Origin of the sequence: Novosphingobium sp. PhB55 (assembly GCF_004368805.1) — a bacterium.
In the GTDB taxonomy this organism is placed as follows: domain Bacteria; phylum Pseudomonadota; class Alphaproteobacteria; order Sphingomonadales; family Sphingomonadaceae; genus Novosphingobium.
On sequence record NZ_SODQ01000002.1, the window covers coordinates 460,477 to 518,147 of the forward strand.

40 protein-coding genes (2 of these 40 only partly in view) are annotated in these 57,671 nt (G+C 67.9%); 15 read left to right on the forward strand and 25 right to left on the reverse strand.

All coding sequences use genetic code 11. The features are described 5' to 3' along the window. Both galA and EDF57_RS06390 read right to left on the reverse strand, forming a co-directional pair. A protein-coding gene (gene galA / locus EDF57_RS06385; RefSeq protein WP_134093518.1) for a beta-galactosidase GalA crosses the window boundary here: on the reverse strand, nt 1-1,753 show its 5' portion. 1,178 nt of this gene lie to the left of the window's left edge; the window shows 1,753 of its 2,931 coding nt (coding positions 1-1,753); it begins with the start codon at nt 1,751-1,753; the stop codon falls past the left edge of the window. Further along, nucleotides 1,750-2,490: a GntR family transcriptional regulator gene (locus EDF57_RS06390; RefSeq protein ID WP_132267313.1), complete on the reverse strand. Its 741-nt coding sequence runs from the start codon at nt 2,488-2,490 to the stop codon at nt 1,750-1,752. Before EDF57_RS06390 ends, galA begins: the two co-directional genes overlap by 4 nt. 185 nt (nt 2,491-2,675) lie before the next feature. Between EDF57_RS06390 and EDF57_RS06395 the strand changes: the two genes are divergently transcribed. Genes EDF57_RS06395 through EDF57_RS06415 form a run of 5 tightly spaced genes read left to right on the forward strand, consistent with a single transcriptional unit; the run spans nt 2,676 to nt 13,710 of the window. Beyond that, the gene (locus EDF57_RS06395) at nt 2,676-5,111 is read left to right on the forward strand and encodes a family 20 glycosylhydrolase (RefSeq protein ID WP_134093519.1); all 2,436 of its coding nucleotides are present in this window, start codon (nt 2,676-2,678) and stop codon (nt 5,109-5,111) included. Between the two features lie 2 nt (nt 5,112-5,113). Beyond that, nucleotides 5,114-7,720: a glycoside hydrolase family 2 protein gene (locus EDF57_RS06400; protein WP_134093520.1), complete on the forward strand. Its 2,607-nt coding sequence runs from the start codon at nt 5,114-5,116 to the stop codon at nt 7,718-7,720. Beyond that, nucleotides 7,720-10,308 (forward strand): glycoside hydrolase family 3 C-terminal domain-containing protein, encoded by a 2,589-nt coding sequence (locus EDF57_RS06405; protein ID WP_243840915.1) that lies wholly within the window; start codon nt 7,720-7,722, stop codon nt 10,306-10,308. The genes EDF57_RS06400 and EDF57_RS06405 overlap by 1 nt, the downstream gene beginning before the upstream one ends. A 5-nt stretch (nt 10,309-10,313) precedes the next feature. Then, nucleotides 10,314-11,759, forward strand: a complete 1,446-nt coding sequence (locus tag EDF57_RS06410; protein WP_243840943.1) for a glycoside hydrolase family 125 protein — start codon at nt 10,314-10,316, stop codon at nt 11,757-11,759. Between the two features lie 31 nt (nt 11,760-11,790). After that, nucleotides 11,791-13,710: an alpha-L-fucosidase gene (locus tag EDF57_RS06415; protein WP_134093521.1), complete on the forward strand. Its 1,920-nt coding sequence runs from the start codon at nt 11,791-11,793 to the stop codon at nt 13,708-13,710. Nucleotides 13,711-13,716: 6 nt separating this feature from the next. On the opposite strand, the gene EDF57_RS06420 is transcribed toward EDF57_RS06415, so the two are convergent. Beyond that, nucleotides 13,717-14,325 carry a M17 family peptidase N-terminal domain-containing protein gene (locus tag EDF57_RS06420; RefSeq protein WP_134093522.1) on the reverse strand — a complete coding sequence of 203 codons (609 nt, stop codon included), beginning with the start codon at nt 14,323-14,325 and terminating at the stop codon, nt 13,717-13,719. Between the two features lie 58 nt (nt 14,326-14,383). Further along, nucleotides 14,384-15,040, reverse strand: coding sequence for a response regulator (locus EDF57_RS06425; protein WP_243840916.1), 657 nt, complete (start codon nt 15,038-15,040; stop codon nt 14,384-14,386). 109 nt (nt 15,041-15,149) lie between these two features. Between EDF57_RS06425 and EDF57_RS06430 the strand changes: the two genes are divergently transcribed. Continuing rightward, a complete protein-coding gene (locus tag EDF57_RS06430) occupies nt 15,150-15,782 on the forward strand; it encodes a response regulator transcription factor (RefSeq protein ID WP_132267303.1) in 633 nt (210 codons plus the stop codon). Between the two features lie 20 nt (nt 15,783-15,802). On the opposite strand, the gene EDF57_RS06435 is transcribed toward EDF57_RS06430, so the two are convergent. From EDF57_RS06435 to EDF57_RS06530, 20 genes are all read right to left on the reverse strand, one after another. After that, nucleotides 15,803-18,778: a sensor histidine kinase gene (locus EDF57_RS06435; protein ID WP_134093523.1), complete on the reverse strand. Its 2,976-nt coding sequence runs from the start codon at nt 18,776-18,778 to the stop codon at nt 15,803-15,805. An 80-nt stretch (nt 18,779-18,858) separates the two neighbouring features. After that, nucleotides 18,859-20,220 carry an alginate export family protein gene (locus tag EDF57_RS06440; protein WP_134093741.1) on the reverse strand — a complete coding sequence of 454 codons (1,362 nt, stop codon included), beginning with the start codon at nt 20,218-20,220 and terminating at the stop codon, nt 18,859-18,861. A 106-nt stretch (nt 20,221-20,326) separates the two neighbouring features. After that, nucleotides 20,327-20,800 (reverse strand): DoxX family protein, encoded by a 474-nt coding sequence (locus tag EDF57_RS06445; RefSeq protein ID WP_134093524.1) that lies wholly within the window; start codon nt 20,798-20,800, stop codon nt 20,327-20,329. Between the two features lie 3 nt (nt 20,801-20,803). Beyond that, entirely contained in the window at nt 20,804-21,691 is an 888-nt protein-coding gene (locus EDF57_RS06450; RefSeq protein WP_134093525.1) for a glyoxalase, read from the reverse strand. Between the two features lie 197 nt (nt 21,692-21,888). Then, entirely contained in the window at nt 21,889-23,736 is a 1,848-nt protein-coding gene (locus tag EDF57_RS06455) for an amidohydrolase (protein WP_134093526.1), read from the reverse strand. Between the two features lie 89 nt (nt 23,737-23,825). After that, nucleotides 23,826-24,098: a DUF1427 family protein gene (locus EDF57_RS06460; protein ID WP_132267293.1), complete on the reverse strand. Its 273-nt coding sequence runs from the start codon at nt 24,096-24,098 to the stop codon at nt 23,826-23,828. Nucleotides 24,099-24,242: 144 nt separating this feature from the next. After that, nucleotides 24,243-25,079: an alpha/beta hydrolase gene (locus EDF57_RS06465; RefSeq protein WP_134093527.1), complete on the reverse strand. Its 837-nt coding sequence runs from the start codon at nt 25,077-25,079 to the stop codon at nt 24,243-24,245. 118 nt (nt 25,080-25,197) lie between these two features. Then, nucleotides 25,198-25,869: a hydrolase gene (locus tag EDF57_RS06470; protein WP_132267289.1), complete on the reverse strand. Its 672-nt coding sequence runs from the start codon at nt 25,867-25,869 to the stop codon at nt 25,198-25,200. Between the two features lie 454 nt (nt 25,870-26,323). Beyond that, nucleotides 26,324-27,658 carry an aminotransferase class V-fold PLP-dependent enzyme gene (locus EDF57_RS06475; protein ID WP_243840917.1) on the reverse strand — a complete coding sequence of 445 codons (1,335 nt, stop codon included), beginning with the start codon at nt 27,656-27,658 and terminating at the stop codon, nt 26,324-26,326. Nucleotides 27,659-27,675: 17 nt separating this feature from the next. Next, nucleotides 27,676-30,357, reverse strand: a complete 2,682-nt coding sequence (locus EDF57_RS06480) for a TonB-dependent receptor (RefSeq protein WP_208324803.1) — start codon at nt 30,355-30,357, stop codon at nt 27,676-27,678. A gap of 94 nt (nt 30,358-30,451) precedes the next feature. After that, nucleotides 30,452-31,435, reverse strand: a complete 984-nt coding sequence (locus EDF57_RS06485) for a FecR domain-containing protein (protein WP_134093528.1) — start codon at nt 31,433-31,435, stop codon at nt 30,452-30,454. Nucleotides 31,436-31,529: 94 nt separating this feature from the next. Then, nucleotides 31,530-32,099, reverse strand: coding sequence for an RNA polymerase sigma factor (locus tag EDF57_RS06490; protein WP_166675190.1), 570 nt, complete (start codon nt 32,097-32,099; stop codon nt 31,530-31,532). Nucleotides 32,100-32,199: 100 nt separating this feature from the next. Beyond that, nucleotides 32,200-33,339 carry a CapA family protein gene (locus tag EDF57_RS06495; protein ID WP_134093530.1) on the reverse strand — a complete coding sequence of 380 codons (1,140 nt, stop codon included), beginning with the start codon at nt 33,337-33,339 and terminating at the stop codon, nt 32,200-32,202. Further along, a complete protein-coding gene (locus EDF57_RS06500) occupies nt 33,336-34,520 on the reverse strand; it encodes a CoA transferase (protein ID WP_134093531.1) in 1,185 nt (394 codons plus the stop codon). The genes EDF57_RS06495 and EDF57_RS06500 overlap by 4 nt, the downstream gene beginning before the upstream one ends. Continuing rightward, on the reverse strand, nt 34,517-35,698 hold the full coding sequence (locus EDF57_RS06505) for a CaiB/BaiF CoA-transferase family protein (protein ID WP_134093532.1): 1,182 nt from the start codon (nt 35,696-35,698) through the stop codon (nt 34,517-34,519). Before EDF57_RS06505 ends, EDF57_RS06500 begins: the two co-directional genes overlap by 4 nt. After that, on the reverse strand, nt 35,695-38,130 hold the full coding sequence (locus tag EDF57_RS25755; RefSeq protein ID WP_208324804.1) for a 2-hydroxyacyl-CoA dehydratase family protein: 2,436 nt from the start codon (nt 38,128-38,130) through the stop codon (nt 35,695-35,697). Before EDF57_RS25755 ends, EDF57_RS06505 begins: the two co-directional genes overlap by 4 nt. A gap of 1 nt (nt 38,131) precedes the next feature. Continuing rightward, on the reverse strand, nt 38,132-39,370 hold the full coding sequence (locus EDF57_RS06515) for a CaiB/BaiF CoA-transferase family protein (RefSeq protein ID WP_134093533.1): 1,239 nt from the start codon (nt 39,368-39,370) through the stop codon (nt 38,132-38,134). Then, a complete protein-coding gene (gene dctP / locus EDF57_RS06520) occupies nt 39,367-40,440 on the reverse strand; it encodes a TRAP transporter substrate-binding protein DctP (protein ID WP_134093534.1) in 1,074 nt (357 codons plus the stop codon). Before dctP ends, EDF57_RS06515 begins: the two co-directional genes overlap by 4 nt. Before the next feature lie 4 nt (nt 40,441-40,444). Continuing rightward, nucleotides 40,445-41,749 carry a TRAP transporter large permease gene (locus EDF57_RS06525; protein ID WP_243840918.1) on the reverse strand — a complete coding sequence of 435 codons (1,305 nt, stop codon included), beginning with the start codon at nt 41,747-41,749 and terminating at the stop codon, nt 40,445-40,447. Then, on the reverse strand, nt 41,746-42,258 hold the full coding sequence (locus tag EDF57_RS06530) for a TRAP transporter small permease (protein WP_134093535.1): 513 nt from the start codon (nt 42,256-42,258) through the stop codon (nt 41,746-41,748). The genes EDF57_RS06525 and EDF57_RS06530 overlap by 4 nt, the downstream gene beginning before the upstream one ends. Before the next feature lie 130 nt (nt 42,259-42,388). On the opposite strand from EDF57_RS06530, the gene EDF57_RS06535 reads away from it, so the two are divergent. The 9 genes from EDF57_RS06535 (at nt 42,389) to EDF57_RS06575 (ending at nt 57,184) form a co-directional block, all read left to right on the forward strand. Beyond that, the gene (locus EDF57_RS06535; protein WP_132267272.1) at nt 42,389-42,886 is read left to right on the forward strand and encodes a MarR family transcriptional regulator; all 498 of its coding nucleotides are present in this window, start codon (nt 42,389-42,391) and stop codon (nt 42,884-42,886) included. A gap of 228 nt (nt 42,887-43,114) precedes the next feature. Next, a complete protein-coding gene (locus EDF57_RS06540) occupies nt 43,115-45,823 on the forward strand; it encodes a TonB-dependent receptor (RefSeq protein ID WP_134093536.1) in 2,709 nt (902 codons plus the stop codon). Continuing rightward, nucleotides 45,823-47,379: an alpha/beta hydrolase domain-containing protein gene (locus EDF57_RS06545; RefSeq protein WP_243840919.1), complete on the forward strand. Its 1,557-nt coding sequence runs from the start codon at nt 45,823-45,825 to the stop codon at nt 47,377-47,379. Before EDF57_RS06540 ends, EDF57_RS06545 begins: the two co-directional genes overlap by 1 nt. Nucleotides 47,380-47,478: 99 nt before the next feature. After that, complete coding sequence (locus EDF57_RS06550; RefSeq protein ID WP_134093537.1) at nt 47,479-49,182, forward strand: CocE/NonD family hydrolase; 1,704 nt, start codon at nt 47,479-47,481, stop codon at nt 49,180-49,182. Nucleotide 49,183: 1 nt separating this feature from the next. Continuing rightward, the gene (locus EDF57_RS06555) at nt 49,184-50,701 is read left to right on the forward strand and encodes a tannase/feruloyl esterase family alpha/beta hydrolase (RefSeq protein ID WP_134093538.1); all 1,518 of its coding nucleotides are present in this window, start codon (nt 49,184-49,186) and stop codon (nt 50,699-50,701) included. Nucleotides 50,702-51,014: 313 nt separating this feature from the next. Further along, a complete protein-coding gene (locus EDF57_RS06560) occupies nt 51,015-51,539 on the forward strand; it encodes an RNA polymerase sigma factor (protein ID WP_134093539.1) in 525 nt (174 codons plus the stop codon). After that, entirely contained in the window at nt 51,533-52,585 is a 1,053-nt protein-coding gene (locus EDF57_RS06565) for a FecR domain-containing protein (protein WP_134093540.1), read from the forward strand. The genes EDF57_RS06560 and EDF57_RS06565 overlap by 7 nt, the downstream gene beginning before the upstream one ends. Before the next feature lie 178 nt (nt 52,586-52,763). Next, nucleotides 52,764-55,646, forward strand: a complete 2,883-nt coding sequence (locus tag EDF57_RS06570) for a TonB-dependent receptor (RefSeq protein ID WP_243840920.1) — start codon at nt 52,764-52,766, stop codon at nt 55,644-55,646. A gap of 68 nt (nt 55,647-55,714) precedes the next feature. Next, the gene (locus tag EDF57_RS06575; RefSeq protein ID WP_134093542.1) at nt 55,715-57,184 is read left to right on the forward strand and encodes a phosphoesterase; all 1,470 of its coding nucleotides are present in this window, start codon (nt 55,715-55,717) and stop codon (nt 57,182-57,184) included. Nucleotides 57,185-57,212: 28 nt separating this feature from the next. Here the strand turns inward: EDF57_RS06575 and EDF57_RS06580 are convergent, their stop codons facing one another. Then, a protein-coding gene (locus EDF57_RS06580; RefSeq protein ID WP_134093747.1) for a PRC-barrel domain containing protein crosses the window boundary here: on the reverse strand, nt 57,213-57,671 show its 3' portion. The gene runs 75 nt beyond the window's last position; only the last 459 of its 534 coding nucleotides appear in the window; its start codon lies off the right edge, out of view; its stop codon occupies nt 57,213-57,215.

Sequence of the window (57,671 nt, forward strand, 5' to 3'; positions counted from 1 at the left end):
CCACGTAAGGCCGCTCGGCGATCATCTTCCAGGTGTCGCGGTGAGTGGCGCCCCAGGAGGCGGCTTCCTTGTCGAACGAGGTGATGACCTGCTGCGCCGGGATGCTCTCGAACGCGCCGCGCGTTTCATAGGCGCTGGTGTCTTCGGAACTGGTGATCGGCTTGTCGGGGTGCAGGGCGTGGAACTTGTCGTAGTCGCCCTGGTAGTAATTGAAGCCCATGACATCGACGACCGAGGAGACGTTCTCCGGGTTGTAGAACGAGCCGTTCATCGCCGCCGTCACCGGCCGCTGCCTGTCCAGCTTGCGCACGGCGGCGCGCATGCGGCGCACCATCTCGACACCGGCATGGGTGCCCTGCATCGGTTCCTCGTTGAACACCGACCAGAGCACGATCGAGGGATGGTTCCGGTCGCGCCGCACCATCCATTCGAGCTGCGCCAGATAGTCCGGCGCGGGGTTGAACAGGCGGTTCTCGCCCATGACCAGAAAGCCCAGCCGGTCGCACCAGTCCAGCACTTCCTTGGCGGGGGCATTGTGCGACATGCGGATGGCGTTGCAGCCCATCGCCTTCAGCCGCTGCAAGCGCCAGAGCGCCAGCGCATCCGGGATCGCCGTGCCCACGCCGGTATGGTCCTGGTGGATGCACACGCCCTTGAGCTTGGTCTCCACGCCGTTGAGCACCATCCCGCGCGCGGGATCGAAGCGCACGGTGCGGAAACCGATGAACTGGCGGCGCGTGTCGACCACCTCGCCATCGTGCAGCAGGTCTACTTCGATACAGTAGAGCACCGGGCTGTCGGGCGACCAGAGCTTGACCGTGCCGGGATCGAACCTGTTGGCGACCTGGGCCTGTTCGAGCGGGGGAACCGAGACCCGGCCTCCCGTGCGATGGATTTCCCGGCCGTCGGGATCGAGCAGGCGCGTCGATATTTCCGCCTCGGCCATGGTCTCGCCGACGTTACTCAGGCTGACCTGGACGGGCACGAGCCAGGTGCCGTCATCCTGATGGACCGGGTCGCAATAGACGCCGTCCGTCTCGATCGACACGGCCGGGCGGCTGACCAGCCAGACATGGCGGTAGAGTCCCGCGCCTTCGTACCACCAGCCCTCGCGCGCGGTGGCGTCGACGCGCACGGCGATCCAGTTCAACTCGTCCCCGAAGCGGGCGAAAGGCGTGAGATCGACGATCACGCTGCTGTAGCCGGACCAGGAATGGGCCACTTCGCTGCCGTTCACCCAGATCGTGGCATGCGTGGCGATGCCGTCGAAATGGAGTTCGAGGCGGCGGCCCTTTTGGCTCTCGTCCAGCCGCAGCAGGCGGCGATACCAGCCGATGCCGCGCGGACGGTAGCCTTGCGAGACATTGGCGCTTTCGCTCACGTCCTGCGCGATGGCCCAGTCATGCGGGAGATCGACCGCCTGCCAGTCGGAATCGTCGAAAGCGAGGGCCGCGGCGCCGCGCGCGTTGCCGGCTTTCACCGAGAGGTAAGTGGCATTGTGATCGGCCGGTTCGGCAACCGCCACCTCGCCCTCGTGGAAGCGCCAGCCGCGTTCGAGCAGGGTGCGCGAGGGGTCGGTTTCCGGCAGGCGCGGCGATGGTCCGGCAAGAGGCGGGGGCATCGGCAGCCCGTCCGGCATGCCCGGTCCGAATTGCGGTGTGGGCGCGGCAAGGCTTGAGGTCGAAAGGGCAGGCAACAGGGTCGCGACGGCGCCGGTGGAGGCGCCGCGCAGCAGCAATTCGCGTCTTTTCATGAACCCTCGATCAACTCGGCAACGAAGTCATAGGAATCGCCGCGGTAATAGGAGCGGGTGAATTCCACGGTGCGTCCGTCGCGCAGGAAGCCGTGCCGTTCGATCAGCAGGCCGGCATGGCCGGATTCCACGCCCAGCATCTTGGCGTGTTCGGCGCCGAAGGGCACCGCGCGCAACCGCTGGAGCGCCCGGACCGGCCGGTTGCCGCTCTTTTCCAGCGCGGCATAGAGCGAATCCCCCACGACATCGAGGCTGGCCAGGCAATATCCCGCAATCGTCGAGATCTCGAGCGCGAGCGGCTCGTCGTCGGCATAGCGGATGCGGGTGAAGCGCAGGACGGTGCTTCCGGGGGCAAGCCCCAGCGCCATCGATTCCTCGGGATTGACCGGGCCGGTCATGCGCGAAACCCAGGCGCTGGACGCGCGCTTGCCGCGCGCGGCCATGTCCTCGCTGAACGAGGTCAGCTTGGAAAAGCTCTTTTCCACGCGAGAGGCCACGAACGTTCCCGCACCGCGCCGCCGCGTCAGCAGGCCTTCCTCGACCAGACCGGCGATCGCCTTGCGCACGGTGATGCGCGAGACATCGTATTCGATGGCAAGGTTGCGTTCCGGCGGGATCGCCTCGGTCTGACTGAGCACGCCTTCGGATATGGCATCGCGGATCAGCTGCTGGAGCTGGATATACAGCGGTGCGGCGTTGTCTTCGCGCAGACGACCAATCCGGTCGGAAAATGACATTCGATCCCCCTTCGGCCCATTCTCTGGGAATGGCTTTACATTGGTCATGTTGGGGTGACAATCGCAGTAAATTGTCGCAGTTCAAGGTCAATTCGCAGGAATGGGATAAGACCTATTGCGATAAAGGATATATTTTGGTTACCTTGCCTGCTCTGGTCACAAGAAAATGAGGGGCAGGTATGGGCATGACGGCAAGGGGTTATCGGCGCGTGCGCGGCAGCAGCGCGGCAGGCGCCTCGATCCTGGCGGCGGCATTCTCCCTGGCGGCGTTCTCTCTGGCGACTCCGGCCCTCGCGGCATCTGGCACTGCCACATCGCCTTCCGTCCCCGCGCTCACGCCCTGGCCCGCTTCGGTCGAGCAGGGGCAGGGGACCTTGCTGGTCGCATCGGGATCGGCGATCGCCATCCCTGCCGGTGATGCCGACGCGGCTGCGGCCGCAAAGCTCCTTGCAGATCATGTGAAGCGCGCCAGCGGCCTCGTGCTCGCCGCGGCGGAGTCCGCTTCGCCTGCCGCACCCGTCCGCTTCGAGCGCGATGCCGGGATCGCCGGCGCCGAGGCCTATCGGCTGCGGATCACGCCGAAGGGCGCGGTCATTTCGGCATCGGCAAAGTCCGGCTTCGTCTACGGCGCGATGACGCTGCTGCAACTCTTGACGCCCCATGCGGGCGCGGACGGCAAGGCCGTATCGGTTCCCGTGCTGACCATCCAGGATTCGCCCCGCTTTTCCTGGCGCGGGGTGATGGTGGACCCCTCGCGCCACTTCCAGCCCATCGAATCCGTCTATGCCATCGTCGACCGCATGGTCGAGGTGAAGCTCAACACGTTGCACTTCCACCTCGCTGACGACCAGGGCTGGCGCTTCGAAGTGAAGCGCTATCCCGAACTCACCCGCATCGGCGCATGGCGCCTGCCGCCAGACACCGGCGGCGGGCCCGGCCCGAAGCACGGCGGCTTCTATACGCAGGAGCAGCTCAAGGCGCTGGTCGCCTATGCCGCCGAGCGCGGCATCACCGTGGTCCCGGAAATCGACCTGCCGGGCCATGCCCAGGCGCTGGTCGCCTCCTATCCCGAATTCGGCGTGCTGGGTGACCGTCCGGCCGTGTCGCACGACTGGGGCGTCAATCCCTGGCTGTTCAATCCGAACGATGCGGGCATGACGTTCGTGCGCAACGTGCTGGACGAGCTGATGGCCGTCTTCCCCTCGCAGTTCATCCACGTCGGCGGCGATGAAGCGGTGAAGGACCAGTGGGAGCGTTCGCCCGAAGTCCAGTCGCAGATGCGCAAATTGGGCATCAAGACCGAGAACGAGATGCAGAGCTGGATGATCGACCGGTTCGGCGAATATCTCGCGCAGCATGGCCGCCGCCTGATCGGCTGGGACGAGATCCTGGAAGGCGGCCTGCCTGCCTCCGCCTCGGTGATGAGCTGGCGCGGCGAGCAGGGCGCGGTGGATGCGGCCAATGCCGGGCACGACGTGGTGCTCTCGCCCGCGCCCAACCTCTATCTCGACAATCTGGAATCGACCCTGCCGGACGAGGCGCCGGGGCGCATCTCGATCCAGACGATGGAAGCGGTCTATCGCTACGATCCGATGCCCAAGGGCATCGATGCGGCCAAGGCGAAGCATGTCCTGGGCGTGCAGGGCAATGCCTGGAGCGAATATATCGTCACGCCCTGGCAGTTGCAGCACAAGCTGTTCCCGCGCGTGGGCGCGATTGCCGAGACCGCATGGTCGCCGCAGGTCGCGGGAGAGAAGGACTATCCGGGCTTCCTCGCGCGCCTGACGCCGCAGATCCGGCGCTGGAAGCAGGGCGGTTTCGAAGTGTCCGACAGCGCCTTCGGCGTCGCCTTCACCCCCACCCAGACGCGCGGCGCCCAGCTTGAGGCGACGCGTATCGGCATGTCGCTGGGCAACCAGGCCGCTTACGGCACGATCCGCTACACGCTGGACGGCAAGGAACCGGGGGCGAAGTCTCCCGCTTATGCCAGGCCGCTTGCCGTGAAGCCGGGCACGGTCGTCACCGCCGCCAGCTTCGCGCCGGACGGCACCCGGCTTTCCGCGCCGCGCCGCTACGATACCGCGCGCGAGACGCTGCTGACTTCCACCGCCTCCATGCTCGCGGCCTGCCCGCGCGGCGCGCAGGGCCTGCGCGTGCCGCTCTCGGCCGATGCCACGAGCAATGGCCCGGCCTATAACGTCAACATCTTCGACACCTGCCAGGCGGACGATCACGCGCCGCTCGCCCATGCGAAGTCGATCACCGTCTCGGTCGCGCGCCTGCCGCGCAACTACGGCCTGGCACACGATGCTTCGGCGCTGATCGGGCACATCGCGGTGACGACGCACGGCGAACTCGTCATCAGCGCTGGCTGCCGTGCGGCGGAGAAGGCTGCCGATCGCAAGCAGAAGGAGCATGCGCCGATGCCCGGAGCGACCGTCCTCGCCGCGTTCCCGCTGCCCGATCCCGAAACGTCGCCGCAGCAGTTCACTTTCACCGCGAACCTGCCGGACCGGCCGGAACTCAAGGACGAGGCCGATGTATGCTTCCAGTTCACCTCGCCGCTTTCCGATCCGTTCTACGCGGTGGAAAAGGTCGTCTATGGCGAGAAGGTGAAGTGAGCATGGCAAGAGCATTCGCAAAGGGTGCGCTGGCCATCTGGCTGGCCGGCGCTTCTGCGGCCGTGTTGGCCGCTCCTCCCAGCCAGACGGCCCTGGACGAGGGCTGGCAGGTCCGCGTCGCGCCGAGCGACAGCGCTGCCGCCAAGGCGCATCCCAAGGCGGCGCGATGGTTTCGGGCGCAAGTGCCCGGCACGGTCCAGCAGGACCTGATCGCCGCGCGGCAGGTGCCCGATCCCTTCCTTGGCACCAACGAGGCGGCGATCCAGTGGGCGGGCTTGACCGACTGGGAACTGCGCCGCACGCTCGACGTCAGCGCGGCGTCGATGAGCCGCGGGCACCTGGACCTCGTGTTCGACGGGCTGGACACGTTCGCGACCGTGTTCATCAACGGCCGGCAGGTGCTCAAGGCCGATAATGGCCACCGGCAGTGGCGCGTCGCGGCCAAGCCCTTCCTGAAGCAGGGCCGCAACGAGATTCTCGTGCGCTTCGCCTCGCCGATCCGCACTTTGCAGCCAATGGTGCTGGCCGAGGCCCATCCGCTGCCGGGCGAATACGATTCCGCCTTCGGGGACGAGCCCAAGGGCAAGCAGACCTCCGCCTATATCCGCAAGGCCAAGTACCATTACGGCTGGGACTGGGGCCCGCGCATCGTAAACCAGGGCATTTCCGGGCCGGTGCGCCTGGAAGCCTGGGACGAGGCGCGGCTTGGCGCTTTCGAAGTGGTGCAGGAAGCGCTCGGCAAGGACGAGGCGCGGCTGGTCGCTAAGTTCCGCGTGGTGGCGGACAAGCCGGGCAGGGCGCAGTTCACCGCCCGCGTGACCGGGCCGGACGGGCAGGCGCTGGCGCCGGTCTCGCGCGAGGCTTCGTTCGATGCGGGCGAAGGCACCGTAACCGTGCCGCTGACCGTTACCGCGCCGAAGCGCTGGTGGCCGGTCGGCTACGGCGCACAGCCGCTCTACAAGGTCTCGGGCGAGATCGCCTCGGGCGCGGGCGCCGGAGCGAAGGCGGCGCGCAATCTGGGCCTGCGCGATGTCGAATTGGTGCGCGGAGACGGCGCTTTCGGCTTCCGCGTCAACGGCGTGACCATATTCGCCAAGGGCGCGAACCTCATTCCCTTCGACATGTTCCCCTCGCGCGTAACCGACGCGAAGATGCGCGGCTTGCTGGAGGATTCCCTCGCGGCGAACATGAACATGATCCGCGTCTGGGGCGGCGGCTATTATCTGCCGGACAGCTTCTACGACATGGCGGACCGCATGGGCCTGATGGTCTGGCAGGACTTCATGTTCGGCGGCGCGCTGCCGCCCGCCGATGCGGCCTATCGCGAAAACGTGCGGATCGAGGCCGATCAGCAGGTCGAGCGGCTGGGCTCGCACCCCTCCATCGTCATCTGGGCCGGCGGCAACGAAGTGCTGTCCGGCTGGGAGACCTGGAGCGACCGCAAGGCCTGGAAAAAGACCGTCGGTCCCGACGAGCACGAGCGCATGGCGACTTCCATGACCGTGCTGTTCGACCGCGTGCTGCGCGGCGCCGTGAGCGATCACGCGCCGACGACGCCTTACTGGCCGGGCTCGCCTTCGACCGATTACGAAGGGCCGGTCGATACCGATGCCGCAGGCGACCGCCATTTCTGGGATGTCTGGTCGGGCTCCAAGCCGGTCGAGAACTATACGCTTTCCTGCCCGCGCTTCATGTCGGAATATGGCTTCCAGGCGATGCCGGTCATGGCGACGATCCGCGGCTTCGCGGGCGATGCGGCGCAGGCGCCGGACAGTCCGGTGATGAAGGCGCACCAGAAGTTCCTTGCGGGCGAGGGTAATGAGCGCCTGAAGTTCTACCTCGACGCAAGGCTGCGCCCGGCGAAGGATCTCGCGGACTTCGTCTACCTGACGCAAGTGAACCAGGCGCAGGCCATCGATCTGGCCGCGCGTCATCACCGCGCCTGCGCACCGGTGACGCTGGGCTCGCTCTACTGGCAGCTCAACGATGTCTGGCCCTCGATCTCCTGGGCGAGCGTGGACTACGACGGGCGCTGGAAGCTGCTGCACTATGCCGCGCGGCGGTTCTTCGCGCCGCAGGTGGTGGTGGCCGAGCACAAGCCGGACGCCACCAAGGTCAGCTTCGCTTCGGACGCGACCAGCCCGGTCGCGGCGGAGTGGCGCCTGACCGGCTATGCCATGGACGGCGCGAAGCTGGGCGAAGCGGGCGGGGCGGTGACGCTGGCTCCCACGACTGCCACTGCCGTTCCCGATGTGTCGGACACGCAAGTCTTCGCGAATGCCCCGGCAGAAGCGAGCTACGCGGTGGCGGAACTGGTGGTGGACGGCAAGACCGTCTCGCGCCAGATCGTCGAGCGCGCCTTGCCCAAGGCCATGGCCTATCCCGCGCCCGGCCTTGCCGCCACCTGGGATGGCAAGGCGGTGACCATCACCGCCAAGGCGCTGGCCCGTGCGGTCATGCTCGATTTCGGCGCGGTGGATGCGAGGGCCTCGGACAATGGTTTCGATCTGCTGCCGGGCGAAAGCCTGCGGATCGAGATTACCTCGAAGGCCGATGCGGCGGTGCTGCGCAAGGCGCTGGTGCTGCGTACTCTGGCGGGAGAAAAGTGATGAAGGCCCTGTTCCCGATCACACTCGCCATGGCGCTGGCCGCGCCGCCGGTCGCGGCGCAAGAAGCCGAGGCCGATCAGGCCGTGCTCGCCGCCATCGCCAAAGCCGATCTCGCCGAAAAGGCGGACCAGCTCCAGAGCACCGCCCCCGCCGCCAAGGCCATGGGCCTGCCCGCCTACGACTGGTGGAACGAGGGCCTCCACGGCCTCGCCCGCAACGGCGTCGCCACGGTGTTCCCGCAGGCGGTCGGCCTGGCCGCGACTTTCGACCCGGCGCTGATGGAGCAAGTGGGCACCGTCGTCTCCACCGAGGCGCGGGCGAAGTTCAACGCCAAGCCTGTGAATGCCGACCGGCGCATCTACGAAGGCCTGACCATCTGGTCGCCCAACATCAACATCTTCCGCGACCCGCGCTGGGGCCGGGGGCAGGAGACTTACGGCGAGGACCCGTTCCTCACCGGCTCGCTGGCGGTGGGCTTCATCAAGGGCTTGCAAGGGCCGGACCTGCTCCACCCCCGCGTGATCGCGACGCCCAAGCACCTCGCCGTCCACTCCGGCCCCGAGGCCGGGCGCGACAGCTTTGATGTGGACGTCAGCCCGCAGGACCGCGAGGCGACTTATCTTCCCGCCTTCCGCAAGGCGGTGACCGAGGCCCAGCCGCTCTCGCTGATGTGTGCCTACAACTCGACGCATGGCGTGCCGGTCTGCGCGGATGACGCGCTGCTCAACGGCACCTTGCGCCGCGACTGGGGCTTCAAGGGCTTCGTCGTGTCGGACTGCGATGCCGTGGCGAACATCTGGATGTTCCACAATTACCGCTATGACGCCGCCGAGGCTTCGGCAGCGGCAATCAAGGCGGGCACCGATTTCGACTGCGGCACGACGTATGCCGCGCTCACCCAGTCCGTGGCGCGCGGCCTGCTCAGCGAGGCCGAAGTGGACCGCGCGCTCGCCCGCTCGCTGGAGGCCCGCTACAAGCTCGGCATCGCATTCGGCGCCAGTAACCCGTGGGGCAGGATCAAGCCTTCCGAGGTCGGTACGCCCGCCCACCGCGCGCTTGCGCTGGAGGCTGCCCGCAAGTCGGTGGTGCTGCTCCAGAACGAGAACGGCCGCCTTCCGCTGAAGGCCGGCACCCGCCTCGCGGTGATCGGCACCAATGCCGACGACCTCGCGGTGATCGAGGCCAATTACCACGGCACCGCCGCCGATGCCGTGACCCCGCTGGAAGGCATCCGCCGCCAGTTCGGCGCGGCCAATGTCGCTTATGCGCAGGGCTCGGTACTGGCAGAGGGCGCGCCGGTGGTCGTGCCGGAAACCGCGCTGGTCGCGGAGGGCAAACCGGGGCTCAAGGCCGAATATTTCGACATGTCCGGCAAGCGCGTACTCGCGCGGCAGGATCGCCGGGTGGACTTCAACCTGACCCGCACTGCGCCCAAGGGCCTCGATGCCAAGGGCTTCAAGGTGCGCTGGACCGGCGCGCTGGTGCCGCCGGGGCCGGGCACGTATCGCCTCGCGCTCGACATTCCGGCCTGCTGGAAGGACTGCACGCGGCATGACGACGTGCGCCTGACCTTGGGCGGCAAGGCCCTCCACGCCGGGGTTCTCGGCAAGCAGCGGGTCGAATTCGACGTCGTTTCGGACGGCACGCCGCAGCCGATTAGCCTCGAACTCGACCACTACGGCGAGGACGAGGGGCTGCGCCTGATGTGGCTGCCGCCTGCCGATATCCAGCGCGCGGAGGCCGTGAAGGCGGCCTCGCAGGCCGACGCCATCGTCGCCGTGCTGGGCCTTTCGCCCGATCTCGAAGGCGAGGCGCTGCAAGTGCAAGTGCCCGGCTTCGTCGGCGGCGACCGCAGCGACATCGCCTTGCCCGAGCCGCAGGTAGACCTGCTGGCCGCGCTCCACGCCACCGGCAAGCCGGTGATCGTGGTGCTGACAAGCGGCAGCGCGGTTTCGATCGATCCCACCATGGCCGATGCGGTGATGGTGGCCTGGTATCCGGGCGAGGCGGGCGGCACTGCCATTGCCGAGACGCTGGCCGGGCGCAACAACCCCTCGGGCCGTCTGCCGGTGACTTTCTACAAGTCCACCAGCGATCTGCCCGCTTTCGTCGACTACTCGATGAAGGAGCGCACCTATCGCTACTTCACCGGCACGCCGCTCTGGGGCTTCGGGCACGGGTTGAGCTATACGACTTACGGCTACGAAGGTGCCAAAGTCTCCGCACCCGCACTGGGTCAGCCGGTCAGGGTCACGGCCACCTTGCGCAACCTCGGCGGCATGGCGGGCGAGGAAGTGGTGCAGGCCTATGTCGTGCCGCCGGTCATCGAACCGCATCCGGTCATGACGCAGGGCGTGCTGCAGCGCCAGCTTGCGGCCTTCACGCGGGTGTCGTTGGCAGCGGGCAAGTCGCGGGAAGTCTCGCTGACCATCGATCCGCGCAGCCTTTCTGTCGTAGACCGCAGGGGCACGCGCCGGGTCGTTCCGGGCGATTACAAAGTGTGGATCGGCGGCGGCCAGCCGGGTGACGGCGCGGGTGCATGGGTGCAGTTCACCCTGAGCGGACAGGCACAGGAGCTGCCGAAGTGACAAGCATGACGAACTTCGACCGCCGCACCACGCTTGCCGGGATGGCAGGCGCCGCCGCGCTGGCCGTTCCGGCCACGGCCCGCGCGGCGACCATCCCCATGCCGCAAGGCGGAGGCCGTCCGGCCCTGGCGGATCGCCGCTACGTCAGCCGCGCGGTGGAGGCCGAGATCGACCGCGTCTCGCGCAAGATCGCCGATCCCAAGCTGCGCGCGATGTTCGTGGGCTGCTATCCGAACACGCTCGACACCACCGTCTACATGGACACGGTGGACGGCCGCCCGGATGCTTTCGTCATCACCGGCGACATCCCCTGCCTCTGGCTGCGCGACAGCACGGCGCAAGTGCTGCCCTACCTCCATCTGGTGAACAAGGACCCGGCGCTCACCGCGCTGTTCCGCGGCCTGATCGCCCGCCAGTCGCGCTCCATCCTGATCGATCCTTACGCCAACGCCTTCATGCGCGATCCCGCGGCGAAGACGAACCTGTCGTGGTCCCTGAAGGACCAGACCGAGATGAAGCCCGGCGTCGCCGAACGCAAATGGGAGATCGATTCGCTCTGCTATGCGATGCGGCTCGGCTTCCGTTACTGGCGCCAGACGCAGGACAAGCTGCCCTTCGACGAGACCTGGGCCGAAGCCTCGCGCGCCTGTGTGCGCACTTTCCGCGAGCAGCAGCGCAAGGGCTCGCCCGGACCCTATCGCTTCCTGCGCACCAGCAACCGGCCGACCGAGACCATGCAGCTCGACGGCTGGGGCGCGCCGAGCCGTGCGGTCGGGCTGATCCACTGCGGCTTCCGCCCTTCGGACGATTCCTGCACTTATCCGTTCCTGATCCCGGCCAACCTTTTCGCGGTGACATCGCTGCGCGAGATGGCCAGCGTTGCCGAACAGGCGCGGGGAGATACGGCGCTGGCCACCGACGCCCGTGCCCTGGCGAACGAAGTGGAAGCGGCGCTGCGGCAATGGGGCACGATGCTGCTGCCGGATGGCCGCCGGGTCTGGGCCTACGAGGTCGACGGCTTCGGCAACGCGATGTTCATGGACGACGCCAATGTCCCCTCGCTGCTGGGCCTCGCTTTCCTGGAATGCGTGCCTGCCAGCGATCCGCTCTGGAAAGTCACGGCGGATGCATGCTGGTCGGAAGCGAACCCCTACTTCTTCCGGGGATCGAAAGCGGAGGGCATTGGCGGGCCGCATGTCGGGCTGGGGCAGGTCTGGCCGATGAGCCTGATCGTGCGCGCGCTGTCGAGCAGCGACGATCAGGTGATCCGCGCCATGCTGCGCATGCTGCGCGACAGCGACGCGGGCACCGGCTTCATCCACGAGGCGGTGGACAGCAACGACCCCTCGAAATTCACGCGCGACTGGTTCGCCTGGGCCAACGGCCTCTTCGGCGAACTCCTGGTCAAGCTGGCCGACACCCGGCCGCAACTGCTCTCCGCGCCGCTTTGATGCGCGGCAGTCGTTATTAAGGGACTGAACGATGGACTTTTCCCGCCGCCGTTTCCTCGCCACTTCCGCCGTCGGGGCCGCCGCGTTCGGCGCCGATGCTGCGCAGGCCGCGCGCGAGCCCGCTGCGCCTCAGCCCTCCGGCGCCGTCCCCTCGCCGCGGCAGTGGAACTGGCACCAACACGAAATGTACGCCTTCGTGCATTTCGCGATGAACACCTTCACTGACAAGGAGTGGGGCTTCGGAGACGAGGACCCGAAGTGGTTCAATCCCACCGATTTCGACCCTGACCAGATCGTCGCGGCGGCCAAAGTGGCGGGCATGCGCGGGGTCATCCTCACCGCCAAGCACCACGACGGGTTCTGCCTCTGGCAGACCCACCTTACCGAGCATTCGATCCGCAACAGCCCCTATAAGCAGGGCAAGGGCGATATCGTCGCGGAAATGTCCGAGGCCTGCCGCAAGGCGGACATGCTGTTCGGCGTCTACCTCTCGCCCTGGGACCGCAATCACGCCGAATACGGCCGCCCGGCCTATATCGACTATTACCGCCAGCAATTGACCGAACTCTGCACCCGCTACGGCAAGCTGTTCGAAGTCTGGTTCGACGGCGCCAACGGCGGTGACGGCTACTACGGCGGCGCGCGCGAGGCGCGCAAGATCGATGCGCCGAAGTATTACAACTGGCCCTCGATCGTGAAGCTGGTCCACGAACTTCAGCCCGATGCCTGCACCTTCGATCCGCTCGGCGCCGATGTGCGCTGGGTCGGCAACGAGGACGGCGTGGCGGGCGATCCCTGCTGGCCGACGATGCCCAACGTGCCTTATGAGCAGGCGACTGGCAATTCCGGCCTGCGCGGCGGCGAGATCTGGTGGCCTGCGGAAACCGACGTGTCGATCCGTCCCGGCTGGTTCTATCACGCTGACGAGGATTCCAAGGTCAAGGACCCGGCACGCCTGATCCGCCTCTACGACGAATCCGTGGGGCGCGGCACCAACCTCAACCTGAACCTGCCGCCCGACCGCCGGGGCCGGATCGCCGACCAGGACGTGAAAATCCTGAAGTCGTTCGGCGATGCGATCCGGGCGACTTTCGCGAAGGACCTTGCGCAAGGCAGCGTCGCCCATGCCAGTGCCACGCGCGGGGGCCGGTTCGCGCCCGCCAACGTCACGGACGGGCAGCGCGAGACGTACTGGTCCACCCCCGACGGCGTGCTCACGCCCACACTGACGCTGGACCTCGCGCCCGGAACGCGCTTCGATGTCGTACGCCTGCGCGAATATCTGCCGCTGGGCATCCGCGTGACCCGCTTCGCCGTGGAGGCGGAGATCGACGGCCAGTGGCAGCGGCTTGCCGAAAAGCAGTGCATCGGTGCCCAGCGCATCCTCCGCCTGCCGCAGCCGATCGCGCCGCGCCGGGTTCGGCTGGTCGTGCTCGAAGGCAGCGCCGCCCCGGCGATCTCGGAATTTGCGCTGTTTGCCAGCGCGGCGCCGGTAGACGTGCCGCCGATCGTCTCCACCGACCCCACCGTGCTCGATTCCACGAAGTGGTCGATCGTCGCGGCCAGCGCGCCGGGCGCGGAGCGCCTGCTGGACAATGACGCGGCGACGATCTGGAAGCAGCCCGCGCCCCAGGCCGGCAAGCCCGCGCGCGTCACCGTCGATCTCGGCGCGCGCAGTCCGCTGGCCGGTTTCACGCTGACGCCTTCGCGGCAGGTCATGGCCGATGCCGCTCCGCCCAAGGGCTTCGTTGCCGAGACCAGCCGCGACGGCAAGACCTGGACGCCGGCCGCAGCCGGAGAGTTCGGCAATATCGCCTATGCCCTGGCCACCCAGCGCATCGCTTTCGCGAAACCGGTGGATGCGCGTTACTTGCGGCTCACTTTCGCGGAAACGGCGCTTCCCGCGGGCAATCTGGCGATCGCCGGGATCGGCGGCTTCGTCGCTCGATAGGCGCGCCTAGCTCCCGGTGCCGGCAGTCTCGGCGAGTTTGCCCTGGAACTGCTGCGCGGCCTGCTCCAGCCGGGCCGCACCGACATCGAAAGTCCAGCGGCGCAAGGCGGGCGGCCCGGCCAGGCCGAGCTGCTGGAGCCGGCGGTGCGACCGCAAGGCCGAGACGAGGCCGTCCACCATGTGCCCCGGCGCGCCGGCGGTGGCCGCCGCGGGGATGCCGCTGTCAAGCATGCCGGGCGCGAAAGCGGCGCTGTCTGCCCCGAGCGCCAGGGCGAATGTCGCCGCTGCCCGCATGGCCTCCTCAAGGCAGGCGGTCGACCATTCCTCCGGCTCGCCGAGGCCGACGAGCAGGAGGCGTTTCGCCGCGAGAGGCTGCGGGGGCGCCGCGATTAGCAGGCATTCGCCGAGCCTGCCGCGGAAATGCCCTTCGCGTCTCAACTGCAGGAGCTTTCCCTGAAGGGCCGTGTCGAGGTGCGCCAGGCCTCCGGTGAGGCTGCCTGCCGGCTCGCGGGCGAACATCCCGGCGCAGGAAAGGTCCACTTCGGCACCGACCGCGTCCCAGGCCGCGACGTCGATGGACGTGCCGAAGGCCGCGCCGATCTTCCGTAGATTCATCGTATCTCTCCGTTGTCGCTGCCGGGCAGGGGAAGCCTGAGACAGCCGGGGCGGCCGGTCAATGCACGGACAGCGAGAAAGAGGCACGCACGAGGTCAGCCACCGAACGCAGTTCCATCTTGCGCATGAGGCTGGAGCGATGGAGTTTTACCGTGATCTCGCTGATTTCGAGTTCCCAGGCGATCTGCTTGTTCATCAGGCCGCGGACCACGCCTTCCATGACCTGGCGCTCGCGCGGTGTCAGCCGGTCGAAGCGCTGCGTCAGCGCGTGCCGGGTGCGGTTCGCGCTGCGGCGCTCGGTGTCGATCTCCAGCGCATAGTCGATGGCGCCCAGCAGGTCGCCCTCGTCGAAGGGGCGCGGCAGGAAGTCCACCGCGCCGGCCTTCATCGCGCGGACGGAGAGCGGGACTTCGGCATGGTCGGTGACGAAGACGACCGGGATCGGTTCGCTGCGGCTCTTCAGCCGGGCGATGAGTTCGAGCCCGTCGATCGAGGGCATGCGCACGTCCGCCACGATGCAGCAGGGCGCCTCGGGCAGCGGCTGATCGAGCAGCGCCCCGGCCCAGGCGAAAGTCTCCACGGCATAGCCTTCCTCGCGCAGCAGCGAGCGGAGGTGCGAGCGGGCTTCGCTATCGGCATCGACGATCAGGACGCGTCCCCGGATGGTGGCTTCGTCCACACAACCGTGCATCGCTTCGCTTGTCACATGAATCATCGCACTACTCCTGCTGGCGGCGCAGAAATGGTTCAAAGTGAACACAACGGGCAATCCCCTCTTTTGGGGGGAATTGCCATCACGCGGCGGGAGAGCGTAGAGGGAAGCCATGGAAAACAGCGATTTTCAGCCCCCCATCCGCATCGCCGTGGTGGACGACCACCCCCTGCTGCGCGACGGGATCATCGCCGTGTTCTCGACCCAACCCGACCTGGAACTCGTGGCGGCAGGCGAGGATGGAGAGGCTGCCGTGCGCCTCTTCCGCGAGCACCGGCCAGACGTCATGCTGCTCGACCTGCAGATGCCCAATGTCGACGGGGTGGAGGCGATGACGCGGATCCTTGCCGAGTTTCCGGAGGCGCGGATCCTCGTGCTGACCACATATTCGGGCGACGGCCGCGCCACGCAGGCGATCAAGGCCGGGGCCTCGGGCTATCTGCTGAAGAACAGCCTGCGCACCGAGCTGCTCGACGCGATCCGGTCGATCCACCGCGGCGGCACGCATTTCGACCGGCAGGTGTTCGGCGCGGCGGACCGCGAGGCCAAGCGCCTCACCGCGCGCGAAAGCGACGTGCTGCAACTGGCCGCCTCGGGCAATTCGAACAAGCAGATCGCGGCGCGGCTGTCGCTCTCCGAAGAGACGGTCAAGGGCTACATGAAGGCGATCTTCGCGCGGCTAGGCGCGATGGACCGCACCCATGCCGTGGCGATCGCCGTGCGCAACGGGTTGATCGAACTCTAGGTCGGATCGGCAGCCGGGGGCTAGCGATAGGCGATCTTCGCGGGCAGGGTCAGCCGGATCGAAGTGCCTTGCCCGGCGGCCCTGGCGATGGCGAAGGATCCGCCCAGCCGCTCCAGCCGCTCGCGCATGCCGGTAAGGCCGAAGTGCCCGTCGCGCCCTCCTGCGGCGCGCACCTCTTCCGGCAGGCCGATGCCATCGTCCACCACGCGCAGGGAAAGGCGGTCGCGGCCGTGGTGGATCTCGATGCGCACCAGGCTCGCCTGCGCGTGCTTGACGGCATTGGCCAGCGCCTCGCCCACGGCGAGTTCGATTTCCTCCGCCACCGGCGCGCCGACGAGCTGCTCGGGGCCATCCACCCGCACTTCCCAGGGCAGGGCATCGCGCACCACCCGCTGGGCGCAGGCGCGCAAGGTTTCGGCGATGCACTTGGGTTCGGCATCCTCGCGCAGGCCGCGCACCCGTTCGCGGCCGTGCAGGAGCACGTCGTCGGCCCGCTCCAGCGCGTCCTCGATGGCGGTATGCGCGGGGGTGCCGGGCGTGGTCAGGTGAAGCACGGTCTGGAACCGCAGCATCAGGCCCTGGAAGCCCTGGAGCAGCGTGTCGTGCAGATCCTGCGCGATGCGCTCGCGTTCGGTCACGCGTTCCTCGATGCGATCGCGCATGGCCTGCATGGCCAGCCGCATGCGCCAGCGGAACAGCGCATAGATGCCCAGTGCCAGACTGAGGAACACGGCCAGCCGGAACCAGCCGGTCTGCCAGAAATAGGGCGCGATGACGAAGCTCGTCACCGCCTCGCGCCGGGCCCAGGGACCGTCGCCGGTGGCGGCGGTGACGTGGAAGCGATACGTGCCCGGGCCAAGGCCCGCATAGTCCACGCGGCGGCGCCCTCCGGCATCGACCCAGCCCTGGTCGACGCCGTCCAGCCGGTAGCGGTACCGGTTGCCTTCCGCGTCGGCCAGGCTCAGTCCCACGTAGGACAGGCTGACGCGGGACGTTCCTGCCGGCAGGCGCGTGCCGGTGAGCGGATAGCCGCGGCCGTCCACTTCCAGCGCGGTGACGCGGACCGGCATCTCGGCCGCTCCGGCGGCGATGCGCGAAGGGTCGACCTGCACCACGCCGGTGCTCGTCACGAACCACAGCCGCCCTTGCGCGTCCACGGCGGCATCGTTGGCGGAATAGGGTTCGGTACGGGCGCGGATCGCGCCGTTCTGGCCGAAGCGGGCGAGCGGGATCGGCCTGCCCGGGCGCGCGAAAGCGGCCTCCAGGTCCGGTTCGGCGATGCGGATGATCCCGCCCGAGGAGATCAGCCAGTAGTGGCCCGCCACCCGGACGATCCCCATGACCCCGGCAAGCCAGGGGTAGGTCCGCGCGCTCAGTTGCTGGACGCGGCGCCCGTCATAGCGCGCCAGCCCCGCCTCGCCGCCGATCCAGGTCCTGCCGTCCATCTGCTTGAGCATCCGCACGAAGCCCACGCCGGTCTTTTCTTTCTCCCCGTCGTGTCCTTCGTCGTCGCTTCCCGGCCAGAGGGGCGTCGTCTTGCCGTCCTGCACGCGGGCGAGCAGCCGCAGCGGCTGGTTGATGACGAAAGTGTTCGGGCCGGTGACGACGAAGGTGGTGGCCGGCGGCAGGCTTTCGTCCTTGATCCAGCGCCGGCCTTCCAGTCGGAACATGCCGGAGGCCGATACTGATTCCCACAGACGCCCCTGGTGATCGGCGGCGCAGGCCTGGCCGAACTGGCGCTCATGTTCGAGCGGGCCGATGATCCGGGTCAGGGTGGACCCGCGCACGAGATACTCGTTCTTGTAGGTCAGGACGTAAGCGCCCACCCCTGCCACCGAGCAGACTTCGGACAGCAGGCTGGAACGCAGGATCAGGTCGGCCTTGCCGTCGATGATCCGGTACAGGCCCTCGTCGCCGCCGATATAGAGCGAGCCGTCCGGCCCCGTCGCGATGCCGGTGCGGACGCCCTTGATCGCGGAATAGTGTATGACCGGGGAGCGTACGAAGCGGTGCAGACCGTCCGGCGCGCCGCCCCAGATGGTGCCTTCGGAATCGCGCAGCAGCGTGGAGACCTGGACGGGATAGGTCTCCGCCCGGCTCATGGACAGATCGCTGCCCGGCACTGTCGCCAGCCCGGCGGCATTGCCCGCGACCCACAGCAGATTGTCGGCATCGAACAGCAGGTTGCGGATGCCGTCGCCGCCGCCCAGCGGCTCGCCGAACGCGATGCCGGTGGGCAGGAAGCCGCGCGGGCCGAGCTTCTGGAGCCCGTCGCTCGAAAAGAACCACATGGTGCCGGCGCGGTCCTGGCCGAAGGCGGGGCCAAGGTTCATCAGGCCCGGCACGACCTCGAAAGTGCGGCTGCCGCGAGGCAGCCGGCGCAGTTCGGGGTTCGATGCGATCCACATCGTGCCGTCGTTCTGGCGGAACATGCGCACCAGTGGACCGTCCACGTCGATCACGTCCCAGCGACCCTTCACCAGGTGGCGAAGCTGCGATCCGAAGCCGCTCCACGCCGAGACCCAGACACTGCCGTCCGGCGCGGCGACGATGTCGGTAACGCGTCCGCGCGGCTTCTTTTCCGGGTTGGCGCCGCGCAGCTTGCCGTCTTTCAGCCGGGCGATGCCGCCGAAGGCGTAGCCCACCCACAGGCTGCCGTCGGGCGCCGCGGCCAGGGCCGTGACCTGCCGGGCGCGGAAGTTGTCGAAGTCCTCGGGATCGACGCGCTGGAATTTCAGCCCGTCGAAGCGATAGAGCCCGTCACCCGAGCCCAGCCAGAGGAAGCCGTCGCGGGTGCGGGCCATGGCGCGGATGTCGGGCGGGGCGCCGTCGGCCAATGACCAGTGACGGCTGCTGTAGCCCGGGATCTCCGTGGCCGGGGATGCCTGCACGGCGGGCGCCGGGACGACCGCCCCGAAAATGACGGGGCCGAGCAGGGCTGCCAGCGACGCCAGCCGGTAGAGAAAGGGTCGGGCAGGGGCTCGATCGGGACGCATGGCGCGCGCATTGCATGGCGGCCGGCGGTGGACAAGCAAACCTTGGTATGGCCCTGCGCACAAAGCGAAATGGAGCGCTTTCAGAACCGGAAATTGCTTTCGAGGCCAAGCATGTGGATGGTCCTGGCCGATCCGGTCTCGCGGATGAAAGCGCCGGGTGCGAAAGCGGAGAGCGAGGCGGAGATTTCCAGTTCGGCGCTCGCCTGCCAGGCCAGCGTCATCTCCACTTCCTTGCCGACGAACTTCGCGCGGCTGTCTCCGGCGTCGCGGATCAGGTTGCCCGGGATGTCGTAGATCCCGTCCTCGCGGGAATAGCGCCAGTAGGCCATGGCCGCGAGGCTGGCCGAGACGGTGGGGGCCAGTTGCAGGCCCAGCGAGGAATAGGCATTGACGATGTTGTAGGGGCCGACCGGCGAGAGTTCGCCGAAATACTTGCCCTTGGGAAACATGGCATTGAAAGTGCCGAGGCGGCTGTCCTGGCGCGTGTCCCCGGACTTGTCGCCGCTCACCACATTGACGCGCAGGGTAAGGTCGGGCGCCAGCGGTGCGTCCGGGAAGGCGCGGCCCAGCTCGGTGCCCAGCGTCCAGGCCGAGATCGGCCCATTCGCGAAGCGGCCGAACTGGTAGACGCCCTCGACGTTCCAGTGCCAGTCCTCCCGGCTGCCGTGCCAGCGGGCACCCAGGCTGTGGCGGGTCTCGGTGCCGTCGCGCGTGCCCCAGTGCGCGGCATCGTTGCGATAGCCGAGGTAGTAGAGGTCGAGAGCGGGCAGCGCGGCATAGGCACCCCAGAGCGCCTCGTCAGGCGAGGTGCGGTCGTTGAGATCCCCCTTGCGCGCCTGCACCGGCCTTACCGCCAGCAGGCTGACCGTCGCCGCGCCCAGGGCCACGTCCGCGCGAAGACCATCGAAGGCGAGCGGCACATTGGGGCCGTAGCGTGTGCCCACCAGCCGCTCCGTGCCGAGCGACAGCATCTGCCGCCCGCCGCGCAGGGTTACGGGGCCGAGGTCGGCCTCGGCAAAACCCTGCAGGAGATCGATGCCCGACCCGTCGACCGGGCCGGGCGCAGGCGCGACGCCCGCCGAGGTCGAGGCGATGGGCTGCACGAAGGCGCGGAGCTTGCCGAGGTGGAGATCGGCATATGGCAGGGCGCGAAACCAGACATAGCCGTCGTCAGGCGCCTCGGCGCTGCCCCAGAGGTTGTCGTCGTAGTTCTCGTTCCGCACGCGCAGTTCGATGCCGGTGGAGAGCCAGGCGTCGTCGCCGAGGGGGATGTACTTGAACGGGCCGGTCCAGTGATGATCGCGCTTCTCGGCGTCTTCGAGGTCCGACCAGTCCTCGTCGTAGCGGGTGATGGACAGGGTGGGGGCCTCCCACGCTTCCTTCGGCGCGGCCTGGGCGGTGGTGGGCAGCAGGGCCGCGAGAGAAAGCGACAGCGCCGCCAGCCGTCGTCCCGGACCCGATCCGGGACCGCTGGCCGTGCTGCGCCATGCTCGCGAAAGGGCGCCTGAGGACAGGCACCGGTCCCGGATCCTGCCCGGGACGACGAGGTCAGGCACTGCCGGCCCCCTTGCGCGCCAGGATCGCCACCAGCACGAACCCGCCGACAAGGCCCATATGCTCGAAGAAGGCGTTCATCGCACCGAAGCGCTCGGGGCCTTCGGGCATGGTCCAGAAGGCATTGGCCACCAGCGCCGCGAGGAAAGTGAACACGCCGAGCATCCCCGCGCCCAGCCAGACCAGCCGGCCCTGCAGGACCAGCCGCCCTCCGAGGACGAGAAACGCGCCGATCAGTTCGACGGCGATGGTCAGCCCGGCCCAGAGCGCGGGCGGGGTCAGGCCGAAGTGGCTCTGCTCCGCCAGCGCTGCGGGCCAGTCGCCCAGCTTGTCGACCCCGCCCACCAGGTAAGCGCTCACCAGCGCGAGGCGGGCGAGGAAGGCGGTCGGCTTGAAGTCCAGCACGGCGCCCACGAATGCGAGCCGCTCTGCCGATGGCGTGCGATCGATCGAAGGGAGGCCGGACATGGCTTATGCTCCCTGGTGGATTTCGGCGACGTAGCCGCCGGGGAAGCGCACGATGGCGGTCTGGCGGCGGTTCGCGGTGACGGGTGCGACCAGGGTCTCGGCGCCTGCCGCCTTGGCCTTGGCGAGAGTGGCAGCGAGATCGCTCACGGCATAGCCGGTCATGTCGCGGCCGTAGGGCCAGGGCAACTGGCCGTCGGAAACGTAGACCACCATCTTGCCGTAGCCGCTGTCGATCGAGACGCGGCGGACGGTCTTGCCGGGTTCGCCGATCTCGGCGCCGCTGGCGGCCTTGTCGTCGGCGGTGACTTTGGCATGGGCGAAGCCGGTCCAGCTCCTGATGAAGGCATCAGCGGCATCGACGGTCAGGTAGATACGGTTTTCCGGCACGGTTGCGAGCTTGGCGTAGTTCGGCCTGGCGGTGTGCCAATAGAGCTGCATGTTCACGCCGCCCGGCCATTGCACCACCGAATCCCGGCCGATCGGATCGGGGAAAGTCTCCAGACGGCGCACCGCGCCGTGGCTCCGGGCCGACTTCACGGCGGCGTCGATGTCGGTGACCAGATAGCCGGTGCGCTCGTCGCCGAAGGGATAGGGGATCGGCGTCTTGAAGCCGAAGACCGAGATCGTGCCCGCGGGCGTCAGCACCAGTTGCGACTTGGTGAGGCTCGTAGTCGGCGTCACCTGGAATTCGCCCTGCTTGCTGGTGGTGCCGCCGAAGGTGGCGACGAAGCTGGCGACGAAAGTGTCGAACTGGTCCTGCGGCACGTAGACGTGCGTGGTGTCGTACTGGGCGCCGACCGAATAGTCCGCCGTCGGCGCCGCGAAGGCGGGGGCGGCGATGGGGCTGGCCGCCATTACGGCAGTGGCGAAAAGGAGGGCAAAGCGCTTCATCGAAGGTCTCCTTGAGAAATTTCCGGGGGGCACGTTTCGTCGTCGTCTCGGTCGGCCCTCGCTGCGTGAGCGGGGCTTGCGAGATCGGTTTAAGGTGCGGACGAACGTCTATCGATCCGAATAATATCGTCCGATATGTTCGAGATTATGGAATAGAATGTGATGAGCCCTGCCGCATGCGGCAGGGCTCATCGAAGCTAGACGGCCCAGCAACCGCAGCCGAGCGCGCCCCAGAACGTCTGGACATCGGCGGCCGGGACATTGGCGCCTAGTGCAGAGGCATGGTCATGGCCGTGCACGCCGCAGGAACTGGCGCATCCGCAGGCCGAGGCGAGCTTCTGCCTGGCTTCGGGCGTCTGGTAATAGCCGCCGAAGGTCGCGACCGGCGACCAGTCGGGCATCGGGCGCGGCAGTTCCGGGGCGAGCGGGCGATAGTCGCCTTCGCCGTGGACGACCTTGCCGCCCAGCAGGGTCAGCACTGCGCGGATGTGGACGATCTCGTGCTCGGGCACGGAGAAGAAATCGTCGGAGAGCAGGGCGAGGTCGGCAAGCTGGCCGGCCTTGATCTGGCCCTTCTTGCCGATCTCGTTCGAGAACCAGGTGTTCTCGTGCGTCCACATCGCCAGCGCCTTTTCGCGGCTGACGCGGTTGGCATTGGGGTAGAGGCGCAGGCCGCCGACGGTGCGGCCGGAAACCAGCCAGGACAGCGAGACCCAGGGATTGTAGCTGGCGACGCGGGTGGCGTCGGTGCCGGCGCCCACGGGGATTCCGGCGGAGATCATCTTGGCGATCGGCGGCGTGCGCTCGGCCGCCTTGGCGCCGTAGCGTTCGACGAAATCCTCGCCCTGATAGGCCATGCGGTGCTGGACCGCGATGCCACCGCCCAGTGCCGCGATGCGGTCGATATTGCGGTCGCTGATCGTCTCGGCATGGTCGAAGAACCAGTTGATGCCTTCGAGCGGGATGTCGCGGTTGACCTTCTCATAGACGTCGAGCGCGCGGCCGATGGTCTCGTCATAAGTCGCGTGGAGGCGCCAGGGCCAGCGGTGCTCGGCGAGCAGGCGGATGACGGGTTCCAGATCGCCTTCCATGCTGGGCGCCATGTCGGGGCGGGGCTGGCGGAAATCCTCGAAGTCGGCGGCGGAATAGACCAGCATCTCGCCCGCGCCGTTGTGGCGGTAGGTGTCGTCGCCCTGTCCCGGCGTGACCTGCTTCACCCAGCCCGCAAAGTCCGCCAGTTCCTCTTTCGGCTTCTGCGTGAAGAGGTTGTAGCTGATGCGCACGGTCAGCTGGTCTTCGGCGTGGAGCTTCTCGATGATCTCGTAATCGTCGGGATAGTTCTGGAAGCCGCCGCCCGCGTCGATCACGCCGGTGACACCGAGCGCGTTGACTTCGCGCATGAAGTGGCGGGTGGAGTTGACCTGGTATTCCTGCGGCAGCTTGGGGCCCTTGGCGAGCGTGGAATAGAGGATCGTGGCGTTGGGCTGGGCGAGCAGCAGGCCGGTGGGGTTGCCCGAAGCATCGCGCACGATCTCGCCGCCCGGCGGGTTCGGGGTGTCCTTGGTATAGCCGACGACGCGAAGGGCTGCGGCATTGAGCAGGGCGCGGTCGTAGAGGTGGAGGATGAACACCGGCGTATCGGGCGCCACGCCATTAAGTTCGGCAATGGTCGGCAGGCGCTTTTCGGCAAACTGGTGCTCGGTGAAGCCGCCGACCACGCGGACCCACTGCGGGGCGGGGGTGTTGTCGACCTGCTTCTTCAGCATGGCCATGGCGTCGGCCAGGGTCGGCACGCCGTCCCAGCGCAGTTCCATGTTGAAGTTCAGGCCGCCGCGGATGATGTGCATGTGGCTGTCGATCAGGCCGGGGATCAGGCGGCGCCCCTTGGCGTCGATCACGGCGGCGCCGGGCGCGGCGGCCTCGCGCGCTTCCTGTTCGCTGCCCACGGTCAGGAACTTGCCGTCGCGGATGACCACGGCTTCGGCCTGCGGATTTTCGCGGTCGAGGGTGGTGACCTTGGCGTTGACGATGATCGTGTCGGTCATGACGGCTTCCTTGGAACGTGCGGATTGGGAGAATAGCGAGGGCAGGAGCGAGCTGGCAGCCGCTCCGGCTATGGTCTGTCGGCGGGTGATCATGCTTCGGCCTTGTGGTCGGCCGTGCGGCAGGGGAACTTGTCCCCCGGCAGGCGTCCCAGGACGTGCTTGCGGCAATCTGTCTGCACGTAGTGGGCGACTTCCTCGTGCGCCCAGATCTTCTTCGCGAGCGGGACGATCTGTTCGCCGAGGAGAATGCCGAGCAGCCCCAGCAGGGCGATCATCGGCGGGGCGGGCGAACGCACGCCGAGGAGACTGTAGACCACACCCACCAGCAGCCCGGCAGCGATCGAGAGAAGGTAGGCTTTCATGGCTTTGGGTTCCTCGAACGTTCAATCCGTTCCCCGTGTCGTCATTGCGAGGGCCTATGGCCCGCGGCAATCCAGAGCGGCGGAAACCGCCCTGGATTGCTTCGCTACGCTCGCAATGACGAACGATGGAGAGCGACGTTCCTATCAGGCCTGGACGAAGGCGAGCAGGTCGGGGTTGAGGACGTCGGCATGGGTGGTCAGCATGCCATGCGGGTAGCCCTCGTAGATCTTGAGCGTCGCGTTCGGCAGGATTTCCGCCTGGAGCACGCCGGCGTTCTTGTAGGGGACGACCTGGTCGTCATCGCCGTGGAGGACCAGCGTGGGGACGGTGATCGCCTTCAAGTCGTCGGTCTGGTCGGTTTCCGAGAAGGCCTTGATCCCTTCGTAATGGGCCTTGGCGCTGCCCATCATGCCTTGGCGCCACCAGTTGTCGATCACGGCGGGCTTCACGTCCGCGCCTTCGCGGTTGAAGCCGTAGAACGGCCCTGCGGCGACATCGCGGAAGAACTCGGCGCGGTTGGCGGCAAGGCCGGCGCGCAGGCCGTCGAACACGTCCATGGGCAGGCCGCCGGGGTAGGCTTCCGTCTTGAGCATGATCGGCGGCACGGCGCTGACCAGCACGGCCTTGGCGACGCGGCCCTGCGGAATGCCGTAGCGGGCGACATAGGCCGCAACTTCGCCGCCGCCGGTGGAGTGGCCGATGTGCACGGCGTTCCTGAGGTCGAGGTGTTCGGCGACGGCGGAAGCGTCGGCGGCGTAGTGCGCCATGTCGTGGCCCTCGCTCACCTGCTCGGAGCGGCCGTGGCCGCGGCGGTCATGGGCGACGACGCGGAAGCCCTTGGAGAGGAAGAACAGCATCTGCGTGTCCCAGTCGTCAGACGAGAGCGGCCAGCCGTGGTGGAAGACGATGGGCTGGGCGTCCTTCGGGCCCCAGTCCTTGAAGAAGATTTCGACGCCGTCCTTGGTGGTTACGTAACCCATGATGCTGATCCTTCGATGTTGAGAGTGAAGTCTTCGCGGGAAAAAGGAGGTAGGGACCGGAAGCCTTGTCCGTGAGGGCCGGATGGGGGGTATCTGGCCGCCGGTCCCGAGCTTCAAATCAGTGACCGCCTTCGGATGCGCCGAACATGGTCTTGGCGTAGTTGATACCGATACCGTAGGCACCGCCCCACTTCTTGGCGATTCCGGTGGTGCTGTCGTAGGTTTCGGTGCGGGCCCAGTCGCGCTGCAGTTCGAGCAGGTACTGAAGCGAGGTCATCGGCACGGCGCCGAGCTGGATCATGCGCTCCACCGCGCGTTCATGCGCTTCGGTGGAAATGTCGCCGCAGGCATCGGTGATGACATAAGCCTCGAAGCCCTGGTCGATGGCGGAAGCGACGGGCCCGACGATGCAGACCGAGGTCCAGAGGCCGGCAAAGACGATGCGGGGCTTGGCGATGCGGTTGATCTCGCAGATCACGGCTTCGTCTTCCCAGGTGTTCATCGAAGTGCGGTCGAGCATTTCCTGGCCATCGAAGGCTTCGGTGATCTCTTCGAACATCGGGCCGGAGAAGCTCTTTTCGGCAACCGTGGTGAGGATGGTCGGGACATTGAAGGACTTGGCGCCGCGCGAGATCAGGGCGGCGTTGTTGCGCAGCAGTTCGGCCGAGATCGACTTGGTGGCGAAAGCCATCTGCGACTGGAAATCGATCAGGACAAGCGCGTGATTGTCAGGCGAGATCAGCGACTTGCCGGGGGTGGCGGTGGCGGTCGGCGTAGCGGTGATGGTCATTGCGGGTCTTCCTGTCTGCTGGCCGTCGCGGCCCGGTGAGAGTGTTCTGGAGCGAATTGGCCGTTCCAGAAAGACGTATAAAATCGATCCGATAGTTCGATTAAATTGAAATGTACGAAAAGTCGGGTGTTGCTGTTGCGACTTGCGAGCAGCATTTGACCCCAAACGCGGCGCGAGCGAAATTAACCGTTGGTATAGCCCTCGAACGGGGGGAGGCCCGGTCCGGTTGGGGCATGGCTTTTCGGGGACAGCGGGGCAGGAAGCGCCGCGCGCGAAAGACCGGGGCCGGGAGGATGGCGTGCGGCAGTTATGCCCGGCGCGCGGGTCTATCGGCGGCGCCTGGTCGAAGGCGCGCGGGTCATCGCGGCACGGGTCGCTGCCCGGTCGTGGGCGCCAGCACTGTCGGCGTCATCCCGCAGGACGGCGGGGTAGCAATGGGAGCGCGGCCGGGCCGTCAGCCCGCCAGTGTCTTCAGCGCGGCGACGAGGCGGTCGATATCGGCCTCCGCCGTGAAGATCGCGGGGGTCACGCGCACGCAGGCGCCGCTGGCAAGGCCTTCGCGGTGGACGGTGAAGATGCCGAAGCGATCGAGCAGCGTGGCCGCCAGCGCCTTGTTCTGTGCCACGCTGGTCTGTCCGCGCAGGCGGAACGAGGTGAGGGCGCTGGTCAGGCGCGGATCGGCGGGCGTCAGGATCTCCAGGCCGGGATGGCCGCGCAGGGTCTCGGCCCAGCGATCGCGCAGGAAACGCAGGCGTGCCTCCTTGGCGCGGATGCCGATGGCCTCGTGGAAGTCGAGCGCGTCGGCAAGCGCGAGATAGCCCGCGAAACTGGCCGTGCCGGTATGGACGCGGCTCTGCGTTCCATGGTCGGGATTGCCCACCTCGCTCATGTTGGGATCTATCGCGTCCAGCCGGTCCTTGCGGATGTAGACCAGCCCCACGCCCATCGGCGCACCGATCCACTTCTGGCAGGTAAGCCCCACGAAATCGGCCCCCAGTTCGGGGAGCGTGAAATCGAGCTGGCCCCAGGCATGGGCGGAATCGAGAATCACGTCGACCCCGCGCGCGCGGGCAAGAGCAACGATTTCCTTCACCGGCATGACCAGGCCGCTGCGATGGCCGACATGAGTCAGCAGCATCAGGCGCACCTTGGGGTTCGCCTCAAGCGCCTTGGCATAGGCGTCGATCAGGCCCTGGTGAGTGGCGGGTTCCGGGAGCGCGAAAGTCACAAGGTCGGCGCCGCGGCGCTGCTTGAGCCAGCGGAACGCGGCCTGGGTGCTGTCGTAGTCGAGGTCCGAATAGAGCACTTGGTCGCCGGGCCGTAGGCGGTTGTAGCCGGCGATCAGGGTTTGCAGCGCCTCGGTGGCGCCGCGGGTGAAGGCGATTTCTTCCGGCTCCACGCCGAGGATGGCCGCGGCGCGGGCGCGGACGGGCAGGATGTCCTGCCAGAACCCGCGCCGGGCGTAGTAGGAATTCTCGGCATTCACTTTGGCCAGCTTGCGGGCATAGGCTTGCTCGACCGGGCGGGCCATCGAACCCCAGTTGCCGTTTTCGAGCTGCACGATCGCTTTCGTGACATCGAACTGCGCGGCGACTTGTGCCCAGTAGGCACTGTCCTGGGGGTCAATGGCTTGAGGATTTGCGGGAACGGCGCGCCGAAGCTGCGACCCGAGGGGCGCCGTTCCCGCACTCGCGCCGGCCGAAGCGGCCGGGGCGGCGAACAGGGGAGAGAGAAGGCCGGTAGCCATGGCCCCGGAGATCAGGGTGCGGCGATGAATCTCGGTAGCCATGGCCTTGGACCTCCTGCTCAGAACGACACGTCGACGCGGGCGTAGTAATTGCCGCCGTTGGTGTCGTAGGGGGCGTTGCGCGAGTAGACGAGGCCGCGGCTGGCCTGGAACGTCGCCTTCTCCGGGTACTTGTTGAACAGGTTCTCCGCGCCGACGCGCACGGACAGGCCGGGGCGGAATTCGTAGGTCACCCCTGCATCGACGAAGGCGATGCCGCCGAAGTCCTGGAAGATGTCGCCGCTGGCATTGCCGCTCGAATCCGTCCAGCCACCGTAATAGCGAAGGCGTCCCATCAGCGAGACCTTGCCCAGCGTGTAGTTGAGCGTGGCCACGGCATTATGCTCGGGCAGGCCCTTTTCGTACTTCACGCGGGTGGTGTCGCTCTGGGCGATCTGGCTGGAGACCACCTTGGTCTGGGTGTAGCTGTAGGACGCCGTGGCATCGAGCACGCCCGGGCCGACCGGGTGCTTGTACGAAACCACGAAGTCCACGCCGCGCGTGCGGGTATCGTAGTCGTTGGTGAAGAACGTGATCGTGCGGTAGTCGGCCGCCTGGCTGATGCCCTGGGCGATGAGGCTGGCCTTGATCGCGTCGGTCAGGACATAGCTGGGCGAGACGCTGAAACGGTTGTCGACCTTGATCTGATAGGCGTCCACCGATCCGGACAGGCCGAAGCCCGTGCGCCAGACGAAGCCTGCGGTGGCCGTCTTCGAGGTTTCCGGCTCCAGCGCGGTGGCGCCGAAATACTGCGCGACGGGGTTGAGCGGCGAGAGGCGGCCGGTCGTGTAGAGCAGCAGCGTGGTGGTATCGAGGCCCTGCGAGGTGCTGGTCGAGTTGATCTGCGCCGGGGTCGGGGCCTTGAAGCCGGTGGAATAGGACCCGCGAACCGCCAGGGCGGGCGAGAGTTCGTAGCGAGTCGAGAACTTGTAGTTGAAGCTGTTGCCGAAGCTGGAATAGTCCTCGTCGCGCAGCGCGGCTTCCACGCTCCAGGCCTCGGTGACGGGGACCGTCACGTCGAGATAACCGGCATAGCTGGTCTGGCTCCACGAGCCGGCCTGAAGATCGGAGAAGCCCGGGAAGCCGTTCGACCCGGCGGCCAGGCCGTAGGCCGCGCCTTCGCCCACGGCATAGGAGGCCTCGTCCCCGGCGCGGATCCGGTAGGTTTCCACGCGGCGTTCGGCGCCGAAGGCCACGGTCACCGGCTTGGCGAAGATGGGCAGCGACAGGTTATAGACGCCGTCGGCGTTGAGGTTGAACTCGCGCTGGATGTTGCGGCCGAGGTAGAAGTTCAGCGGGCTGTCCGGGCCGAGCGAGGCATTGATCGAGTTGTGCAGGTAGAACGCGGTGGCGTTCTGGCCGAACGAGCCCGAGAGGTCCCAGCGGAAATCGCCCGACTGGCCGCCGCGAATGCCGCCCACCGTCTGGAAGTCGGTATAGCGCACGCCTTCGCTGGGTGCGAAACCGGCCGGGTAGATGTCGTTGACGTCGAAGCCGGGGAAGGCGGCCGTCTGGTTGTAGACCGAGGTGGTGGTCGCCGGGTTGCGCCAGTTGATGTCGGACCAGCCCTTGCCCTTGCCGAACGTGCCGAAGCCGTAGACTTCCACGTCGTCGCCGATGGGTTCGGCGGCATCGACCGCGAACTTGATGGTCTGGAGCTGCGGGTTGCCCCAGCGCTGGACCGGGTCCTTCACGGCGATGCCGGTGGCGTTCGAGAAGTCGATCGCGTCCTGGCGCTGCTGGCTGCGCGAGGTGGGGTTGGTGTCCGCGAATTCGCCCGTCACCACGAAGTGGCCGCCGCCGGGAAGGGCAAAGCCCGCGCGCCCGCCTAGCTGCACCTGCTCGCCGTCGCCCTTGTAGTATTGCGACCCTTGCGCATAGGCCGAGAGGCCGGGCTTGGTGTCGAACATCACGTTGATGACGCCGGCGATCGCGTCGGAGCCATATTGCGCCGAGGCGCCGTCGCGCAGCACTTCGACATGGCCGATCGCGAACGAGGGGATCTGCGCCAGGTCGGTCGCCTGGGCGCCGCTGTTGAGGAATGACGAGCGGTGGAAGCGCTTGCCGTTGACCATCACCAGGGTCATGTCGGGCGAGAGGTTGTTGAGCGAGGCCGGGCGGATGAATTCCGGGCCGTCCGAAGCGGGCAGCTTCTGGACGATGAAGGCCGGCACAAGCTGCGTCAGCTTCTCGTCCAGGCGCGCGGTGACCGTGGATTTCACCTGCTTTTCGGACAGCGTGTCCACCGGCGAAAGCGCGGTGAACACGGTCTGCGCCTGCGCGCGGGTGCCGGTGACGATGATGTCGCTGCCCGCGTCGTCGGTGGGCGTGGCGGCCCGGCCGCCGCGCGGGGCGGGCTCCGAGCGGTCTTCCTGCAGGCCGAGGACCACGGTCTTGCCGTCATCCTTCTTCACGGCGAGACCGGTTCCGGCGATCAGGCGGCCCAGGGCGACCTGGCGCGTCATGTGGCCGCTCAGCGCCGGAGCGCGCAGCGTGCCGATGGTGGCGCTGGGGAAGAAGATCTGGACTTGCGCCTGGCGGGCGAACTGCGTCAGCGCGCTGGAGAGCGGCTGCGCGGGAATGGCGAAGGCATGGGCCTCGGCGGCCATGGCAGGCGCGGCGAAGACGGCAGACGTGGCGCAGACAGCAGACGTGGCAAGCAACGCCGCGAAAAGCGGCGCGCGGCGAAACCGTGCGGACATGGATGAACGACCCTTTTGAAAGGCGCCGATCTGCGCCTCTGCCCTTCCAGACGATCCGGCCTGTCGGAACCGCCAAGGGCCGGTTAAAAAATTTTCAGCGGGTCAGGATGAAGCCGCCTTCATGCGGTGTCGCGCGGATATCCAGCCCCAGCTCCAGCGCCGAAAGGAAAGCCGCCGGATCGGTGGAGGTGAAGCGGCCGCCCACGGGAATCCCGGTGAGGTCCGGATCGGCGATCACGATCTTGCCGGGCAGGTAGCGGTTGTATTCCTGCACCGCGGTTTGCAGCGGCTCGTTGTCGAACACGATCTCGCCCTGCTGCCAGGCGACCGTCGCGGCCATGTGCTGGGGGCTGGCCGGGCGGACCGAGGGATCCGCTGCGGAGAGCAGCAGCCCTTCGTTCGGCGCGGCGACCTCTGCGGGGCGCGTGCTCCCGATGGCGCTGGAGGAGGAGGAGGAGGCGGAGGAGGCGGAGGTGGAGGCGGCGGCGCGGCCGGTCAGCACCGTCACGTCCATCGCGCCGGTCTGGAGCCGCACGTTGAAGCGGCCGGTGGAGAGCGCGGCGGTCAGGCCCTGGCCATGGACGCGGGCGGGAATGCCGGGAACCAGTTCCAGCGCCACTTCGCCGCGGGCGATCCAGAGGCTGCGCTCGGTGTCGGAAAACCGCCATTGCAGGAGGCTGTCGGTGTTGAGCATGGCGCGGCTGCCGTCAGGCAGGATCAGGCGCCGGCATTCCCCGATACCGGAGCGGGCGCTGTCCCAGGCATAAGCGCGCGTGGCGACGCCGCCCGCCGCGAGCAGGCCGACCAGCCCCATGCCGCCGAATGCGCCCAGGGCGCGGCGACGGGAGAGGCCCGCGGCCGCGAGAGGCTGCACCTGCGGCAGGGCGGAAGAGGGCGTCTCGGCAGCGCGCCATACCGACAGGGCGCGGGCAAAGGCTATGGCGTTTCCGGGATGTGCGGCGCGCCACGCCTCGAAGCGCGCTTCGTCGATCGTGCCGGCTTCGTGGCGCGCGAGCCAGCCCGCCGCTTCGCGGGTTGCCTTGCGGCGCCTATGCCGTTGATCGTTGAAGATGCTCATTTTTCCGGATGCGGTAATTTCGAAGGCCGGAATAGCAGACGAACGGCGAAGTCAAACCCGCCAAGCCGCTCCGATCTTTTTTTCGGGTTTCGCTTCAGCGCTTGCCTTGCGCGTCGCAGGTCTCGGCACCGTCGCCGGCCGTCTCGGTCTCGCCGCCGAGATGGGCGCGGGAGAGCAGTTCGATGGCGCGGGCCAGTCGCTTCTCGTAAGTCGAGAGGCTGATGCCCAGGTCCTGCGCGATGGCTTTCGAGGATTCGCCCTCGATCCTGCGGCGGACGAAGACCGTGCGGCAGCGCTCGGGCAGGCTGGCGATCAGGTCGGAGACGCGGCGCAGGCCTTCCCGTCCGGCCGCGATCCGGTGCTGGTCGGGCGTCTCGTCGGCCAGGGTGAGATGGTCGGCATCGGCAAGCTGGCCGAAATCGACGATGCGCTGGCGCCGCAGGCGTTCGATGGCGATATGGCGCAGCATGCGCACGACATAGGCGCGCGGGTTGTCGATCGCGGCCCAGCCTTCCAGCGTGAACAGACGGGTGAAGGCTTCCTGCACGAGGTCCTCGGCTTCCTCGCGCGAGCCCGAAATGCGCAGGGCAGCGGCGAGGAAACGGTCTTCGTGAGGAAAGACTTCGTCTGCAAACCAGATATCGATCGGGCGGATGACGGGCACGGGAAACCAGCTTGAGGTGATGAGGTGGCCGCCCTCCTATTTCTCGCCGGTGTCAAATCGATGACGGTATACGGTGCTGCCGTGCCAGCCCCGCCGCGATCTACAGCGCTGGTGCCGCGTCAGACGCGAATGAGCCGAGGTGGATCCAGCCGTTCTCTTCCAGGATTTCGAGCGGCGGCAGCCCCGCCGCAAGGCCGATCCGATCGATATAGGCCGCAACGGCGTCCTTTCGGGCACCGGCCGGAACGACCGGGCGGCCCGGCGGCGCGAACCAGATGGGGAGGAAGCCGGTCTCCACCCTGCCGCCGGCATGGATGCGGCAGCGCCCGATCAACCCGTTGACCGCCTCGGGATGGAACGGGGCCAGCGGATAGGCCGGATCGGGCTCGAACCCGAACATCTTCTTGCGCCGCTCCGCCCATTCCGCGCGGGCCGGATGGTCCTGCGCCGGGGTGAGCGCATGCGTGACGACGCAGCCGTTGCCAAGGCCGTGGAAGATCGGCCGGCCGAGATGGAACTCGATGCCGCGCGCGATGTGGGCGTGATGGCCGACCACGATGTCGGCGCCCGCCTCGATGGCGGTATGGGCCAGCGGGCGCTCGTAAGGTGCGAGCGCGGCAGGGCGGTGAGTGATGCCCTTGTGGAGAGCCACCACGAGGACGTCCGCTTCAAGCCTTGCCGCCGCGATGTCCGCCTGCATCTGCGTCACTGACGCGGGATCGGCGGCGACGAGTTCGGCTTGCGGGCGCGAGGGGCCGCCGTCGGCGGCGAGGACGTTGACATAGGCGCTGCCCGCCCGGCTCTCGGTGGCCCAGCTGATTTCCGGGCCCACGCAGTTGTAGCTGAGCAGCGCGATCCGCCTTCCCTCGCGCGCGACCACGGCAGGCCTGCGGGCGAGAGCGAGGTTCGCCTCGGCACCGGCATGGGCGATGCCGAGGCGATCGAGTTCGGCAATGGTGTCGGCAATGCCGATCGCGCCGCAGTCCGCGATATGATTGCCCGCCATCGAGAGCATGCCGATGTTGGCGCGCGCCAGCGCCGCCAGATGCGCGGGTTCGGCGCCAGGGGCGGGAACGTCGCCTTCCAGCTCCTCGCCGCGCAGGGTGTGCGGGACTTCGAGATGGCCGATGACCAGGTCGGCCGCGCGGGTCACTTCGGCGATGCCCGAAAGCCAGTGCTCGGGATCGGGAACGTCGAGGATGATGTCGCCGAGGAACAGGAGATCGATCGGGCGGCTCATGCCAGTGCCCCTTCCTGGCGCAAGGCGGCGATGGCGGCCGTGTCGTACCCCAGTTCGGCCAGCACGGCCTCCCCGTCGGCGCCGAGCACCGGCACGCGCCGCGCGGTGAGCGGATCGGTGGCGAAGCCCGGCCCCATCGTCGCGAGCGGCCGGTCGTGCCCGGGCAGGTCCACCGCCTGCAGCGAGCCGCGCTGCGCGATGTGCGGATGCTGCACGATCTGGCCGACCTCGCGGATCATCGCCGCGGGGACTTTCGCGGCGGTGAGGCGCGCTTCGAGGTCTTCGGCGCCCCAGCGGGAAAGTGCCTGCTCCAGCCAGTTCCGCACGAAATCGTAATTCGCCACGCGCGCGGCGTGGCCGGCCATGCGCGGGTCGGCAAGCATGGCTTCTTCGCCCAGCACCCGCAGCAGCGCCTCGACCTGGGCCTGGTTGTTGGCGCCGAGCGCGATCCAGCCATCGGCGGTGGGATAGAACTCGGACGTGGGCACCATGCGAAAGCCCCGGTTGCCGGTGCCGCCGGGCGTCTGCCCGGTATAGCTGTGCACCGAGACGGTCTGGTTCGCCAGCTTGAGCGCCGCGTCGAGCATGGCCACGTCGACATGTTCGCCCTCGCCAGTGGCGTCGCGGCGGCGCAGGGCGGCCAGGGCGGCGATCACGGCGATATAGCCGGTGAAACTGTCGATGATCGGCAGGCCGATCTTGCGCGGTTCACCGTCCACGGCACCCAGCGCGGCAATGCCGGAAATGGCCTGCGCGATATGGTCGTAAGCGCCCCACTGAGCCAGCGGGCCGCTCTGGCCGAAGCCGGTGATCGAGATCACGATGAGGCGCGGATTGCGGCGGCGCAGTTCTTCGACCGGGAAGCCGAGCCGCGCCAGCACGCCGGGGCGGTAGTTCTCGACCAGGAAGTCGGCCTGCTCCACCAGCTTCCACAAGGCGGCCCGGGCGCCATCGGTCTTGAGGTCCAGCGCGATCGAGCGCTTGCCGGCGTTGATCGAGGCGAAGGGAACGCTGAGCAGCGGCTCGCCCGCATGCTCGGTATAGTGGCGGAAGCCGTCGCCCACATGCGGCGGCTCCACTTTCACGACCTCGGCGCCCATCTGGACCAACGCATTGGTGCAGGTCGGACCGGAAATGGCGTGCGTGAGGTCGACCACCCTGATGCCGTCGAGCGCGTTCATCGGCTGGCTCCCGCGCCGCTGGAAAACAGGCCGGTCGCCTCCAGCGCCGCGGCATCGAAGCCGAGTTCGGCGAGGATCGCGGCATTGTCCGCGCCCGGCGGGGGCGCGGGGCGATGTGCGACCGGTGGATGACCGGAAAGGTGGAAGGGCGTGCCGATCTGCTCGACCGTGCCGGCCGGCGTGGGCAGCGTCATATGCATGCCGCGCGCTTCGGCGTGGGGGTGGCGCAGCGCTTCCCCCGGGGTGAGCACGGGCATGGCCTGGGTGTCGGCCGCTTCCAGCAGGCCGAGCCAGTGCGCGCGGGGATGCGCCGCGAACAGGGCGGCAAGGTCTTCCTGCATGGCCGGATGGGCGGCGGTGTCGAACTGGCGCGCCGCATAGTGCGGGCGGCCCACGGCCTCGCAGAAGCGCGCCCAGTAGCGCGGCTCCATGTCGGTGGTGCAGAGCCACTCACCGTCGCTGCAGAGCCAGACGCCGCCCTTGGGGTGCCAGGCGCCGGTGGGAAAGCCGATGGCGGCGGGGTCCTCGGCGCGGCCGAGCGCGACCATCAGCAGCGGCATGGCGGCTTCGGTCATGGCCACGTCGACAAGCTGGCCCTTGCCGCTGGCATGGCGGGCCTGGAGCGCGGTGAGCACGGCAATGGCGGCATGGGCGCCCGCCAGCACATCGGCGACTTGTGCGCCCGGCAAAGTGGGCACGGGCGTGCCGTTGAGGCGGGACAGCGCACCGGCGAGTGCCAGGGCGGCGGGATCGTGCCCGGCCCGGCCGGCCAACGGTCCCGTCTGCCCGGCGAAGGACACCGAGCAGTAGACCAGCCGCGGATTGATCGCCGCCAGCGCCTCGTAGCCGAGGCCCATCGCCGCCATCACGCCGGGGCGATAGTCCTCCAGCAGCACATCCGCCCGCTCGACCAGGGCATGGATGACCGGCGCGGCCTCGGGATGGCCGGGGTTGAGCAGCAGCGAGCGCTTGTTGCGGGTATAAGTCGGCCGGGCGCGGCGCAGGGTCTCCGCGTCCTCGTCCGCACCGGCGCCGAACATCGTCTTCGCCTTGGCCAGTTCGCGGGGGTGCTCGATGCGGATGACGTCCGCCCCCATGTCGCCCGCCAGCCAGCCGAAATAGGCGCCGGGCAGGAAGCGCGAGAAGTCCAGGACCGTCAGCCCGCCAAGCGCCGTCATGCCACTGCCTTTCGGCGGGCTTCGGCCATCTGCATGCAGGGGCCTGCGATGAAAGCGGCGATGCGGGCTTCGAGGTCCGCGCCGTCCGCGCGGTCCAGCGCATAGTTGTCCACGCCCAGTTCCAGCACCGGGATCCCGGCGGCGGCAAGGGCGCGCAGCACGAAGGGATCGGCGTCGCTCAGGGCCACGGCCCCGTGGACGCCGTGGGTCTCGGCCTCGTGGACATGCCAGGGCGCGGCCCAGCTCGGCATGCGCAGTTCGTCTCCCATCGTGAGGAAACGGGCGGCCAACGCGCGCAGGGGATCGCGCCCACCCGTTCCGTCCACATCGAAGCTGCGGATATAGCCGTCTGCCGCCAGCGAAAGGTACATGGACCAGACGAAGACCGCCCCGTGGCTGTCCTCCCACTTCTGATAGAACGCGGTATTGCTCCAGAGACCCCGGCCGACCCACATGAGGCGAACCTTCTCGTTGGTTACCGCGCCAAGGCCCTCGGCGGCGCGCGCGGCGACTTCCTCGTAGAGCGCCCTGGCGGCATCGCGCGCCCATTCGGTGCCGCGATGCCACTGCGGCACCATCGTCGCCGGCATGGAATCGACGAGGCCGATGGGGGCGGGCACGGTGCGGGCGATCAGGTCGCGCGTCTTGCGGTAATATTCTTCCTGCTCGTTGACGAGGTTCATCACCTCGACGAAGCGGGCCTCGTCGAAAGGACGGCCGGTGCGCTTCTCCACGGCAGCGATCACGTCGCGCAGTTCGCTCACCAGAAGGTCGAGCCGCGCAGGCTCCAGTACTTCGTCCCAGCGGTGCGGCAGGGCGTCCCACCAGCGGGTTTCGATCTCCCACCGCGGGTCCACCGTGCGCTCGTAGAGGTAGGGGGCGGCGCCGCTTTCCCCGGCCCATGCCTCGAAGATGCCGGGCGTGGCGTCGCTCGAAGCGATGGCCTGCACGAAGTCCGGCCGCGGCAGCCCGCCCCAGGGCGCCTGTTCGGCGTCATGGTCCAGCGCGGCGGCCAGGCCCTGGGCGCTGTAGGCTTCAGCGTCGGTAGGGTAGTTGCGGCCGCGCAGGAGGCGGCGATAGCGCCCGCTCTGCTGCTTGGCGGCGACGATCGAGGCCCACCATTGGTTGACCACGAACGGCACGCCCAGCGCGCGGAGGATTTCCTGCGGGGCATTGGCGTTGACCACCGCGAAGGGCGAGCCTTGCGCGACCTGCTCGCGCACGGAGGCGAACCACGCGCGCTGATAGTCGCCCGAGGAAGCCGATGCCTGCAGGACCTTGCGGCTGCGCAGGCGGGGTGCCGATGGCGTCGTTTGCGGCTTGGGAACGGCAGGGCGCGGCGGCTCTTCCCCGCGCAGGGACAGGGCCAGCTCGCCGGTGTCGCCCAGAGCGCTCTGGAGCGCGAGGATCTCATGGGAAGGCAGCGCGCTGCGGAGCGCGGCCAGGGTCCAGGGGGCGGCTTCGTCGCCGTCCACGGTCAGCTGCAGGATGCGTTCGATACCGCGGCGGCCGGCCATTTCGAGCGCCTGCTGCGCCAGAGCGGCGCTCCGGGCGGCGGCGGCCGGCACGGCGTAGGCGGGGTCGGCCCACTCGGCCATCGTGCGCGGGGCGGGGCAGGCGGCGCGCGTCATGCCCCAGTCCTGCACCTCTCCGACGATGCGCAGGCCCTCGGCTTCGATCGCCGCGTAATGCAGGTCCGTCTCCTGGGGCGAGCCGGCGAGGAGCACGGGCCTGCCGGTCGCTTCCGGGAGGGAGGCGCTGTCGTCGCGCAGGGCGCGCAGCAGGGGCAGCAGTTCCTCCGGCGGGAGAATGGCGGCGGCGCCCAGGCATTGCAGCATCTGCGTGCCGGAGAAGCGCGGCCGCAGCGCGTCGAGATCGCGCAGGAGTGCGTTCACGGCGTCGGCCGTGTCGGCCTCGCGCGCAAGGTCCTCATCGGTGAAGGCGCGGCCGCCTTCGGCCGTCAGCCATTCGCGCAATTGTGCGAGGCGCGTCTCGTTGTAGCGGCGGCTGGAGGGGCGATCGATGTGCAGCAGATCCAGCAGCGTCGCCTTGCGCGGCCCCGGCACGCCCAGTCCCAGCCCTTGCAGGCGCGCGTTCTCGCGGATGGCGGAGAAGACTTGCGCCTGCTCGGCATCGGCGCGGGTGAACAGCACCGGGTCGACCATGGCAGGGTCCAGCAGCAGTTCCACCAGGTGATGCGCGCGGCGCCGGCCGGTCGATGGGCCGAGCAGGGCATCGGCGCGCGGCGTTGCCATCTCCGGACGCGGCGCCATGCGAACCGGCGCGAAACCTGCCGCGCGCAGGAGCGGCAGGGGCGCATCGCTGCCGATCACGCGAAGCACGGCGCGCCCTTCCGCGCGCAGGCGGGCTGCCACACCTTCCGCGTCGCGATAGGCGGCGGCGATCGTGTCGAGAGCGCTGCTGGCCGACACCTCAGATGACTCCGGCGGCGCGCAGATCGGCGATCTTTTCCGCCGAGTAGCCGAGATGGCCGGTCAGGATCGTCTCCGCATGTTCGCCGACGCGCACGGGAAGCACATCGTCGAAGCCGGTGCGCGCGCCCGAAAAGACGATGGGAATACCCGCGGTGCGCAAGTCGATATGCGTGTCGTAGCTGGGGTGATGGACTTCCATCGTCTCGGCGCGGGCGACCACGCGCGGATCGACCAGGGCGTCTTCCGGGTGGCGCACCGGCGCCACGGGCACGCCTTCGGCTTCGAGCAGGGCGACGACTTCGGCCGTCGGCAGGCTGCGCGACCAGGCGTTGATGCGGGCTTCCAGCACCGCGGCATTGGCAACGCGCGAATCCCGGTTGGCAAAGCGCGGGTCGGCCGAGAGCGCTGGCTCGCCCATGGCGCGGAACAGGCCTTGCGCCAGCTTTTCATGCACGGCGACCACGGCGACATAGCCGTCCGCGCATTCGAACACGCCGAAGGGCGAGAGCCGCTGCACGGTGAGTCCGGTGCGGGCCTGCATGCCCGCCGCGGCCATGGCCGACCAGTTCTCGATCGCGACGAAGCTGGTGAGGGCGCCCAGCATCGATACGTCGATGTGCTGGCCGGTGCCCGTGCGGTGGCGCTGCTCCAGCGCGGAAAGAATGCCGATCACCGCGAAGACGGGGGCGAGCATGTCGGCAATGGGAATGCCGATGCGCACGGGCGGCTCGTCATGCCCGCCGCTGGCGAACATCGCGCCGGACAGGGCCTGGATGATGATGTCCATCGCCTTGCCGTCCGCCGCCGTGGCGCCGAAGCCGCTGAGCGAGCAGTAGATCACGCCGGGGTTCTCGGCGCGCGCCACTTCATAGCCGATGCCCAGGCGGTCGGCCGTGCCGGCGGTGAAGTTCTCGACGACGATGTCGGCCGAGCGCACGAGGTCGCGGAAGACCTCCTGCGAGCCGGGCTTCTTGAAATCCAGCGCGACGCCGTATTTGCCGCGGGCGCGGGTGAGGTGAGACACGGAGACGTCGTCCTCGTGCCGGCGTTCCACGACGATGCCGTCGCGGCCTACGTAAGGGCTGTTCTCGCGGGCCAGGTCGCCGCCGCGCGGGTCCTCGATCTTGATGACTTCGGCGCCGAGGCCGGCCAGCAGGAGCGTGGCATAGGGGCCGGCCAGGGCGCGGGTAAGGTCGATGACGCGCAGGCCCTCAAGCGGACGTTCGGTAGTGGTCATGGGCGGTCCTCCGTCGGCGCGCAGTGATGGGCGGTGCCGGTGGTGATGAGTTGCTGGGCGGCCCGGAACACGGGCACGCCGTCGATGCCGACTTGCGACAGGCGTTGGGCCTGGCCGAAGGCGTCGGCGTTGTAGAGCCGGTCGAAGCGCGCTTGCTCGCCGGCGGGGAGGGGAGAGAAATCGACGCCGTCAGTCTTGCCGAAGGCGATGCCGGCCGCTTCGGCCGCGATCAGTTCGCGGTTGAGCGCGGCTTCCCAGTCCTTGCGCGAAGCGATCAGCAAACGCTGCAAGTCGGGCGGCAGGCGGCGCCAGGCCTGGTCGGACACGGCGCGGGCCGGATAGGCGCCGCGGCTGAAGCGGATCGAGGTGAAGTGCTTGGCCACTTCCGAGAAGTGCAGGCTCTTGATCGTGTCGGCCGGGGCGACGACACCGTCGATCACCCCCTTGGCCAGCGCCGAATAGACCTCGCTCATGGGCATGTTGACGGGATCGGCGCCCAGTTGCTTGAGCACGTCCACCGCGTCGCTCTGGGCGCGCAGGCGCAGGCCCCGGAAGTCTTCGAGGTGGCGGATCGGCCGCGTCCGGGTGAGCACGCCGGGGAAGTTGCCGCCTTGCACCGCCAGGACGTGGAGGCCGTGCAATTCCCTGCCGAAACCGGGGAAGCGCGCGGCCAGGCAATCGTAGACGGCGATCTGTTCGCCGATGTCGCGCACGCCGCCGTAGAAGCCCGACTGGACCCGCAGCAGATGCGCGCCGCCCTTGGCGTAGATCGGCGTTATCAGGCCGATGTCGGCAACGCCGTGGCGGATCTCCTCCATGCTCATGTCGCTGGAGAGCAGCGCGCCGGACCAGTAGGGCCGGAAGGCGAGCCGGCCCTGGCTGGCTTTCTCGACCTGGGCCATCCATTCCTGGTCGGCCCGGCTGAAAGGATGGCTGGGCGGATAGGGGCTGGCATATGTCAGCGTATATTCGGCCTGCGCCTGGCCTTGCGGAGCCGGCGCCGCTCCGCAGCCGGTAAGGGAGCCGGAAAGCGCCAGGGCCGCGGCGGCGAAAAGGAACTTTGGACGCATCGGATCAGCCTCCCGTCACGCTGGGCAGCCACAGGGTCAGCGCGGGCACCGCGATGATGAGGGCGAGATGGAGGAAGTCCGCGAGCAGGAACGGCAGGATGCCTCTGAAGATCGCGGAAAGCGGGATGTCCTTGGCGATGCCCTGGATGACGTAGACGTTGAGGCCCAGCGGAGGATGGACGAAGCCGATCTCCATCGTGCGCGTCAGGAAAATGCCGAACCAGATCGCGCTGTAGCCCAGTTCCTGCGCGATCGGCAGGAAGATCGGGGTGGTCAGCAGCATCAGTGCCAGACCGTCCAGGAACGAGCCGAGCAGCAGCAGCAGCAGGGCCATGGCGATGATCGCGAGAACCGGGCTGGCGTGCATGTCGCGCACCCAGGCGGACATGACGTCGGCGATGCCGGTGGTGCTGATGAAGGTCGCGAACAGAATGGCGCCAATGATGACGACGTAGATCATGCCCGAGGTGCGCAGGGTGGATGCCACGGCGCTGCCGATGGCCTGGCGGTTGAAGGCGCCGCGCAGGGCGCAGAGGCCAAGCGCCGCGACCACGCCCACGGAAGCCGCCTCGGTGGGGGTGAACCAGCCGATCATCAGCCCGCCGATCACGAACACCACCAGCGCGATGACGTCGACGATGCGGCCGATGCCGATCAGGCGGTCGCGCCAGCCCACACGCTCGGACTTGGGGCCGAGCAAGGGGTTGAGGTGGCACAGGACGCTGATCGTTATCATGTAGAACAGCGCCTGGGTCAGGCCGGGAATGATCGAGGCGGCGAAGAGCTTGCCGATCGACTGTTCGGCGATGATGCCGAAGACGATCAACGCGCCCGAAGGGGGAACCAGCGATCCCAGCGTGCCGCCCGCGGCCAGTGCACCGGCGGCGAAGCCGGGCTGGTACTTGGCGCGGCGCATTTCCGGCAGGGCGGCCGCGCCCACGGTGGCGACGGTGGCGAGGCTGGAGCCGCTGATCGCGCCGAAGCCTGCGCATCCGGCAATGGAGGCGAGCGCCAATCCGCCCTTGCGGTGCCCGACGAAGCGCGCGGCGACGTCGAAGAAGTCCCGGCTGGCGCCCGCCGCGAAGCACAAGTGCGCCATGAGCAGGAACAGCGGCAGGACGCCCAGTTCATACTTCATCACGGTTTCGAAAGCGACGACGCCGCCCTTGATCACGGCCGCCTCGGGCGAGATCAGCACGGCCAGGCCGAGCAGGCCCACGCCTGCAAGGCCCGCGCCGATGGGCACGCCGGCCGCCAGCAGCGCCAGCAGTGCGGCAATGCCGAGAAGTCCGATCATTTCCGGGCTCATCGTGCGCTCCTGCGAAGCGCGTTGCGCAGGAACAGCAGGGCGACGAAGGCCAGCGCGGCGATCTGAAGGAGGCGCAGCGGGGTGATCGGGATGTGCAGCAACTCGGTCCTCTCATGACCGTTCCAGAGGTCGGCGACGAGCCAGAGGCAGCCTGCCGCCAGGACCAGGAACAGGGCCGCGGACAGCGCCGAGGCGACGCGGGCCAGACGCTGGACGGTGGGGGCGCTCAGGCGCTCGGTAAGGATGTGGACGGCGGCATGGGAGCCTTTGAGCGTCGCGAAGATCATGGCCGATGAGGCGATGAGGACGATGCAGGTCTGGACCACTTCGATCGAGCCCAGCAGGGTAAATCCGGTGTGGCGGCCCAGTACGGCAATGGCGTCGGTGGCCATGGCCACGAACAGGCCGGTGCCGCCGACGAGATAGGCCGCGCGTGTCGCGGCACTTTCCGCTTCGGGCTTTTCGAGCGCCGGAGGCGATTCCTCGCCTGTGTCCAGGTCGTTCTGCATCTTCCTCTCCTGAAGGCCGCCTTATTGACAGCCCTGCGGTTCAACCGTCTAATAACGCGATCGGCATGATGGTAGAGAAATTCAACTATCTGTCAACTACACTAAACCAGATTAAGGCAGGGACGGAACAGTGACGCGCGGCGGCAGCAAGCGGGCAGAGGCGCAAGCAGCGGATTCGGGCATCAAGCTCGGCCGGCTCGACGAATTCATCGGCTTTCGCCTGCGGCGAATCCAGAACCAGCTCTCGCGGGATTTCGCCGCGGCGACGGCGGATCGCAACATGCGCTCGGGCCTGTTCTCCTCGCTTTCGATCGTGGCGGCGAATCCGGGGATTTCACAGAACGAACTCTCCAAGGCGGTGGGCCTGGACAAGTCGATCACGGTGCAGATCGTGGACGAGCTGGAGAAGCGCGAACTGGCCGTGCGCGAACGTTCGCCCACCGACCGCCGCCGCCATGCGCTGTTCGTGACCGAAGCCGGCAAGACTTATCTGGACGAACTGTTCGGGATCCTGGCGGAAACGGAAGATGCCGTTCTGCATCAGCTGACAAAGGCCGAACTGGCGCTTCTGCGCGAGCTGCTGGACCGTATGTATCTGGCTTATGACGAGCCGGGGATATCGCTATAAATAAAAACAATACCGTCCTCTCAAAAGATAGGTGACAATCTCCACGATCTGGCCCCATCACTGTGTTGTCGATGGCGCCAAGGAGCGCCTGCGGACGGCGATAACGCCGCTGCGACGGGTGGAGAGGTCGTGTCGTGCCCGGTCGGGCACCCTGCTGTTGCTCCCTTCGCGCCGGTGAGATCGCCGAAACGATAAATGCCCGGTGCTGCCGGGTTGGGAGGTCAATACATGTCACGCATTACCTTGCGTCACCCCGTTTCCCGCCTGGTTTCGCGTCGGGCCATGGCCGTTTTCGCGCTCGTGGCGACGCCGGCCTGGGCCCAGGATGCGGCTCCGCAGCCGCAGGCAGAGGAAGCCGAAGCGCCGACGATCCAGGAAATCATCGTCACCGGTACCAGCATTCGCGGGGCCGCCCCGGTCGGTTCCCCGCTTGTTGCCGTGGGCCGCGCGGAGATCGAGCAGTCGGCGGCGACCACCACGATCAAGGTGCTTCAGGAAACCCCGCAGATCACCAATTACGGCGTTTCCGATACCAGCCGCAGCGGTGCGGGCGGCGCGGGCAACGTGGTCTATGGCAACTCCATCAATCTGCGCGGCATCGGCCCTTATGCCACGCTGACGCTCATCAACGGCCGCCGCGCGGTGCCGCAAGGCACGACCGGGGCCACGATCGACCCCTCCACCATCCCAACCCTGGCGCTCGAGCGGGTGGAAGTGATCGCGGACGGTGCCTCGGCGGTCTACGGTTCTGACGCGGTGGCGGGCGTTGCCAACCTGATCCTGCGCCGGAACTACGAAGGCGCGCAGATCGAGGTCCAGCACGGCGTCGCGGATCACTACCTGGAAAGCCAGATCGGCATGATCGCCGGCCACAAGTGGTCGACCGGCCAGGTCACCGCAACCTTCCAGCACACGTATCGCAGCAACCTGAGCGGCCAGGACCGCGACTTCTACGGCGCCGACCTGACCGCGCGCGGCGGTGCGGACTACCGCGTGACCCAGTGCGCGCCGGGCAATATCGTGACCGGCGGCCGCAGCTATGCGATCCCCGCGGGCGGCGCGACGCCGGGCGGCCTCGTCGCGGGCACCAGCAACAAGTGCGACAACCTGAAGGCCATCGATCTGGTGCCGCAGCAGGAGATCAACGCGGGCACCATCAACTTCGACCAGGACATCACGGACGGGATCCGCTTCTACGCCGATGTCTATGCCTCTCGGCGCGACGCCCTGCGGCGGGGACAAGTGGCGGCGCAGAACCTGAACGTGCCGCGCAGCAACGCCTTCTTCGTGGCCCCCGCCGGAACCAGCCCCGCCAGCGAGATCGTGCAGTATTCCTTCGTCAACGACTACGGCCCTTATTCGACCTCGGACATCACCTCCAAGACGATCCAGGGCACGGCGGGGATCACCGCGGACCTGTTCGGAGACTGGCAGCTGGACGCCTACGGCAGCTACGGCTGGAACAAGGACAGGGTGTTCACCCAGGGCAGCCAGACGGATTCCGCCGCTCTGGCCGCCGCTCTGGCCAGCAGCAACCCGGCCACCGCCTTCAACCCCTTCGGCACTTCGGTCAACGATCCCGACGTGATCGCCGCGATCATGAACAACGTCAGCACCACGCAGGGCATCAGCCGCATGAAGGCGGCGGAGGCGAAGCTGGACGGCACCCTGTTCACGCTGCCCGGCGGTGACGTGAAGCTGGCCATCGGCGCGGAATACTACCAGCTCAAATTGCGCACGGGGCAGTTGCGCGGGCGGCTGGAAGCGCAGACCGGCACTGACCTCCGCCTCTCGCGCAACGTGAAGTCGGCCTATGCCGAAGTGCTGGTGCCGATCTTCGGACCGGGCAATGCCATCCCGGGCTTCCACAGCCTGCAGCTCGACGTGGCCGGTCGCATCGACAAGTACAGCGACGTGGGCACCACCAAGAACCCCAAGATCGGCATCAACTGGGAACCGGTGGCGGACCTGAAGCTGCACGGCAGCTACGGCGAATCCTTCCGCGCGCCCTTGCTCACGCAGCTGGTGAGTGCCGGCGGCACCCAGCTCTATATCCAGAACTACTACGACCCCACTGCCGGCACCACGGTGCAGGGCGTGGCGCTTTCGGGCGGCAATACCGATCTGAAGCCCGAGACAGCGCGGACCTGGTCGTTCGGCGGCGAATATTCGCCGGCCTTCCTGCCGCGCGCCGTGTTCAGCCTGAACTATTTCGACATCGTCTACGAAGGGCAGATCAACGGATATCTGTCGAACCTGAACGTGCTGCGTCAGGAAAACCTGTTCGGCTCGATCATCACGCGGGGCGCGGCGGCACAGTCCCGCATCGCGGATCTGGTGGCCTCGGGGCTAAACGTCAACGGCGGCACGGCGGCCAATGCGCAGGCGGCCGGGGTCTTCATCGACGGGCGCCCCAGCAACCTGGGCACGACGATCACGCGCGGTCTCGACTTCGGGCTTTCGGTCCCGATCCCGACCGAGAGCGCGGGCGACCTCCGCTTCTCGCTGCGGGGCACGCACTTCTTCACCTACAAGGTCGGCATCACGCCCGACAGCCCGGTGATCGATCAGGCCAACAATATCGACTATCCGCTCAAGTGGCGGGCACGCGGCATCGCCGGCTGGTCCAAGGGCGGGTTCGACGGCAGCGTGGTGGTGGCCTGGCAGAACGGCTACAACAACACGTATGTTACCCCGGTCGAGCGCATCAAGCCCTACACCACCGTGGATCTGCGCTTGTCCTACGATCTGGAGGGCACCGGCATTCCCGGCACCGAGGGCGTGAAGATCGGGCTGGACGTGCAGAACCTGTTCGACCGTGACCCGCCGTTCGTGGACCTTGCGCCGACCTCCAACGGCGGCGGCGGCGGCTTCGATCCGCAGACCACCAGTGCCATCGGCCGCATGGTCTCCCTCTCGCTGAGCAAGACGTTCTGATGGCGGGTCCGATGCGCCGGGCGGTGTGCGGCCCGATGATGATCCTGGCCTGGGCGCTCACGGCCTCGGTCCCGGCCTGGGCGGGGATCGACAAGGTCGACGGCCCGATCCCCGTCACGGCGGACAGCCAGGTCTACAACACGGCCTGGGTGCCGGGCGCGGTACCGGCCGTGGACCTGGCCGCGGCGGGCTATGTCGAGGAGGAATACTTCCTCCACGGCACGGCCGATGCCTACCGGCGCGATCCCTCGGGCGCGCTGGCGGTGCTGGCCAAGGACATTCCCTATGGCACCCGCATCATCGTGCGGCGCCCGAAGGATCCCGCGAAGTTCAGCGGCGTCGTGCATTTCGAGCCGATCCACCCCTCTCAGGGCGGCACGTCGCACTGGGTGGCGATGTGCGGCTACATGATGGCGCATGGCGACATCTACGTGGCGGCGGGGCTGGGCGACGATGCGCCCTCGCGCGTGATTTCGGCCAAGGGACCGGTGCCGACCGCGCAGAGCCAGGTGCTCCAGTGGTTCGAGCCCCGGCGCTACGGCGCGATCCAGTGGCCGAAGGAGGACGGCATCCGCTATCAGGTCATGGCGGATATCGGCGCCCTGCTACGGAGCGACCGCGCGGAGAACCCTTTGCGCGGGTTGAAGGTTCGGCGCATGCTGGTGGGCGGCTGGTCCTTCACCGGCAGCGTCCAGCGGACCTTCATCAACGAGGGCTTCCATGACCGCGCGCGCCTGCCGAACGGCAGGCCGGTGTTCGACGGCTACCTGATCGGCATATCCTCGCGCTGGAATGGCGGCGGCTATATCCCGCTCAACAGCGAGGAAGCGCAGACCCGCAACGACGATCCGCGCCGCAGCCTGAAGCCGATCGACGTGCCGGTGATCGAATTCATGTCCGAGTTCGAGGTGGGCACCGGCCCCGGCCCGCAGACGCCCGACAGCGACGCCAGAGTGGGGGCGCACCGGATCTACCAGCTCGGCGCGGTGGTCCACAGCGCCAGCATGATCGACGGCAATCCACCGCGCGAAAAGCGCCCGAATTTCCTGCAGCTGGCGGCCAAGGGCTATCCGCTGGCGGGCGTGAAGGGGGAGGACGCGCTCAACACCTGCCGCCTGCCGATCAGCGACGTCCCTCATGGCGCACTGGCGCGCGCGGCGGTCGAGAACTTGCGGCAATGGGCGGACAAGGGCGTTGCGCCGCCGCACGCGCCGCTGCTGGCGTGGGACGGCGACAAGATCCGCCGCGATGCCACGGGCAATCCGGTGGGCGGGCTTCCGGTGGCGGAGTTCAAGGTGCCGCTGGCCTCCTACGGCCCCTACAAGGGCACTGATCTGCCTGCCTGCACGCCTGCCAAGGGTCGCCCGATCTTCGTGCGGACGAACCTCGACGCCGCGACGCTCAAGGCCCGATACGGCTCGGCGCAGGCTTTCCTCCGCCGCTACGATACGCAAGTCGACGCCATGGTGAAGCAGCGCTGGCTGCTGCCCGAGGATGCCGCCGCGCTCAAGGCCAAGGCCCGCCGCGATGCCGAGGCCCAGTTTCCGGTGCAGTGATCCGCCTGCTCCCCGTGCCTGATCCTGTGTGTTTCCATTCGAGAGTACTCTGAAATGATGAAGCCGCTGTCCGCATCTCTTCTCGCCCCCTCTCTCGTTATGGCAGTCCTCTCCGCCGGGACGGCGCATGCCCAGGCCCCGCAGAGCAGCTTCGGCCATTACCAGCCCGCTGCCACTTATGACGGCATGGCGTCCTCCTCGCGCTATGTGGAGATGCGCGACGGGGTGAAGCTGGCGATCCGGGTGGACCGCCCGACCAGGAACGGCCAGCCGGTCGACGGCCGCTTCCCGGTGATCTGGCACCACACGCTGTCGATCTCGCAGCAGACCGCCGACGGGGCGGGCGAGCGGGTGAGCGACTATCGCCGCATCCAGGAACTCACCCGCTACGGCTATGTCGTGGTGCAGGTGGCACGGCGGGGGAACGGCCAGTCCACCGGCGTGCGACGCGGCTATCACGATCGCAACGAGGCACAGGACGCCTTCGACATGACGCAGTGGCTGGCGTCGCAGCCCTGGTCGGACGGCAAGGTGGGGGTCTACGGCTGCTCGAACACCGGCGATGCGGCGATGCATGTCATGACCATGCGTCCGCCCGCGCTCAAGGCGGTCTTCGCGGGCTGCTTCTCCTGGAACAAGTACGATGCCTTCCGCCGCGGCGGCATCTTCGCGCAGTGGGGCACCGGCCCGACCCGCACGATCGAGGACGACATGAAGGTCTCGCCCGTCGATGGGGACGAGAACAAGGTGATCCTGCGCCAGGCCGCCGAGGAACACCAGCTTTCCACGCCGCTCTACGACATGTGGAAGCAGCTTCCCTATCGCGACAGCTGGTCGTCTCTGGTCGCCAGCCGGTTCTGGGCGGAAGGCAGCGCGTCCAGCTATGCCGACCAGATCCGTCTCGGCGGGGTGCCGCTCTACATCCAGGGCGGGTGGAATGACGAACTGCGCGACCAGGCCTTCATCGCCCATGCCAATATTCCCGGATCGCGCGTCGTCATCGGCCCGTGGAAGCACTGCAACAGCGACGATTTCGCGCTGCTCGAAGAGATGCACCGCTTCTACGACCGCTATCTGAAGGGCATCGAGACCGGCGTGGAGAAGGACGCGCCGATCCACTACTTCACCGTCAACGCCGCCCCCGGCACCGAGTGGCGGGCGACGACGGACTGGCCGCTCAGGCAGACGCAGATGCGCGCCTTCTTCCTCGACGGCGCGAAACTCTCGGCCGCAGCGGGGCGCGGCAAGCCGGTGACTTTCACCGCCAACTACGACGTGAAGTGCCCCGATGCCGGTTCCGGATCGCAAGTGCAGCCCTGCCATGTCGCGGGCAACGGGGTGAGCATGGCGGGCGCCGTGCTTCCGGCGGATACCGAGGTGACCGGCAATGCCATCGCCGACCTCTGGATCTCGGCCGACCAGCCCGACGCCAATGTCTTCGCCTACCTGGAAGACGTGGGACCGGACGGTGCGGTGCATGTCGTTACCGAAGGGCGGCTGAAGGCCTCGCTGCGCAAGGAGGCGCCGTCGCCCTGGAAGATGCCGGCCGGCGTGCCCTGGCACCGCGCGTACAAGGAAGACGCCCAGCCGCTGAAGCCGGGCGAGGCGGTTCGCCTGCACTTCGACATGATGCCCACCTCCTGGGTGTTCCGGAAGGGCCACCGCATGCAGATCACCGTCACCGGTTCGGACCACCGCGAGCGCGCGCGCGACATTGCCACCCCGCCGCGCATCACCGTCTATTTCGACCGGGCCCATGCCTCCTCGGTTGCCCTTCCCGTGATCCCCGCAAAGGGAGGCTGAGATGACCTTGCTGGCGCTGCTCGCGGCCTTGTCGCTGGGCGCGGGGCCGGTGGAGGCGGGTGGGGCCTGCGACGGTGCGGCCCGGATCGCGGTGCCGGACTTGCGGGTCACGCGGGCCACCCCGGTCGCGGCGGGGAGCGGCTTTGCCTCTCCCGATGCCCGCGCGCCGAAAGTGCAGGCCGGGTTCTGCCGGATCGAAGGCGTGATCGAGAAGGAGATCGGCTTCGAGCTGTGGCTGCCGGTGAAGCGGGCGTGGAACGGCCATCTCCTGACCGGCGGCGTCGGCGGGCAGGCGGGCAGCTTCAACTACCGGGAACTGGCACGCGGCGTGTCGCGCGGCTATGCCGCCGCCAGCACTGACACCGGCCACAAGGCAAGCGACCCGCACTGGCTGCTGGGCGATCCGCAGCGCGCGGCGAACTATGCGGAGCGCGCCAATCACCTGCTGGCCGTGAAGGCCAAGGCGGCGATCGCCGGCTTCTACGAAAAGCCGGTGCGCCGCGCGATCTTCTCCGGCTGTTCGGGCGGGGGCCGCCAGGCCATGACCGAGGCGCAGCGCTATCCCGGCGACTACGACGGCATCCTGGCCGGCGCACCCGGCGTCAACACCCCGGCCATGAGCGCGCGGCGCATGTGGGAGATGATCGAGCACCGCCGCCATGCCGGGCTGATGTCCGCGGCCGACTGGACGCTCGTGGCCCGCAGGGGCGCCGCCCGGTGCGATGGCGACGACGGTGTCAGGGATGGTCTCGTCTCGAACCCGGCCGCCTGCCGTTTCGACCTGGGCGAACTGCTCTGCCGCCCCGGCTCCGGCCCGTGCCTCAGCGCCGCGCAGATCGCATTCGCCCGGCGGATCTATGGTCCGCTTCACGACGAGAACGGCAAGCGCATCGATTCCGGCATCCTGCCGGGCGTTCCCGTCAGCGCCACGCCGCTGCCCGAGCCGTTCACGCCGGGGCCTCCCTATCTGGCGGTGTCGCTGTTCGGAGACGGGGTTCATCGCGACCGGGCCTGGGATGCCGCCACCTTCCGCATTGCCGACGATCTGCCCGCCATCGACCGGGTGATGAACCTCCATGCCGACAATCCCGATCTCACCGCCTTTCGCGCGCGGGGCGGCAAGCTGCTGATGTACCAGGGCTGGGCCGATCCGCTGGTGCTGGCGCAATCGACCACCGGCTATTTCGACGCGGTGACGGCGCGGATGGGCGCGGTGTCGGATTTCCTGCGGCTCTACATGGTGCCGGGCATGGACCACTGCGTGGGCGGCACCGGTCCCGACCTGTTCGGCGCCACCGGCGGCGAGGGCCTGGACCGGGCGCCCGAGCACGACATGCTCTCCGCGCTGGAACGCTGGCTCGACACGGGCACGGCCCCCGGCGCGATCCTGTCGATCAAGCGCGAAAACGGCAAAGTCGCGGCAGAGCGCCCGCTCTGCCCTTATCCCGAGGCTGCACGCTACCTTGGCAGCGGAGACCCGAAGCGCGCCGCCAGCTTCCGGTGCGCGGGGCCGCAGTAATCGGCCGGGGCCGTTGAGCGGGGCGGCCGCACCCGATCTTTCCTGCCTTTCCGGCCCAATTGCCATGCACACGACATATTCCGCGTCCTGAGAGGCGGACTTTCGAACCGCGACGAACACCCGTCCATAAACGATGGGCCACAAGCGATGGGCCAAAAACACCCGGCAACAAACGGTGTGGCGCTGTCCGGGTTGGGGGGTCCGAATTGTCTATCGTCAGGGCCATCGGCGCCGCCGGTTTCGCAGGAGTTGATTTGAGCATGACCTGTCCGTGCATTCCGACCGTCGGGCGGGTCGGAATCCTGCCGCCGCAATGACGGTCCAGCCTGCCTCGTTCGAGATAGATTCCTCCGAGCGCGCCGCCCTGGTGGCTTTCCTGGCGCGCAAATCCGGCAACCTGATCCTGGCGGACGACATCGCGCAGGATGCGATCGTGCGGCTGGTGGAGTTCCAGCAGCGAGAGAAAGTGCGCAATGCGCGCGGGTTGCTGTTCAAGATCGCCGTCAACCTCCTGATCAACCACCAGCGGCGCGAAAGCCGCATGGTCGCGGGCCTGGGCGACGATTTCGCCGACGATTTCGTGGATGAGCAGCCCTCGCAGGAGCGCGCCGCGCTCGACAGCGACCGTCTGCAGCAATTCCGCCGGGCGCTGGAAACGCTGCCGCCTCTGCGGCGCGAGGTGCTGATCCGCAGGCGGCTGGAAAACCAGTCCTACCAGGAGATCGGCCAGGCGCTCAGCCTCTCTGCCGCCGCGGTCGAGAAACACGTCGTTCGGGCCCTTGCCTCGCTGCGGGCCTATCAGGACAAGCACATGATCGAGGGCGAACGGCCATGGTGATCCGGATCGGAGCCTTTCGCAGCTACGAAGAGCGGCTGGACGAAATCCGGGCGCAGGCGGCGTGGTGGGTGGCACGCGAACACACCGGCCGCATGCGCGAAGCCGAGCGCATGGACTTGCGGGACTGGTTGGCGCGCAGCCCGGCGCACGAACTGGAATATATGCTGGCCGACAGCCTCTATGCCGACGACGACCTCGTTGCCGCCATGCGCCTGGTGCCGCGCTACGTCCCCGAACCGCGCGGCGCCCGGTGGAAGGAAGCGCTGGCGCAGGGCGGGCGCTGGCTGCACGAAGCGCTGATCCGCGGTGCGGCCCCGAAACTGGTGGCGGCCTCTGCGGCGATCCTGCTGGTGATCGGTCTTGCCAGCCTGATCGACCCCTTCGGCCGCACGCCCTCCACGGGGGAAGATGCGCGCCTTGCCGATGGAATGACGCTGAAGACGCAGAACGGCGAACGCCTGCTGGTCCAGCTGCCGGATGGCACCCGCGTCGAAATGGCGGGCGGCAGCGAGGCGAAAGTCCGCTTCGCCAGGGACGCCCGGCATTTCGCCCTGACGAAAGGCGAGGCGCTTTTCGAAGTCGCTCACGACACGGCGCGCCCCTTCCTGATCGCCACCGACCGCGCCGGTGTTCGCGTCGTCGGGACCCGGTTCCTGATCCGCGAGATGCCTGCCGATACGCGGGTGGACGTTTTCGACGGCATCGTGGAAATCCGCGCGCCTGCCGCCGATGCCTCCACCATGCGCGTGCGGCGCGGTACCCGCGTCACCGTGGGGCGCGACGTGACGATCGGCCGTTTCGACCCCGGCACGGAGCAGGACTGGCGCGGCGGCTGGGTGGACGAGGCGAGCGTTTCGCTGGGCGCCCTGGCGCAGCTGATCGAGCAGCGCACCGGAACCCGAATCGTCGTCGATCCGGAACTGGCGCAAGTGCAGGTCTCCGGCCGCTTCCGCATCACCCAGCCCGAACAGTTGCTGGCCAAGCTGGGGCCGGTCTACGGCTTCCATGCCAGCCGCACCGCTGAGGGATATCGCATCGCGAAATGACGGGGTCACATTGAAATAAAACTGTCACTGTAATTGATATGTAATAATAACTACTTGAAACTTTAATAAAAAACATTGTCCGGGTTCTTCTTCGGGAAATGTCTTGTCGTCCGTTGGAAGACACCATTTCCCGGTTTCTGGAGGGCCTGTGTTCAAGAATTTCCGTTCCGCTTTTCTCGTGTCGTGTGCTTTGTTCGCGGTGCCGGCGAATGCCGTAGAGGCCTATGCCCAGTCACCGGCCAATCAGCTTCACGAGGTGAACCTGGCGGCACAGCCGTTGTCCTCTGCGCTGCGCAACCTGTCGCGCCAGACCGGGATCGAGATCGTGTTCCGCCCGGACCTGGTGCGCGGCCGCAGCGCGCCGGCTCTGGCCGGCCGCAGCAGCGCCGAAGCCGCCTTGCGCAAGCTTCTGGACGGCACCGGCCTTTCGGTCCGCTATTCGGGCGATACCGCGATCCTCTACCGCCCATCCGTGGCCGCGCGCACACAGGTGGCGCTGACGGCGGTGGCTGCGGCGCCTGCGCCCGTGGCCACCGCCGATGCCGGCGGTGAGGGCCATGAAATCCTGGTCCAGGGCACGTACTCGGCATCGATCGCCGGCGCGCTGGACCGCAAGCGCAAGGCGAACAATGTCGTCGACTCCATCGAGGCCGTCGACATCGCGCAGTTCCCCAACCAGAACATCGCGGAATCGCTTCAGCGCCTGCCCGGCGTCACCATCGAGCGGGATCGCGGCGAGGGGCTGTTCGTCAAGGTGCGCGGCCTCGGCCCGAACTTCCAGGTCACCCTGCTCAACGGCCAGTCGATCGCCGTGAACGAGAACGTGCGCGACAGCGGCCAGAGCGGCCGTCAGTTCCGCTTCGACACCATCCCTTCGGAACTGATCTCGGGCGTGGACGTGGTGAAGAGCCCGTCGGCCGACCTGGAAGAGGGCGCGATCGGCGGCATCGTCAACATCCGCACGTTCAAGCCGCTCGACCTCAAGGCCGGGACGGTGATCGGCACCGCGACGGCCAGCTACGTCGAGAAGGCGGACAAGGTGGATCCGAACGTCTCGGGCCTCGTCAGCTGGAAGAACGACAGCGAGACGCTGGGCCTGCTGCTGGCCGGTTCCTACGCGCAGCGCACCTTGCGGCAGGACCGCATCACCGGCGTGGGCTGGCAGTCGCTGCCGGACGGCATCGACACTGACGGCGACGGCGTGGCGGACAGCGGCCCGATCATCGCGCCTTCCGCCGTGCGCCCGACGCTGGAGGAGGAAGACCGCCAGCGCTACGCGGTGAACGCCGCCGTCCAGTTCGCGCCCAGCGATGCCGTCAACCTGACGCTCGAAGGCTTCTACACCCGCCTCGACGACCACTACGACGAACTGACCTATTCGGCCGACATCGACGTGGATTCGATCGTCCCCGGCACGGCGGTGATCGAGGACGGCGCGCTGGTGAGCGCGACGAGCGAGGGCACCACGCAGATCGGGCGCGAAGTTTCCGACATGCGGCACCAGAACTGGTTCCTCGGCCTCAGCGGCGATGTGCGGGCCGGTGCATGGACCTTCCATCCGACCGCATACCTCACCCGCGCGGTCAGCGAGACGAGCGCTCCGATCACCCGCACCCGCCTGCTCGGGCCGGTCGGCCTCGTTGCCGTGACGATGCCCAAGGCCACCGGCACCAACGTGCCCAGCGTGGACTTCCTCGAAGCCGATCTCGACGATCCGGGCCAGCTTCCCTTCCGCCGCGTCGAATGGCGCGACGTGCGTTCGGTGGACACCGAACATGCCTTCGGCCTTTCCACCGAGCGCCCGGTCGAATTCGGGCCGGTGACGCGGATCTCGTTCGGCGCCAAGTATCGCGACCGCAGCCGCGATTACGACCGGCGCGACGTGAACCTCACCTCTCTGGCCGGCCAGTATTTCGACGGCACGTATTTCAACCGTTTCCCTTATGGCGACTTCCTGTCGGGAACCAGCGGCTCGCTGCCGACCACCTGGGTCCAGCCCGACCCCGATCCGTTCTGGAACGACAGCAACAAGAGCGCCCTGGAATCCTCGACGCCCAGCCGCTCGGACTTGCGCAACTCCTACCGCATCGGCGAGGAAATCACGTCGGCCTTCGCCATGGCGGACTTCGATTCCATGCTGGGCACGATGCCGGTGCGCGGCAACTTCGGCTTGCGCTATGCCCATACCCGGCAGACCTCGGAAGGCTACGCCGATAACGGCACGGCCGCAATCCCGGTCAGCTTCACGTCCACTTACGACGACTTCCTGCCCTCGGCCAACCTCGTCATCGAGCCGGCGAACGGCCTGATTGCGCGCTTCGCCGTGGCCAAGGTCATCACCCGGCCCTCGCTTTCGGACCTGGCCCCGCGCCTGACGCTGAACTCCTCGGGCACGATCCTGGAAGCGAGCGGCGGCAACCCCGAACTCCAGCGCTTCCAGGCCTGGCAGTACGACGCCGGCCTCGAATACTACTTCGCGGCGGGCAGCGTGATCAGCGCCAGCCTGTTCTACAAGGACATCGGCACGTTCGTGTACAACCAGGTCTCCGACTTCGTGGTGGACGGCCAGACCTACATGCTCACCGCGCCCACCAATGGCGGCAATGCTTCGGTGAAGGGCCTGGAGCTGGCGTTCCAGCACAAGCTGACCTTCCTGCCGGCGCCGCTGGACGGCCTGGGCCTTCAGGCGAACTACACGCTCACCGATTCCAGGGCGAGCTACAGCGACACCCTGAAGGACGACCTCGCCAATATTGCGCGGCACAGCTACAACCTCACCGGGTTCTACGAGAACGGCCCCTTCGAGGCCTGGGTCAGCTATAGCTGGCGCGGCAAGGTGCTGCAGTCGGTGGGGACCAACGACAATCTCTCGATCAACGACAGCGCCTTCGGCAGCCTCGATGCCAGCGTCAGCATCAAGGCGAACGACCATATCAAGGTCTCGCTGCAGGGCATCAACATCACCAATGCCAAGCAGCGCCAGTTCGTGGCCAACAACTGGTTCGGCGGCTACACCGATTATGGCCGCACGATCCGCCTGACGGCGCGCATGAGCCTGTAACGACGCGGTGCGGGTGGCGCCGCCAGGCTGCCACCCGCACGGCCTTTTTCCGAAAACGAGTGCCTTTCATGCTCCGCATCTCCGCGCTGCTTTGCGCCGCGTTCCTGCTCACGGCCGCATCGCCGCCATCCCCGTCCCCGCAGGCGTCACCCGACTTGGGCGCGCGCGAATGGCTTGCCGGCGATCACCACGTCCACAGCGAATTCAGCGCCGGCTGGCAGACGGACCCGGGCCATCCCCGCTCTCTGCCCAAGCCGGTCCTGGGCGGAGACAGCCGCCACACGATCCGCCGCAATGCCGAGATGGCGCGCCGCTTCGACCTGGACTGGATGGTCTCCACCGATCACGGCGGCCCCGGCCATTCGGCGCTGCAATACCGCCTTGGCTGGCCGGCCCTGGAGGATGTGCGCAAGGACTTTCCCGAACTGATGCTGTTCTACGGGCTGGAGTTCGATACGCCGGGCGGCGAGCACGCCAGCCTGGTCATGCCCATGGGGCCGGACGAGCGGGAAGACTTGCGCCGCATCGAGGCGGGATTTGCGGAGCGCGACGCCTGGCCCACCGATGCCGCACGCGATACCAAGCCGAAGATGCTGGAAGCCCTGCGTTTCATGGCCGGTTTGAACCGCCCGCCGGTGCTGCTGGCCAACCATCCCTCGCGAACGGCCACGGGGAAAGGCACATGGGGTCTTCACGACCCGCAAGAGTTCCGCGCCTGGATGGAGGCGGCGCCGAAGGTGGCGGTGGGCATGGAAGGGGCGCCGGGCCATCAGGCCGCGCATCCCGCGTCCGGCGCAGACAAGGCGCACGGATCGCGCGGGCTCTACGGCGGATATCCCACCATGGGCGGCTTCGACCAGATGACCGCCACGCTCGGCGGCGCCTGGGACGCCATGCTGGCCGAGGGCCGTCACTGGTGGATCACCATCGGTTCGGACTCGCATGGGCACTATAGCGAGGGCGGCGCCGATTTCTGGCCGGGCGAATATGCCCGAACCTGGGTCCATGCCCGCCGCAATGCGGCAGACCTCCTCGATGGACTTCGGAACGGCCGGATGTTCGTGACGACGGGCAATCTCGTAACGGGCCTTTCGCTCGCGCTGTCTCACCGCGATGGCGCGCGTGAGGCGGTCGAGCTGGGAGACACGGTCTCGCTGGCGCCGGGCGAGCGAGCCACGATGACCATCCGCCTGCGCCTGCCCGGCCGTGCGGGGAGTGCCGCGCGTCGCGGTTCGCTGCATCATGTCGATGTGATCCTGGGCTCCGTGCGGGCCGGTGTCCCGGACAGCCATGTGGCGAAGCGCTTTGTGCTGTCGGAAAAGCAGGTGAACAAGGGCGAGGTCGTCGTCGATTTCCCGCTGCCGCCAGCCTCGACGCCTTATTACATCCGGCTTCGCGGGACCAATACCGGAGAGGGCGAACCGGCCCTCGACACAGAGGGCGAAGACCCCGATGCCGATCGGTGGTTCTATTCGAACCCGGTGTGGATCACGCAGGACTCCTCGCCCGGCGCTGGGCCTGCCATCGTTCCCCGATAGTTTTCGCAGGGCGCCCTGGCAGCGGCCTTCACTCCGGCGCGGGCGGCCAGTCGCCATCGGCCAGCGGCGGCAAGGCCTGGAACCAGGCCGCTTCGCGCCGCAGTTTCAGAGCGTCGCCCGCAAAGGTGAGGTCCGCCCGGGCGACGGCGCGCAGCTCCTCGCCAATCCCGCCGACGCCGCTCGACGCGATCACGACATAGCTCAGCGCCGCGTCCTCGCAAGCGATCAGCGCCTCGACGGCTTTGCCGATCGATGTTCCGTCTCTGGCGGTCACGGGCATTCCGGCGATCCCGCTGGCGGTGAACAGCGTGGGAGAGGCAGAGCGCCGGCTCGCCTCGGCGGCGGACTTGCCGCCGTCTTCATAGGCGCGCTGCTTGCCAAGCCAGCGCCAGACGCCGATCAGGTTCACCAGCGTCAGGAAGCCATTGGTGGCAAGCAGGTTGGTCTGGCCGGACGAGAGGCCGATCACCGACCAGGCGATGGAGCC

Excerpts from the sequence above, each read along its gene's own strand:
- EDF57_RS06475 (WP_243840917.1), bottom strand. The coding sequence starts at position 27,658 with ATGGCTACCGAGATTCATCGCCGCACCCTGATCTCCGGGGCCATGGCT.
- EDF57_RS06430 (WP_132267303.1), top strand. The coding sequence starts at position 15,150 with ATGGAAAACAGCGATTTTCAGCCCCCCATCCGCATCGCCGTGGTGGAC.
- EDF57_RS06400 (WP_134093520.1), top strand. The coding sequence starts at position 5,114 with ATGGCAAGAGCATTCGCAAAGGGTGCGCTGGCCATCTGGCTGGCCGGC.
- EDF57_RS06420 (WP_134093522.1), bottom strand. The coding sequence starts at position 14,325 with ATGAATCTACGGAAGATCGGCGCGGCCTTCGGCACGTCCATCGACGTC.
- EDF57_RS06525 (WP_243840918.1), bottom strand. The coding sequence starts at position 41,749 with ATGAGCCCGGAAATGATCGGACTTCTCGGCATTGCCGCACTGCTGGCG.
- EDF57_RS06470 (WP_132267289.1), bottom strand. The coding sequence starts at position 25,869 with ATGACCATCACCGCTACGCCGACCGCCACCGCCACCCCCGGCAAGTCG.
- EDF57_RS06495 (WP_134093530.1), bottom strand. The coding sequence starts at position 33,339 with ATGAGCCGCCCGATCGATCTCCTGTTCCTCGGCGACATCATCCTCGAC.
- dctP (WP_134093534.1), bottom strand. The coding sequence starts at position 40,440 with ATGCGTCCAAAGTTCCTTTTCGCCGCCGCGGCCCTGGCGCTTTCCGGC.
- EDF57_RS06410 (WP_243840943.1), top strand. The coding sequence starts at position 10,314 with ATGACGAACTTCGACCGCCGCACCACGCTTGCCGGGATGGCAGGCGCC.
- EDF57_RS06460 (WP_132267293.1), bottom strand. The coding sequence starts at position 24,098 with ATGAAAGCCTACCTTCTCTCGATCGCTGCCGGGCTGCTGGTGGGTGTG.
- EDF57_RS06455 (WP_134093526.1), bottom strand. The coding sequence starts at position 23,736 with ATGACCGACACGATCATCGTCAACGCCAAGGTCACCACCCTCGACCGC.
- EDF57_RS06575 (WP_134093542.1), top strand. The coding sequence starts at position 55,715 with ATGCTCCGCATCTCCGCGCTGCTTTGCGCCGCGTTCCTGCTCACGGCC.
- EDF57_RS06395 (WP_134093519.1), top strand. The coding sequence starts at position 2,676 with ATGACGGCAAGGGGTTATCGGCGCGTGCGCGGCAGCAGCGCGGCAGGC.
- EDF57_RS06545 (WP_243840919.1), top strand. The coding sequence starts at position 45,823 with ATGGCGGGTCCGATGCGCCGGGCGGTGTGCGGCCCGATGATGATCCTG.
- EDF57_RS06555 (WP_134093538.1), top strand. The coding sequence starts at position 49,184 with ATGACCTTGCTGGCGCTGCTCGCGGCCTTGTCGCTGGGCGCGGGGCCG.
- EDF57_RS06515 (WP_134093533.1), bottom strand. The coding sequence starts at position 39,370 with ATGACCACTACCGAACGTCCGCTTGAGGGCCTGCGCGTCATCGACCTT.
- EDF57_RS06450 (WP_134093525.1), bottom strand. The coding sequence starts at position 21,691 with ATGAAGCGCTTTGCCCTCCTTTTCGCCACTGCCGTAATGGCGGCCAGC.
- EDF57_RS06445 (WP_134093524.1), bottom strand. The coding sequence starts at position 20,800 with ATGTCCGGCCTCCCTTCGATCGATCGCACGCCATCGGCAGAGCGGCTC.
- EDF57_RS06435 (WP_134093523.1), bottom strand. The coding sequence starts at position 18,778 with ATGCGTCCCGATCGAGCCCCTGCCCGACCCTTTCTCTACCGGCTGGCG.
- EDF57_RS06505 (WP_134093532.1), bottom strand. The coding sequence starts at position 35,698 with ATGACGGCGCTTGGCGGGCTGACGGTCCTGGACTTCTCGCGCTTCCTG.
- EDF57_RS06540 (WP_134093536.1), top strand. The coding sequence starts at position 43,115 with ATGTCACGCATTACCTTGCGTCACCCCGTTTCCCGCCTGGTTTCGCGT.
- EDF57_RS06550 (WP_134093537.1), top strand. The coding sequence starts at position 47,479 with ATGGCAGTCCTCTCCGCCGGGACGGCGCATGCCCAGGCCCCGCAGAGC.
- EDF57_RS06565 (WP_134093540.1), top strand. The coding sequence starts at position 51,533 with ATGGTGATCCGGATCGGAGCCTTTCGCAGCTACGAAGAGCGGCTGGAC.
- EDF57_RS06480 (WP_208324803.1), bottom strand. The coding sequence starts at position 30,357 with ATGTCCGCACGGTTTCGCCGCGCGCCGCTTTTCGCGGCGTTGCTTGCC.
- EDF57_RS06415 (WP_134093521.1), top strand. The coding sequence starts at position 11,791 with ATGGACTTTTCCCGCCGCCGTTTCCTCGCCACTTCCGCCGTCGGGGCC.
- EDF57_RS06425 (WP_243840916.1), bottom strand. The coding sequence starts at position 15,040 with ATGATTCATGTGACAAGCGAAGCGATGCACGGTTGTGTGGACGAAGCC.
- EDF57_RS06485 (WP_134093528.1), bottom strand. The coding sequence starts at position 31,435 with ATGAGCATCTTCAACGATCAACGGCATAGGCGCCGCAAGGCAACCCGC.
- EDF57_RS06390 (WP_132267313.1), bottom strand. The coding sequence starts at position 2,490 with ATGTCATTTTCCGACCGGATTGGTCGTCTGCGCGAAGACAACGCCGCA.
- EDF57_RS06530 (WP_134093535.1), bottom strand. The coding sequence starts at position 42,258 with ATGCAGAACGACCTGGACACAGGCGAGGAATCGCCTCCGGCGCTCGAA.
- EDF57_RS06500 (WP_134093531.1), bottom strand. The coding sequence starts at position 34,520 with ATGAACGCGCTCGACGGCATCAGGGTGGTCGACCTCACGCACGCCATT.
- EDF57_RS06560 (WP_134093539.1), top strand. The coding sequence starts at position 51,015 with ATGACGGTCCAGCCTGCCTCGTTCGAGATAGATTCCTCCGAGCGCGCC.
- EDF57_RS06465 (WP_134093527.1), bottom strand. The coding sequence starts at position 25,079 with ATGGGTTACGTAACCACCAAGGACGGCGTCGAAATCTTCTTCAAGGAC.
- EDF57_RS06405 (WP_243840915.1), top strand. The coding sequence starts at position 7,720 with ATGAAGGCCCTGTTCCCGATCACACTCGCCATGGCGCTGGCCGCGCCG.